Raw genomic sequence first — 55,615 nt, 5'->3', positions numbered from 1 at the left:
GCGGCAGGTGGCGACGTTGTACGGGCTGCCCGACCTGCTGGACCAGCAGATCGCGAGCCACCGGCTGCCGCCGACGGTGGTGATCGTGCCCGACCCGAACGGCGAACCGCGCCTGACGCACGACTCCGAATGCATCGACGCGGTCGGTGGGGACGCGGACGACACCTACCTCTCCGCCGACCTCCGCAGCTGGGCGCTGAGCCGGCTGCGCGTGCGCTCGGACCGCGAGGGCTGGGCGGCCGCGGGCTGGTCCTCCGGGGGCTACTGCGCGCTGAACCTGACCGTGCGGCATCCGCAGTGGTTCTCCGTCGCGGTCAGCATGAGCGGCTACGACACGACCCCGCAGGACGTGGAGACCGGTGACCTGTTCCACGGCCGCGCCGATATCCGGCACGCCAACGACGTGTCGGCCACGCTGCGGGAGCACCCGGCACCGGTGCGGCTGCTGGTCTGCGCGGACGGCGCCGCGGGCGACGAACGGGCCGCGCTGGACCGGTTGCGGGCCGCGGCCGCGCCGCCGGTGGAGCTGACGACGTGGCTGCTGCCGCCCGCCGGGCACAACCTCAACGCCGTGCGCGCCGAACTGCCCGCGGTGCTCGGCTGGCTCGACGCGCAGCTGGGCCAGCCCGTCGACGGCACCGGCCCGCCCGGCCAGGTCACCCCGGGCGTGGTGCCGCCGTGGCCACTGCCGGACACCGGTGACCCCGGCAGTCTGCACGGGACGGACACCGCCACGTGAAGGCGGGGGAGGTGATGCCGCCGCAAGGCCGGCGGCGTGCTGATGTCGGTCGTGCAGCCCGGTGCACTGATGTCGCGGACGGCGGACGCGACACCCTGCTCGCGTTGCGCCCGGCCTTCCCGGCCACGCTCGCACCGGGCGCGTGGAAGCGCGGGCTGATCGTGGGCGTGGGGTCCCGCGCTCTCGGCATCGACCGGCTGCTGATGAGGCTGACCGGCTGGTCGATCCGGCAGAACGTGCTGTTCCCGCTGACCCGGCCACGCGGAGGGCCCGCGTGAACGCACTGGCCGGGCTCTCGCTCACCGGATGGTGGCCGGTCCGCGTCCTGCTCCTGGCCGCACTGGTGCCCGCCGGACTGCTGGTCGCGCGTTGCCGCCGCGGCCGCGGGCGCGTCGCGGCCGGCTCGGTGGCTCTGCTGTTGGTCGCCGTGAACGTGCTGACGTTCGTCAACGCTTCCGTCGGCTACTACCGCACCCTCGGCCAGGCGCTGGGGCTGCCGGGCGGGGATGCCGCGGTCGATGCTCCCCGGGCCCCGGCGTCCGGGATGGTGACCAGCATCGAGATCCCCGGCCGCACATCGGGTTTCCCCGCCAGGGCCGCCCAGGTGTACCTGCCGCCCGCGTGGTTCGCTCACCCACGGCCGAAACTGCCGGTGGTGGTGCTGCTGCACGGCACGCCGGGATCGCCCGCCGACTGGGATGACGACGGTGGCGCCGCGTCTACATTGGACGCATGGGCCGCCGGTCACCGCGGAGTCGCCCCGGTGGTGGTGATGCCCGACATCAACGGGGGGTTCGACCGCGACACCGAATGCGTGGACAGCCCGGCGGGGCGCGCGGAGACCTACCTGGCCGAGGACGTGCCCGCCTTCGTCGTCAGCCGGTTCTCCACGCAACCGCCGGGCCGCCGCTGGGCTGTCGCCGGTCTGTCCGAAGGTGGGTCCTGCGCGCTCATGCTGGCCCTGCGCCACTCCGACCGGTTCGCTGTGTTCGCCGACTACAGTGGACTGGCCGGACCGCGGTCGGGCGACGGCAACGCGGTGGGGGAGACCATCGCGACGCTGTTCGGCAACTCGCTCGCAAACTTCCGGTCCCACGAGCCGGGATGGCTGCTGACCCACCAGCGCTACCCGGAGCTCAGCGGATGGTTCGAGACCGGAGACCAGGACCCCGCCCCGCTGGCCGCGATCAGGCGGCTCGAACCACTGGCCGAGGCGGCGGGCGTGTCGGCCGAACTGGTCGTCGTACCCGGCGGCGGGCACGACTTCTTCCTGTGGCGCCGGGCGTTCGCGGACTCGCTCCCGTGGCTCCTCACCCGGCTCGGCGGCTGAGGGGCGGGCGCGTCCCGACCGACGATCGTCCAGCGCTGACTCGGACGGACTGAAAAGGTTGGCATATCAGCTGAGTGCTTGGGTCTCGGTCGCCAGCTTCTCCTGGCTGGCCGCCCACGAGGCCAATAGGGCCAGACCGTCCGCGGTCGCCGTGCCGGCGGGCGCGGTGTAGACGTTCAGGAGCAGGCCGGGTTCGGCAGGCATCTCCAGCGACTCGACGTCCAGGTCGAGCCGGCCCACTACCGGATGGTGCACACGCTTGCGTCCGGACCGGTGGAGCCGAACGTCCTGAGATGCCCACCGCTGCCGAAACAGTTCACTGCGCGTCGATAATTCACCGACCAGGGCGATCAGCTCCTCGTCGTGCGGATTGCGGCCGGCTTCCATGCGTAGCTTCGCGGCCACATCGCAGACGATCCGGTCGTAGTCGACGAAGAACGTTTTTGCCGCTTCGGGATCCAGATACACGAACCGCGCGGTGTTCGCCGGCCGTCGCGTGTCGGCCAGCACCGGTGAATACAGCGCACGGGCAAGGTGATTCATGGCCAGCACGTCATAACGGCCGTTGCAAATCCAAGCCGGCGCATCGGTGAGGGCGTCGAGCACCTGCTGAAGCGCCGGACGCACCGTCGCGGCGGGTCGCCGGCGGCGTGGACCGCCGGGCGCCCTGGACTGCCGCGCAAGGTGGAACAGGTGATCGCGCTCGGCCTCGTCGAGTTGCAAGGCAGAGGCCAACGCGTCGAGCACCCCGTCGGAGGCGCCGGTGAGGCTGCCGCGCTCCATCCGCACGTAGTAGTCGACCGATACCCCTGCCAGCAGCGCTACCTCTTCGCGACGCAAACCTTTGACCCGGCGCTTGCCGCCATAGGCGGACAGTCCGGCCCGCTCGGGCGTGATCCGCGCGCGACGCGAGCTCAGGAACTCCTTGATCTCGGTGCGCAGATCGATCGTGGTCACCCCTTCACCGTAGGCCCTGTCCACAGGCGGAGGGAGGCTCTGCTGGTACCCCGACGGCTACGCACCCTCTCAAGCGCGTGGGCACATCGGCCGCTGGCAGAGCCTCGCGCCGACGTCTAGGTACCAGTTGCGGTCGTGGCGATGCCCCCGTCGACCGGGATGATGGTGCCCGAGAGGTAGGACCCGGCCCGGCTGGCGAGGAACACGGCGATACCTGCCATGTCGTCGTCGCGGCCGAGCCGGCGCAGAGGGGCCTTCGCCGCGATCCTGTCGCCGATGGCATCGAGCGTGGACGCCATCATCCGCGACGGGAACGGTCCTGGGGCTACCGCGTTCACCGTGACGTGCTGTGGGCCCAGTTCTCTGGCAAGCACCCTGGTGAGTTGATGGAGGCCCGCTTTGCTGCTGGCGTACGAGTAGTTGGGCGACTCGGCGACGTGGATGGCGGCGATACTGCCGATGTTGATGATCCGCGCGGGATCATCGGCGGTGCCCGCCCTGCGCAGTGCGGGGAGCAGCGCCTGCACCAGCCAGAACGGCGACTTGAGGTTGAGGTCGAGCACCGCGTCCCAGGCCTCGTGCGGGAACGTCTCCAGCGGCTCGCGCCACATCGCTCCCGCGTTGTTGACGAGGATGTCCAGCCGTTCCGAGCCGGCCTTGACGAGATCAGCGAGGCGCTGACACTCGTCGTACCTGGACAGGTCGGCGGGGATCGCTTGAACGTCACCGAATTCGGACAGTAGCTGCTGTGCCTCGGCGCACGCGTCCGCCTGGCGTGAGCTGATGACGACGCGGGCGCCCGCCTGCAGAAGGCCGCGCGCTATCATCATCCCGATGCCCCTGGTGCCGCCAGTGACAAGTGCGTACTTCCCACTCAGATCGAAAAGGCCCGCGTGAGTGGTGAAATGGTTGTCCGTCATTTGGTTTTCGTTCCTTCTGCCGTGAAAGCATGTGCTGAAACGGTCGCGCCTCCAGGTTGACAGGCGTCCTGGATGTCTGGGAGAGCCTGGTGATACAGGTACTGTGAGAGCCACCCTTGCCTGGCGTTCGACGACGTTGCGCTGCTTGCAGACCGACGCGGTGACCGTCTACAGCGGACTGCTGCTCCGGCGTGCGCGATGCCTCAGAGAGCGCCGGTGAGCGCCTGCAGGCCGAGGCTGGAAGCCGCGACGGCCACCCACAGGAACGCGCCGAGCAGCAGGGGACGGTGCCCGGCCGCGCGCAGGTCCGCCAGCCGCAGGGACAGGCCGATCCCGGCGAGCGCTGTGGTGATCAGGAAGGTGCCCGCCCAGGACAGCGGCGCGTGCCAGGACGCCGGGATCAGGCCCAGCGTGTCCAGAGCCGCGGCCGCCAGGAAGCCGATCAGGAACATCGGCACGATCTTGCGCCAGGGCAGGTGCCGCAGGCGGAAACGCGGGCCGTCGGGGGCCTCCCGGCGGGCCGCCAGTATCGCCAGCACGGTCACGATGGGGATGAGTGTCAGGGTGCGGGTCAGCTTGACGACGATCCCGTAGGACCCGGCGTCACCTCCGTAGGCGAACGACGCGGCCACCACCGATGACGTGTCGTTGACCGCCGTGCCCGCCCACAGGCCGAAGGAGTGCGGGCTCATGCCCATCAGGTGTCCCAGTGGCGGGAACAGCAGGACCGCGGCGATGTTGAAGGTGAAGATCGTGCCCACCGCGTAGGCGATTTCGGCCTGCTTCGGCCGGATGACGGCACTGGTCGCCGCGATCGCCGAGGCGCCGCAGATGCCGGTGCCCACCCCGATCAGGGTCCGGGTGGCGCCCCGGACGCCCAGGAGCCGCCCCAGCAGCCAAGCGCCGCCGAGCGCGACCGTCAGCGTGCCGAGCATGACGGGCAGGGAACCACCGCCCACTGCGACCACCTGCCGCAAGGACAGCCCCGTGCCGAGGACCACGATCGAAAGCTGCAACACGGGCCTGGCCGCGACCGCGTAACCGGCGCTCCACCGTTCGGCGTGCAGCCCCGGCACGACCGCACCGGCGACCGCGCCGAACACGATGCCGAACACCGGACCCCCGACGAGCGGCACGAACTCGCCCGCCGCGAGGGCGAGGGCCGCCACAGCCACGGCGACCGCCAGACCCGGTACCCGCCGCAGCGCCGCGCCGGCCGGCGAACCGGGCCGCGCAGCGCTGAGAGCCCGCACCCCGTCACCTCCTGAATGTACGTACATTTAGGTTAAGCGTTGTACGGACATTTGCCAAGTGGTTCGCCGCAGGTCAGGGTCTCGGTAGGGTCAGCAGCCGGAGGCGATGTGGTGAAGGGCGATCGGCTGGACCGGGAGGGCGCGGCGCCGTTGTGGCAGCAGCTGCAGCAGCAGCTGCTGCGACGGATCGACGGCGGCGAGTTCGCCGCCCGGTTCCCCGGTGAGCTCGCGCTCGCCGAGGAGTACGGGGTCAGCAGGCAGACCGTCCGGCAGGCGCTCCGGCAACTGCGTGCCGACGGGGTGCTCGTCGCCGCTCGCGGCCGGCAGCCCCGCGTCGCTCCGCCCGTGGAGATCAGTCAGCCGGTCGGCGCGCTGTACAGCCTCTTCTCCGCGGTGGAGGCCGCCGGCCTGCAGCAGAACAGCGTCGTGCGCACTCTCGACGTCCGCGCGGACGCCGTGATCGCCGACAGGCTGGAGCTGGAAGGGGCCGCGCCGTTGGTGTACCTGGAGCGGCTGCGGCTCGCCGGGGACGAACCGCTGGCGCTGGACCGGGTGTGGTTGCCCGCGTCGGTCGCGGAACCGTTGCTGGCGGCGGACTTCCAGCACACCGGCCTGTACGCCGAGCTGTACCGGCGCACCGGGCTGCGGCTGGACCACGGCCGCGAGCAGATCCGCGCGGTGGTCCCGACGGTCGCCGAGCGGCGGCAGTTGCGCTGCGACGACCAGGCCGCCGCGTTCTCCATCTCCCGGCTCGGCAGCAGCGCGGGCACGCCCGTCGAGTGGCGCCACACGCTGGTGCGCGGCGACAGGTTCGCGCTCACCGCCGAGTTCTCCGGCAAGGCCGGCTACCACCTCGTCGGTTCCGGTCCCCGAGAGGACCTTCGGGGAACGCGGCCGGCCGCCGCGTCCGGGTAGCATCACGACGACCAGCAGAACGGGCTGTCCGGCAACGGAAACCGGGAGCCACGCTGCGATCTTCGGGGGAGTGCACGACTTTGACCTACCCACCGCCGGGTCCGCCCGGTCACCACTGGAACCGACCCGCGCCCCCGGGCCGGCCCCCGCAGCCCGGTCCGCCACGGAAGTCGCGCGCCGGCCTCTGGCTCGGCCTCGGTACCGGTGCTGTCGTGCTGGTGGCGTTCCTGGTCACCGGGCTCGTGGCGCCGGGCTTCCTCGTCGACCGCTCGCAGCGGACCCTCGCCGGTACCGGCGCTCCGGCCACGACCGGGAGTTCCGCACCGGACAGCGCGGAACCGCAGGCGTCCGGCGCCACGTCGGCTGCTCCGGACGACGGGGGCGCCGGGCTGGCGTTGATCGAGGCCTTCCTCCGGAAGGTGTCCTCCGGTGACACCCAGGATCAGGACGCCGCCGCCGGCATGGCGTGCCCGAGCTACCGCAGCCGGGTCGAGGCGTTCGCCGTCTTCGGTTCGGGGGAGACCTACAGCTACGACCCGGCCCAGGCGACCCGGTCCGGGCCCGGTGTCTCCCTGCCCATCACCGGGAAGCTGAACGGCCTGCCCTACACGGGCGTCGTCACCGCGACGACCGAAGCCGGGAAACGCTGCGTCACGGTGCAGGACACCCACTGAACCACCGGTGCCCAGGGTTTGCGGGCCGGCGCGGCGCCCGGTACGAGCGGTGCTCCAGGGGGAACGAGCGGTCGCCGGACGGCGGGCGGCCGGTCGTGCCTTGTCCCGAAGATCGGGCCGCTCCTACGCTCCCGTCGATCACGTTTCGGCTGAGCACGATCCGCATGCGGACGGCAGGAAGGAGGTGGGAGCGATGGAACCCGACACCGCTCCGCGCCAGGTGTGGCAGGCGCCCGAGTTCGAAGAGGTCATGGTGGCGCCCGAAGTGACGATGTACCTCGGCAGCACGGAGGACTGACCGGGAGCCCGCGAGATGTGGTTGCGGGTGCTGGGTTCCGCCGCGGGCGGCGGCTTCCCGCAGTGGAACTGCGACTGTCCCCGCTGCCGCGCCGCCCGCGACGGCTCCCGGCCCTGCCGGGCCCGGACGCAGTCCTCGGTCGCCGTCAGCGCCGACCGCCGCCGGTGGTTCGTGCTCAACGCGTCACCCGACATCCGTCACCAGATCGAGGCGTTCCCGGCGCTGCACCCGCGACAGGGCCGGGAAAGCCCGATCGAAGCGGTGCTGCTCACCGACGCGGAGCTGGACCACACGCTCGGGCTGTTGCTGCTGCGGGAAGGACGCGGTATCCGCCTGCACGCCACGGAAGCGACACGACGGGCGCTGTACGCGGGTTCGGGGATCCTGCGGACGCTCGAACGGTACTGCGCGGTCGAGTGGCGGCCCGTCGTCGTGGACGCCGAGGAGGCACTGGGCGACGGACTGTCCTACCGGGCGTTCGACGTGCCCACGACCAAAGCCTCGCGCTTCGGCACCGGAGGCGGCACGGGCACGGTGGTGGGCTACCGCCTGACCGACCAGCGCACCGGCCGCAGCGCTGTCTACGCGCCGGGCGTGCAGCGGCTCACTCCGGAAGTGCTCGCCCGGCTGGCGGGCTGCTCGTGCCTGCTCGTCGACGGGACGTGCTGGAGCGACGACGAAATGATCGCGCTCGGCCTGGCCGGGAAGACCGCGCGGGCGATGGGGCACGTGCCGATCGACGGCCCGGACGGCAGTCTCCGGCAGCTCGCGTCGATCCCCGCCGAGCGGAAGTTCTACGTGCACGTCAACAACACCAACCCCATCCTGCTGGACGACTCACCGGAACGGCTGCTGGCCGGGAAGTCCGGGGTCCAGGTCGCGGAGGACGGGCTCGAAATCGAGATCTAGGGAGCGGAAACGATGACGGCTGTGGTGACCGGGACCGACGGCTTCGTCGAGGCGCTGCGCTCCCACGCGCGGCGGTACCACGACCAGCACCCCTTCCACGTCGCGATGAACGCCGGCCGCCTCGGCCCGCACCAGATCCGGGGCTGGGTGGCGAACCGCTTCTACTACCAGCAGAACATCCCCCGCAAGGACGCCGCGATACTGGCGAACTGCCCCGAGCGCGCGGTGCGGCGCCAGTGGCTGCGGCGCATCACCGACCACGACGGGACGGCCGAGGGCGAGGGCGGCATCGAGGCGTGGCTGCGCCTGGGAGAGGCCGTCGGGCTGACGCGCGAGGAGGTGGAGGACGGCAGGCACGTGGTGCCCGGCGTGCGGTTCGCGGTCGACGCCTACGTGACGTTCGCGCGCACCCGGCCGTGGACCGAAGCGGTGGCGTCCTCGCTGACCGAGCTCTTCGCACCGGACCTGATGGCGCAGCGGCTCGCCGCGTTCGAGCGCCACTACACCTGGATCGACGGCGCGGGACTGGCGTACTTCCGCGCCCGGCTGCGGCAGGCGCCTCGCGACAGCGAGCACGCACTGACGGTGGTCACCGAGCACTGCCGGTCAGCCGGGGAACGGGAACGGGCGGTCGCGGCGCTGTCGTTCAAGTGCGACGTGCTGTGGGCCATGCTGGACGCGATCGACCGCGCCTACGGGGAATGACGATGGGAACGCCGATCACCACCCTCGACCCGGCCGCCAGGCCCAGGCTGGCGCGGCACGTGCGCCTGCGGTTCGACCCCACGCGGGACCGGCACGTGCTGCTGGGGCCGGAGACCGTCGTGGTCCTGAACGGAACGGGCGCCGACGTCCTCGCCCTGTGCGACGGTGCCCGCAGCGCGGCCGGGATCCTGGCCGCGCTGCGGGAGCGCTACGGGGACGTCGCCGAGGCCGAGGTGTCGCGGTTCCTCACGGGCCTGGCCGCCCGGCGCTGGGTGGAGCTCGCCGATGGCTGAGCCGTTCGGACTGGTGGCCGAACTCACCTACCGTTGCCCGCTGGCCTGCGCGTACTGCTCCAACCCGGTCGAGTTGTCCCGCTACCGCGACGAGCTGAGTACCGGGCAGTGGCAGCGAGTGCTCGCCGAAGCCGCCGGGCTGGGCGTCCTCCAGTGCCACTTCTCCGGCGGGGAACCCCTGCTCCGCCGCGACCTCGCGGACCTGGTGGCGAGCGCGCACGACCTCGGCCTCTACACGAACCTGGTGACCAGCGCGGTGGGACTGTCCCGCCCGCGTGCGGAACAGCTGCACGCCGCTGGTCTGGACCACGTGCAGATCAGCCTCCAGGCCGACGAGCCCGCGCTGTCCGACCGGATCGCCGGAACGGCGTCGTTCGCGCGGAAGATCGAGGCGGCCCGGGTGGTGAAGGAACTGGGCTGGCCGCTCACGCTCAACGTCGTCCTGCACCGGGGGAACATCGGCCGTATCCCCGAAATCGTGGCCTGCGCGCAGGAGCTGGCAGCCGATCGCCTCGAACTGGCCAACACCCAGTACTACGGCTGGGCGTGGCGCAACCGCGCCGCGCTCCTGCCGAGCAGGGCGCAACTGGACCACGCCGAGGAGGAACTGCGCGCGGCCAGGGCCGGCGCGGGCCTGGACATCCGCTACGTCCTGCCCGACTACTACAGCAGGTATCCCAAGCCCTGCATGGGAGGCTGGGGCGCGCGGCAGCTCATCGTGACGCCCGGCGGCGACGTGCTGCCGTGCCTCGCCGCGCACACGCTCGGGTTGCCCCGGGCGAGCGTGCACGAGGCGGCGCTGGCGGCGATCTGGGCGGAGTCGCCGGTGTTCCAGCGCTTCCGGGGCACGAGCTGGATGCCGGACCCCTGCCGCGGCTGCGAGCGCCGCGAGATCGACTTCGGCGGCTGCCGGTGCCAGGCGTTCCAGCTCACCGGGGACGCCGCCCGCGCGGACCCGGTCTGCCACCTCTCCCCGGACCACCGGCTCATCACCGAAGCGGTGGCGGAGGCCGGGAAACGGGGCGCCGCCGAGCCTCTCGCCGTCCGGCCCCACCGTTGACGAAGGAGTCCACAGTGGACTTCGGAATTCTCGCACTGGCGTTCGGGCTGAGCCTCGACAACTTCCGGTCGTCGGTCGCGATCGGGACCATCCCGTTCGGCCGGCGCCGCGCCGTGCAGATCGCGCTCACGTTCGGGCTGTGGGACGCGCTGGCGCCGCTGCTCGGCGGGCTCGTGGGGAACTACGCCGGGGAGGTCGTCGATCCGGTCGCGGAGTACGTGGGCTTCGCCGCGATGGGGGCGTACGGGGTGTACCTCCTGGCGGGTGCGCTGCGCAAACCCGAGCCGGAGGAGGTGGACCACCCGTGGGTGACGCTGTTCGGCATGCCGCTGTCGCTCAGCGTGGACAACCTCATCGCCGGCACCGGTCTGGGGCTGGTCGGTGTGCCGATCGTGGTCCCCGCGGTGACCTTCGGGGTCGTCACGGTGGTCATGTCCTTCGCCGGGCTGTGCCTGGGCCGGGTGGCCGCCCGCGCGATCCGCATCCGGCCGGACCTGTTCAGCGGCTTGTCCCTCCTCGGCGCGGCCGTCGTCCTGCCGCTGGTTTTCGGCTGACGGCACGGAAAACGGGCGCCGGGCCCGAAAAGCCCGGCGCCCCTGGAGACTCCCCGCTAGCCGGGAAGGGCGAAGACGATCAGCGCGCTGCCGTGGCCCGCGCCGAGCATGCCGGGGAGGAAGCCCTCGATCCAGCCGCCCCAGCCGACCGGGACGGCGACGAACTGCCTGCCGTCCACCGAGTACGCGACGGGGCTGCTGTGGTGCCCGCTGCCGCACTGGAACTGCCACAGCTGTTCCCCGGTGCGGGCGTCGAGCGCATTGAACTCCCCGGTCGGCTCCCCGGCGAACACCAGGTCCCCGCCCGTGGCCAGCACCGACGCGCACATCGGCACTTCGTTGCGCCAGCGCCACTTCTCCTCGCCGTTGACGTCGAACGCGCTCACGGATCCGGTCATGTCGTGGGCGTCCACCTGAACACCCGCGCCCCAGTACGGAATGCTCTCCTTGAACTCCCGGCGCCGCCGGGTGGCCGTGGCGCCGACGTCCTGCACCGGCACGTAGAACAGCCCGGTCCGCGGGCTGTACGCGGCGTGCGTCCACTCCTTGGCGCCGGCCGGCCCGGGGTAGAAGTGGACCGGTTCGCCTTCCTTGTCGGGGTACTTCCGGGGCGTCACCTTCCCGTCGCGGGTGATCGCGCCCCAGTCGATCCGGTCCACGAAGGGCGTGACCTGGACCAGCTCGCCGTTCGTGCGGTCCAGCACGAAGAAGTAGCCGTTCTTGTCGAAGTGCGCGAGCAGCCTGCGCCCGTCCGACTCGAACAGGATGCACTCGGAGATGCTGTCGTAGTCCCACACGTCGTGCGGCGTGCACTGGTGTTGCCAGCGGATCCGGCCCGCGTCGACGTCCACCGCGACGATGCTGTCGGTGAAGAGGTTGTCGCCCTCGCGGACGCCGCCGTCGAAGTCGGGCGCCGGGTTCCCGGTGCCCACGTAGAGCAGGTTGGTCTCCGGGTCGAAAGTTCCGGTGAGCCAGGGGTTCGCGCCACCGCGGGCCCACGCTTCGCCGTCCGCGGGCCAGGTTTCCGAGCCGGGCTCACCGGGCTTGGGCACGGTGTAGCAGCGCCACGCGTGCTCCCCGGAGTCCAGGTCGAAGGCGTCCAGATGGCCGCGCACCCCGAATTCCCCGCCGGAACTGCCCACGATGACCAGGTTCTTGACCACCAGTGGCGCGAGGGTGGCGCTCTCGCCCGCCCGCACGTCGCCGTAGGTCCTGTCCCACACCCGCTTGCCGGTGGTGGCGTCGAGCGCGAGCAGGTGCGCGTTCGCGGTGACCATGAAGACCTTCCCCCTGGCCACGGCGACCCCGCGGTTCACGTTGCCACAGCACAGCGACACGTCGTAGGGGACCGCGTGCTTGTACCGCCACAGCTCCTGACCCGTCTTCGCGTCGAGCGCCCAGAGCCAGCCGTCCCAGCCGGACAGGTACATCACCCCGTCCACGACGATCGGGGTGGCCTCGAACGCGTACGTCGACGCGCCGGCGATCATGCCGCTGGCACCGGCCTGGAACATCCACGCGGGCCCGATCCGGTGGACGTTCCCGGTGTTGATCTGGTCCAGCGGGCTGTAGCGCTGCCCGTCGTAGGTGCCGTAGTAGGTGAGCCAGTTCTGCGGCTCCGACCGGGCGTCGAGGATCCGTTCGTAGGTGACCCCGGCGGCCACCGCGGGCGCGGTCCCGTTCTTGCCGCTCAGCGTGCCCTGGTCGATGGCGTCGCCGGCATCGAGGTATTCGACGGTCATGGCTGCTCCTGTCCTACGGCCGTGGCTGGTCGGGACGGTCCAGGCGGGCTTCCGGTGGTACGTCCCCCAGCACGACGATGGCGCCCGTCATCCCGCGGCCCTCGTCGTTGCCGGTGGGGGAGCTGTACCAGTAGCAGCCGGGGCCGTCGAGGTTCAGTGCCGCTCTGCCCTTGGCATGGTTGACCAGCCACAGGAACTTGCGATCGCCGTTGCTGGGCAGCAGCGCGCAGTGCGTGTTCTGGTCGTCGTTGATGATCTCCAGTTCGAGATCACCGCCGTGCGGCACCACGAGGATCGCGGGGTCCCAGGCTATTTCGTCGGGCTGGATGCGGATCGTCGCCGTCATCCGGCCGTCGGGCAGCTCCGTGGCCTCGCCGATGTTGCCGGTGCCCAGCAGCCGGCCGATCGCCGCCTTGTTCTGTTCGCCCAGCCCGAATTCGCGCAGCAGGTCGGCCCGGTCCCGCGAGGTGGTCGTCATCGACTTCACTTCCTCGTCGAAGGTTTTCCCAGTGGCGTGGGAGTTTAGGGCCGCCCGGCGCGTGGTGGCGCGTGCCGCCGTTCGTGCGCCGCGGGCTACCGTTCGTACCCGGTGGCAGGCCGGTGCCGCAGGTCGTACCGGCCGAGGTTCATGACCTTGTGCCACGCGGCCACGAAGTCGCACACGAACTTCTCCCGCGCGTCCGCGCTCGCGTAGACCTCCGCGAGCGCCCGCAGTCCGGGGTGGGCGGCGAAGACGAGGTCCACCCGGCTCGCGGTCCACTTCGCCTCGCCGGTGCGCCGGTCGTGACCCGCGTAGGTTTCCCGGCCGGTCGCCACCCACCGCGTGGTTCCGTCCAGGAGGTGCACGAAGAAGTCGTTCGTCAGCGTCCCCGGCGCGCGGGTGAGCACGCCGAGCGGGGACCGCCGGTGGTTGGCGCCCAGCACACGCAGCCCGCCGACGAGCACGGTCATCTCGGGTGCGCTCAGCGTCAGCAGGCTCGCCCTGTCGGCCAGCAGGTACTCCGAGGGCAGCCGGCCGCCTTCGCCGCGGTAGTTGCGGAACCCGTCCGCGACCGGCTCCAGCGCGGCGAAGGAAGCCACGTCGGTCTGCTCCTGCGAAGCGTCGGAGCGCCCCGGTGTGAAGGGAACCGTCACGTCGTGACCGGCGCTTCTGGCGGCCTGCTCGACGGCGGCGCACCCGGCGAGCACGATCAGGTCGGCGAGCGAGATCCGGCCCGCGAACCCCGCCCGGATCCCTTCGAGCGTGCGCAGCACGGCCGCCAGCGTGCCGGGATCGTTGACCGGCCAGTGCCGCTGGGGGTCGAGGCGGATCCGGGCGCCGTTCGCCCCGCCCCGCTTGTCGCTGTTCCGGAACGTCGAGGCCGACGCCCACGCCGTCGCGACGAGCTGGGAAACCGGCAGCCCCGAGGCGAGGATCCGGCTCTTGAGCACCGCGATGTCCGCCGCGCCGACGAGCTCGTGGTCCACCGCGGGCACCGGGTCCTGCCAGCGCAGCGTCTCGCCGGGCACCAGCGGCCCGAGGTAGCGCTGGACCGGGCCCAGGTCGAGGTGCGTCAACTTGAACCAGGCCCGGGCGAACGCGTCGGCGAACCGGTCCGGGTGTTCGAGGAAGCGGCGCGCGATCGGCTCGTAGCCGGGATCGGCCTGCAACGCGATGTCCGTCGTGAGCATCGTGGGGGTGTGCCGCTTCGCCGGGTCGTGGGCGTCCGGCACCGTCGCGGCGCCGTGGCGCGGCACCCACTGCCACAGGCCGGCGGGACTGAGCGCGAGGTCCCATTCGTAGGCGAACAGGGTCTCCAGGAAACCGGTGTCCCACCGGGTCGGCGTGGGCGTCCAGGTCCCGTCGAGCCCGCTGGTGACGGTGTCCGCGCCCCTGCCGGTGCCGTGGGAGTTCCGCCAGCCCAGCCCCTGCTCCTCGACGGGCGCGCCCCCGGGCTCGGGACCGAGGTGGCGGTTCGGGTCGGCCACGCCGTGGCTCTTGCCGAAGGTGTGCCCGCCCGCGATCAGGGCGACGGTCTCCTCGTCGTTCATCGCCATGCGGCGGAACGTCTCGCGGATGTCCCTCGCCGCGGCGAGCGGGTCCGGCACGGTGCCCGGCCCCTGCGGGTCGACGTAGACGAGCCCCATCTCCGTGGCGGCCAGCGGTCTCTCCAGCTCGCGCACGCCGCGGTGGCGTTCGTCGCCGAGCCAGGTGCGTTCCGGGCCCCAGTAGACGCCCTCGTCGGGCTCCCACACCTCCTCCCGCCCGCCCGCGAAGCCGAAGGTCCGCAGGCCCATCGTCTCCAGCGCCCGGTTGCCCGCGAAAACCATCAGGTCGGCCCAGGAGATCCTGCGGCCGTACTTGCGCTTCACCGGCCACAGCAGCCGGCGCGCCTTGTCCAGGTTGCGGTTGTCCGGCCAACTGTCCAGCGGTGCGAAGCGCTGCAGGCCCGCGGCCGCGCCGCCGCGCCCGTCCTCGACGCGGTAGGTACCGGCAGCGTGCCAGGCCATCCGGAGCACGAGCGGCCCGTAGTGGCCGAAGTCGGCGGGCCACCAGTCCTGGGAAGTCGTCAGCACCGCGTCGACGTCCTTCGCCAGCGCGTCGAGATCGAGGGTCGCGAACGCGGCGGCGTAGTCGAAGTCCTCGCCCAGCGGATCGATGCCCCGCTGCCGCAGGACCTTCAGGTCGAGCCCCCGCCCGGTTTCCCGGCGCGCGCCCACGAGCTGGTCGTAGGGCGTGGTGACCGCGGCGTCGGGGTTCTCCGGCACGGGACTCCTCCGGACCTCAGATGTCCAGCGCCCGGCGCACGGCGGGCGCGTTGCGCCGGGACACCGGCACCATCTTGTCCGTGTGGTCGTCCATGACCAGGAACAGCTCGCCCTTGAGGCGGCGCTCGACTTCGCGGACGCGGCTCAGGTTGACCAGGTACCGGCGGTGCACGCGGAGGAAACCCGCGTCCGCGAGCTCGTCGTCGAGCTTGTCCAGCCCCTGCTGGGCCGCGCGCAGCAGGCCCTGGTCAGTGGCCAGCCAGACGTCGTTCCCGTCGGACTCGGCGAAGCAGACCTCCGGCAGCGGCAGCAGCACCATCCGGTTGTCGCGGGTCCCGACCACCCGGCGCGGCGGGGTCCGGGGGCGCGCGGGGGCGCCGGCCCGCGGGACCTGCTCGCCGTCGCGGATCCCGAACCGGACCAGGGTGCCGACCAGGTGCCCGGACAGGAAGACGGGCCGGATGCTGACCGGGGTCGGCTCGTCGGCGAGGTGGGTGAACAGCTCGGTGGAGCCCGTCCAGTCCGGGTTGCGGGCCGCCTGCCTGCCGGCGTACCGGGCGGCGCTGATCATCTCCGGCAGCCGCGGGTTCCACCGCACCGTGGGATCGATCGCCGGGGCCGAGGCGGGCACGCCGAGGAGCACGCTCGCCGTGTCGTCGGCGATCACCACCATGCCCGCGGTGTCCAGCGCGGCGAGCGGCGTGGTGGAGCGCGCCCTGGCCTCGTGGTAGGCGGCGACCAGCTCGGTGCCGCTGTCGCGGGCGCGCCTGCGCAACGTGGCCTGGGTCCGGGTGGCCGCGTTCGACAGCCACGCCCCCGCGGCGGCCGGGAGCTCGCCGCGCCAGCGGGAGACGTTCAGCACCGCGATGGGTTCCCTGGTGACCGCGTGGCGCACCGCGACACCCGCGCACGTCCAGTCGTGGAACGCCCGGCACCAGTGTTCCGGGCCCCGGATGAGGACGGGGGCGTGGGATTCGAGCGCCGTGCCCATGCCGTTCGTGCCCGTCGCACTCTCGGACCAGCAGTACCAGGGCGCGAGGTTGCAGCCGGCCGCCACGGCGCGAGTGGCGCTGTCGCCCCACTCGCCCACGATGCGGCCCGTGGCGTCGGCGACGGTCACGATGCCGCCCGCGACGGCCACCTCGTGGGCCACGGCGGCGGCGCGGAACCCGAGCTCGGTGAACACCACGTCGTGCTCGGGGGTGTGATCGACCTCCGCGACGGCCACCGGCGCCTCGGTGGTGTTCGGGTCGACGCGGTAGTGCTCCCGGCAGCGGTGCCAGGAGATCGCCACTTCGGGCCGCACCCCGCGGACGTCGTCCGCACCCCCGATGAACCGCTCCCACGCCGCGTACACCGTGCCCGCACCCGGGTTTCTGGCCGCCGCCTCGAGTCGCTGCCCACCGCTCATGCGCGAGACCGCCTTTGGTATGTCACCGGGCGGGCGAAGTCCGTGCCGCCACGGCGACCGCTGGTCGACCGGACGGAGCCGCCGCACGAGCGCTCACTGCCCGGCCGGCGGGCGACCCCGGATCTCCGAATCTAGAGGCTCCCGGTACCGGCGGGCAATCGGCCGCGGGTAGTAAGCGCTTTCAGCCCTCGGCATCGGGGCCGCCGCCCGCGGCGAGTCAGCAGGAAACCCGTTGCGGCGTAAAGGATCTTCATCGGCCCGCCGCCCTCGGTCCCCGGAGGAGTGGTTCCACCGCGACCGGCGGAACCGCCGATGCTGCGACCCGGGGAGTCGCCCTAGCTTCGAAGACGCGATCCCGCCAGGAAGGCGGATCTCGACCTCCCGGAAGAGGTGATCGATCAGATGCGCCGAGCACTCCTCCTCGTGGTCTCGGTCGTCGCGGCGCTCGTGTTGCCCTTCTTCGCCTCGGGCAGTGCCGTCGCGGCCTCCGCGTCCACCGGCCAGGCCGCCGCCGTCGCAGCGCAGACCGTGACCGTGAAGTACGGCCCGTACACCATTCCCGGCGCCGCATTCGGCCGGCCCGGTGACCTGCCGGCCTTCGGTTCGGCCGCGAAGCCGTGCGACTCGTGCGACATCGTCGGGGAGAAGCCCGACCTCGTCTACGCGGACGGCACGTCCGCGAACATGGACACCGGCCCGATGCTGCACCACTTCGTCATCGGCAACAACAGCGCCCGCGACCTGGTCTGCCCCGCCGACCCCGACCGGCTCTGGGCGTCGGGCAACGAGCGGACGGACAAGGAACTCCCGGACGGCTACGGCGTTCCCGTGCGCACCACCGACCGGTGGGGGATCATCACCGAGCTGATGAACTACGACCCGGCACCGAAGACCGTCTACGTCTCGATCGACTACCGGATCGCGCCGGCCGGGTCGACCACGCCGGTCCGCTCGCTCTGGATGGACGCGGGCGGATGTCTCACCTCGGACTACGCCGTTCCGGCGGGGCCGAGCGTGCACAGCTGGGGCTGGACGTCCACCGTCAGCGGGAAGCTGGTGTTCGCCAACGGCCACCAGCACGACGGCGGGGTGCACGTCGCGCTGACCGACAACGACGCGACGGTGTGCGACTCGGTGGCCGAGTACACGGAGATGGGCGGCATGAACACGATCATGTCAATGGGCGTGTGCACCGGTGACCCGCTCGCGATCGTCCACGCGGGCGACCGGCTCGCCGTCAACTCCTACTACGACTCACCGACGGCCCAGCGCGACGTGATGGGCATCGTGCACGCCTACCTCGCCCTCTGAGCTTCGCACAGTCCCGGACCCACCACTGAGGAGGACGCGGATGATCCGCGCACGAAGAGCTGGTCGCTTGTGGACGGCACTGACCGTCGCGATCCTGGCGGCGGCGCTCACCCAGACTCCCGACGGCACCGCCAGCACGGCGAACGCGACGGCGACCGGTGTCCCCGTCGTTCCGGAGTGGACGATGGCAGGGCAGAACCAGGCGAACACCCGCTACAACGCGACCGAGACGGTGATTTCCCCGGCCAATGCCGGCCGGCTCGCGCCGCGCTGGGTCGCGACCCTGGGCGGGAACGTCGCGGCCACCCCGACGGTTTCCCTCGGCACCGTCTTCGTCCCCGACTACGGCGGCAAGCTGAACGCGCTGGACGCGATCACCGGCGCGGTGCGCTGGCAGAAGAACATCTCCGACTACAGCGGTGTGACCGGTGACGTCTCCCGTACCAGCCCGGCCGTGTACGGCCCGGAGCTGATCTTCGGCGACGGCGTGTCCACCGGCCCCTTGACCGGGGCCCGGGTCATGGCCGCCGACCGCACCAACGGCGCCAGGCTGTGGAGCACGGTCGTCGACACCGATCCGCTGGCGATGGTCACCACTTCGCCGGTCGTCGACGGCACGACCGTCTACGTCGGCGTCGCCAGTCACGCCGAGTTCGGTGACTACGACGACGTCACGTTCCGGGGGAGCGTCGTGGCGCTGAACGCCGTGACCGGCGCGGTCCTCTGGAAGAGGTACCTGGCTCCCGACGGTTACACCGGCAACTCGGTCTGGGGCAGCAACTTCGTCATCGACCACGTCACCGGGAACCTGTTCGTGACTACCGGCAACAACTACACGGTGCCCGACGGCGTGTGCACCCAGCCGAACCAGCAGGACTGCGCGGCCGCCCCGGAGGACAACTACACCGACGCGGTCGTGGCGCTGAACCCGCTGACCGGTGCGGTGAACTGGTCCTTCAAGACCCTGACCGCCGACGTCGGGGACACCGACGACTGCGACATCTGCGGACCGGACTACGACTTCGGCTCGTCCCCGAACCTGTTCACGGTCTACACCGGCGGCAGGTTCCGCTCGATCCTCGGCATCGGGCAGAAGAGCGGCATCTACTGGGCGCTCGATCCGGCGACCGGCAAGGAGATCTGGCACACGGTGGTCGGCCCGGGCAGCGATCTCGGCGGCATGGAGTGGGGGTCGGCGACCGACGGCAGGCGGATCTACGTCGGGGTCGGCAACTACGACCACGAGAGCTACGACATCGTCGGCGCGGACGGCAGGAAGAGCACGATCGACGGTGGCTCCTGGGCGGCGCTCGACGCCGCGACGGGCCAGAAGCTCTGGCAGGTCACCGACCCGTACGGCACGATCGACGTGAGTTTCCTCAGCGCCGCCAACGGCGTGGTGTACTCCGGCGGGGTGAAGGGCGACCAGGACACGATGTTCGCGCTCGACGCGAGTGACGGGCAGATCCTCTGGCGCTACCACAGCGGCGGGGCGGTGATCGGCGGCGCCGCGATCACCGGTGGAACCGTCTTCTGGGGTTCGGGCTACTGGTTCGGCCTCTGCGACGACGGCACCTACGACTGCGCGCAGAACAACAAGCTGTACGCCTTCTCACCGCGCTGATCACACCTGGCCGTCTCCGGGCTCCCGCACCCGGAGACGGCCAGGTAGCCGTCGGCGATCCCCGGCTCCGCGATTTTTCAGGGTGTGGTGCGGTAGAAGCCGGCCGCGTCGAGGGCGGTGGGGACGTCGAGTTCGGCGGCGACCGCGGTGATGGCGCTGGCGCCGACGGCGAGGTCGGCTTGGCCGTCGGTGGTGTAGTGCGGTGCGATGAACCTCTCGTAGTGGGCTCGACGATGACCCCTGGTCCGGCCACTGTCAATGCGGGGTCTCGGGGCCTGACGAGTCGAGGCCGGACGGCGGGAGATCTGCGGGAGGACGCCGTGGCACACTTCGTTGACCACGAGGTGAGTCAGGGGAGCACGACGCATGACCGATCGCCCGGCCAGGCGAACGCAGGAGCAACGACGCGCCGAGACCGAGCGGCGCGTGCTGGACGCGGCGATGGCGCTCATCGCGCGCAGCGGGTCCCGGGCCGTCACGCTCGCCGAGGTCGGGGAAGCCGCCGGGTACAGCCGCGGCATCGTCTACCACCACTTCGGCAGCCGGGAACGGCTGTTGGAAGCCGTGGTCGACGCGGCGCAGCGGTTCGACGTTCCCGCCTATCAGGGGGACGGTCTGGACCACCTGGTGCGGATCATCGAGGCGTACCTGCGCAACGTGGTGCGGCGGACCCCGTCGGCGCGCGCGTTCCTGCAACTGTGGGGTGAGGCGATCGCGGCCGACCCCGTGCTGGCTCCGCTGTTCGCCCGCCGGGACGCCGACTTCCGGCAGCTCCTGGCGAACGTGGTCCGCCAGGGCATCGCCGACGGGTCCATCCGGCCCGATGCGAACCCGGCCGCGGCCGCCGTGCTGATCGTCGCACTGGTCCGCGGGACCGGGCTGCAACTCATCGCCCAACCTCCGGTTCGCGACGTCCCCGCCATCATCCGGGAGGCGACGCGCTCGGTGCGCGCGGCCTTCGCTGTCATGCCGTAGCTTCCGCCAGTGGTCTCTCACGCCGTCCGCTGCTACACTTACTTGCATACATACACGCAAGTTAGGAGTGAGGATGCCTGTTCCTTTGGTGCTCGTGCACGGCAATCCGGAGAGCAGTGGCGTGTGGGGGCCGTTGATCTCCGCGCTCGGCCGGGACGACGCGGTGTCGCTGTCCCCGCCCGGCTTCGGGGTGCCCGCGTCGGACGACTTCTCCGCCACCGTCGAGGGCTACCGCGAGTGGCTCGCCGCCCGGCTGGAGCAGTTCCGGGAACCCGTCGATCTCGTCGGCCACGACTGGGGTGGCGCGCACGTCGTCCAGATCGCGATGACCCGCCCGGATCTGATCCGCAGTTGGGCGTCGGACGCACTCGGCCTCTTCGCCCCGGACTATGTCTGGCACGCGCGGGCCCAGGTGTGGCAGCAGGAAGGGGCAGGCGAGGCCTCGGTGAAGGAACTCTACGGCGGCACGCTGGCGCAGCGACTGGAGGTCGTCCGCGCGCTCGGGATGACCGGCCCGGCCGCGGAACGCGTGGCCGCGGGAATGGACGACGGGATGGGGCGGGCGGTGCTCTCGCTGCTGCGGTCGGCCGCACAGCCGGTGATGGCCGACGCGGGCCGCGGCCTGGCGAAGGCGCGACAGCGGCCCGGCCTGGCCCTGATCGCCCTCGCGGACGCCGAACAGGCCAGTGGAACGCCTGCGCAGCACCGGTTCGCAGGCGAGGCCGCCGGTGCCGAGATCGCCGAACTCGCCGATGTCGGGCACTGGTGGCCGGTGACGGACCCGCACCCGGTGGCGCGAGCCCTGACCGCATTCTGGTCCCGTGTGGACGGTTAGGACGGCATCCGCGGCGAAGTCACCGAAGCCGCCGTCCGGAAAGACGCGGTCGTCGTAGCACTGCGTCTCGGCCAGTGCTTCGTCCACTGTGGTCAGTGCGGCGATCTGGCGCGCAGCGGTGGCGGCTTTGCGCATGCCGTCGTCGCTCAGTGCCGTGGTCACCGGATCGGGGAGTTCGGTAGCGCGGTCCCGCCGGGTCTGCTGGATGTTCTGGTGCGGTTGGCGACTGAGGGGCACCGCACGGCGGCGCGACCGTCCGCGAGATCCGTGTGTGCTTCGAAAGAGGAGTCCGGATGAGGAGTTGGCTCGGTGGTGATCAAGCTCCCGCGGCTTTGAGCATGGCGATCACCTGGGAAAAGCCTGCCAGTAGTTCGGGATCGGATCGGTAGCGGGCAGAGTTGCGTTCGGCAAGCTCCAGGGCCCTTGCTGCGGGGATGGCGCCGCGGTCCAGCAGCATGCGAACGATGACGGGCCACCCACCTGCCGCAGCGCCAGCCAGCGCTGTACCTCGGCACCCCTCGACGTGGTTGATGCTGGCTCCGTGGTCCACCAGCATCTCCACGACGGCGGCAAGCCCTTGGACGGCGGCCAACTCCAGACCTTCGCGCGGGCTTTCACTGCTGTCAACTTTGGACCCCCGGGAAATGGGAGTCGCGGATGTTTGTGACGGCCGTCCGGCTCAGCTGAACGTTGCGCGAGAGTGGCGAGGCCTCCAACCGCAGCTCGTGACGGACGAATTCGGCCAGGCGGCGCGGGTCCACTTCGGACAGTCGCGGTCAGCGGCGCCGGAGGCCGAGGGTGAATCCGGCGGGGCGGAACGCGATCAGCTCCTGCACCCGCAGCCGGTAGTCCGGATCGGGCACCAGCTCGTACCGGTGCAGCAGGGTGCTCACCACGACGAGCGTCTCGTGCACCGCGAACTGGCGGCCGATGCACGCGCGCTGCCCGGTGCCGAACGGCTTGAACGCGTGTGCCGGGCGGCGGCGGATCCGTTCGGGCAGGAAGCGGTCCGGGTCGAAGGCCTCGGGATCCTCGCCCCACACGGGATGGCGGTGCAGCGCCGGCAGCAGCACGAACATCGACTCGCCCGCGCGCATCGGGTAGCGCCCGCCGAGCACGGTGTCCGCCAGCGCGTGCCGCGCGTAGCCCGGGGCGGGCGGCCACAACCGCAACGCCTCGTCGACCACCCGGCGCAGGTAGCGCAGCTTCCCGATCTGCTCGAACGAGGGCACCTCGCCGCCGAGCACCGCGTCGGCCTCGGCGCGCGCCGCGGCCAGCACGTCCGGGTTGTTCGCCAGGTAGTACAGGGCGAACGCCGCCGCGGTCGCCGTCGTCTCGTAGCCCGCGGCCAGGAAGGTGAGGACCTGGTACCGGATGTTGACGCGGTCGAGGGTGCCCGCGGCCAGCATCAGGGTGAGCAGGTCGTCGCCCCCTTCCCGGCCGCGCGCGTCGATCACCTCGTCCACCACCGCGTTGAGGTAGGCGATGTTCTCCGCGTTGCGCTCGTCGGCCCGGCGGCCGAGCAGACCGCCCACGATCGGCGGCCGGGTGACCGTGCGCTGACCGTGCACCATGCACTCCTTCAGCGCCGTCACGAAAGGGTGGGTGCGGCCGGTCTCGAAGGAGCCGAAGGAGTACCCGAACCCGGCGCGGCCGATGACCTCCAGGGTCATCTTGGTCATGTCCGCGGCCACGTCGACCGGCGCCCCGCCGGCGGCCCGGTCCCACGCCGCGACCAGTTCCCCGGTCACCGCGAGCATCACCGGGTGGTAGCGGCGCATCGCGGCCTGGGAGAACGCCGGCATCAGCAGCTCGTGCGCCGCCCGCCAGTTCGGCTCGTGGGTGTGCGCGGTGATGAGGCCGTCGCCGAGCACGGGGCGCAGCGCGTCGAGGTTCGGCAGGACGTTCTTGGTGAACCGCTGCTCGTCCGACAGCTCCGCCACCAGCTCCGGGTCGGTGACGAAGGTGAACTCCAGGTGGTGCAGCGAACGCCGGAACACCGGGCCGTGCTCGGCGGCCATCCTGGTCGAGTCCTGGATGAAGGTGCTGGTCAGGTTCGTGCCCAGGCTGCGGCCGGCATCGGGGGCCACGGTCATCTCAGGCTACCCCGGGGTACACGGGCAGTGCGACCGGGGTGCGGTCGAACAACAGGCCCTGCCACTCGGTCTCGCCGTACGGGACGGCCAGGCGCAGCCGCGGGCACCGGCGGTGCAGCGTCGCGAGCGCGGTGGTGATCTCGGTGCGGGCCAGGTGCGCGCCGATGCAGTAGTGCGGCCCGTGGCCGAAGGTCAGGCTGCCGGACCTGCTCGCCCGCCCGGGGCGCACCTGGTCCGGGTCCTCGATGACGCCGGGGTCCCGGTTGACCGCCGCCAGCAGCACGAACACCACGGCCCCCGCGGGGATGACCACCCCGCCGACCTCCACGGCCTCCCGGGCGAAGCGCCACGGCGAGAAGGCGAACGGCGGGTGGTGGCGCAGCAGCTCGTCCACCAGTGCCCCGGCCTGCTCGTCGTCCCCGAGCAGTGACCACAGCGTGTTCGCGGCCTGGGCCGTCGTCGCGGCGCCGTGGGCGATCGCGATGGCGGTGGACGAGATACCGGCGCCGATCAGCATCAGCACGGTCGACACCAGCTCCCGGCGCGTGATGCGGCCCTGCGCCAGCGCCGCGTGCAGGGCGGCGAGCACCGTCCGCTCGTCGTCCGGCGCGGTCCGGGTGTGCACGCGCATCAGGTCGACCAGGTCGTTGTAGGCCCGGCGCATCGGCGGCGAGAGCGGGTCGTCCCGCTGCCCCAGCTGCCTGCTGAGCACGGCCGCTTCGAGCATGACCTCGTCCGGCAGGCCGAGGATCCGGCCCATCACGATCTCCGGGACCGGCCGGGCGTAGGCGCTCATCAGGTCGACCGGTTCCGCCGACCCGGCGAAGCGGTCCACCAGGTCTTCGGTGATCCGCCGGATTTCCGGCTCCCTGGCCGCCACCGCCTGCGCCGACAGTTGCGCGGCCACGACCCCGCGCAACCGGACGTGCTCGTCGCCATCGCTGTTGAGCATGTGGCGGCCTTCCACCACGTAGACGTCCTCCGCGTACCGGTTGCCGCCGAGCCCGTGGCCGGGGCCGGTCAGCTCGCGCAGGTCCTTGATGAACCGCGGGTCCCGCAGCGCCCGCCTGCCTTCGGCGTACCGTGTGATCACCCAGGTGCGCAGGCCGTCGGGCAGCTCCACGCACACGACGGGGCCGCGCTCGCGCAGCCGCCGGTACGCGGCCTCCAGTGCGTCCTGCCCGGCGGGGTCGTCCAGCCGGACCGGGGCGCTCACGCCGCGCCCCGCTGCGAAAGGGAGTACGCGACCAGATCGCACAGGTCCTGGCCGGTGCGCACGTCGAACAGCTCCTCCTCGTCCAGTGCGACCTCCCACCGCTTCTCGCAGGCCACCACGACCGAGACGAGCTTGGCCGAGTCGATGCCGGGCAGCTCGGTGAGGCGTTCGGCGAGGTCGACCTCGTCGGGGCGGCACTCCAGGACCGCGGCCAGTTCGGCGCGCAGCTCCTGCGCGAGCCGGTCGGTGGTCTGGTCAGCCATGACTGTGCTCCTTCACTGTTTGCTGGACGAGAGCGCGCTGCCATTTCCCGCTGGTGGTGCGGGGCAGCATCCGGGGAAGAACGACGAGCACCTGCACCGCCGAGAGCCCGAGCGCGCCGGACACCGCGCCCCGGATGCGCCGGGACAGTGCTTCGTGCTCCCCGGCGGGCAGCTCCGACTCGGCCACCACGACGATGCCCTCGGCGACGGGATCGGCGATCGCCACGCACCGTCCCTTGTGGACACCGGCGACACGACGGGCGCGTTCCTCGACGTCGTCGGGGAAGAAGTTGCGGCCCTGGACGACGATCATCTCCTTGACCCGGCCCGCGATGAACAGCTCGCCGTCGTCGAAGAACCCGAGGTCGCCGGTCCGCAGCCAGCCCTCGCGCAGCGTCCGCGCGGTGTGCTCGGGGTTGTGCAGGTAGCCCGACGTGACGGCGGGGCCCTGGATGCACACCTCGCCCAGCACTCCCGGCGGCAGGGGCGTGCCGGCGTCGTCGGTGACGCGCACCGCCATGCCCGGCACCGGGACCCCGACGCTGGTCAGCAACCTGCTGCGCGGGGAGTCCGCGCCGACGAGCTCGACGGCACGGCCGACGTGCGTGCTGTCGCGGTCCACCGCCAGGATCCTCGGTTCGCTGCCGAGCACGGGCAGCGTCACCGCCAGTGTCGCCTCGGCCATGCCGTAGCACGGGTACATTGTGGACGGTGCGGCTCCCAGTGGGACGAACGTCCGCTGGAAGGTCTCGACGGTGTGCGCCCGCACCTGCTCGGCCCCGTTGAGCGCCAGCCGCCACGTCTTCAGCGGCGCGCCGTCCGGCTGGTCGCCGAAGGCGTCGGCCGCGGCGGACACGTACTTGTCGTAGGAGAAGTTGGGTCCGGTGACGATCGTGCCCCGCGCTTCGGCGATCCGCGTGAGCACCCGCGCGGGCCGCCGGATGAAGCTCAGCGGGCTGAACAGGTGGGCGTCGTTCGGCGTCAGCAGCGAACACAACAGGGCCACCACGCCCATGTCGTGGAACAGCGGCACCCACTGCACGAGGACGTCCTCGCCGGTGGTCTCGATGTGGGAGTTGATGGCCGACACCCCGGCGAGTACCGCCCGGTGGGACAGCATCACCCCCTTCGGGCGCGATGTGCTGCCCGAGCTGAACTGCACCACGGCCAGCGAGTCCGGGTCGACGTCCGGGATGCGCACCCGCGGCGCGGGCGGCAGGTCGGTCACGTCGAGCACGACCAGCCCAGGGCACACCTTCGCCAGCTCGGCCGCGACCTTCCGGCCGAGGCCCGCCGCCACCACGTGCCCGATGCGGCCCGCGTCGACGATCGCCTTGAGGTGTTCCGCCACCTGGGCGGGGTCCAGCACGATCGGGGGCAGCGGCAGCGCGCTGGCCGCGGCGCCGGCCACGACGGCGCCGAAGTACGCGGGCAGCCACCGCGGACCCGTCGGGACCAGCATGCCCACCACGTCGCCGTCGCGCACCCCGTTGCCGCGCAACAGTTCCGCGACCGCACAGGCCAGGCCCGGCAGGTCGCGGTGCGGCAGCACGGCGTCGTCGTCATCGGGGAACACCACGCGCCGTTCGCTCGCGCTCAGGCCGGCCAGTAGCTCGGTCAGCGTGCGCGGCTGCCGATGGGGATCCTGCACAGCGGTCACCTCTCGTCTCGGTCCTCGTCCTCGACCCGCACCAGGAGGCAGGTCGCGGTGAAACCACCACCGATGTTGACAACCAGCGCGTACTCGCCCGGGGCGGGCCGGTCCGTCCACAGATCGGCCAGGTTCGCCGCGAGATCGCCGGCGAACAGGTGCCCGGTCTTCCCGGCCAGGTGCACGACCTCGGTCGAGCGGTCGAGCGGGAGCACGCCGTCGGTCAGCATGTTCGCCAGCTTCGCGTCCACCCTGGGCAGCAGCACCGTCCTCAGGCGAGGGTCCTTCGGCCGCAGGTCCGCGTCGGCGCAGACGTCCTGGACGGCTTGGCGGACCCGTTTGCGGAGCCGGAAGACCAGCTCGCCGGAGAAGGCGCCGGAGGCACCGGCCTCGGCCGCCGACGGACCGGCGAGGATCGGGTTGAGCTCGGGAAAGGTCAGCTCCTGCTCGGTGCAGGAGCGGGAAGCGATGCCCCGCACCGAAAACGGCCCGCGGTCCCGTGACAGCACCAGCGCGGTGGCCGCGTCTCCCAGCGGCGCGCCGGCCTCGCCCAGCTGCCAGCGGCGGACCGACTGCTCGCCCAGCGCGTCCGAGGTCAGCACCAGTGCGCCGGTCATCCTGGGTTCCAGCAGGAGCTGCGAGACCGCCAGCTGAAGGCCCATCGCGCCGCCGTTGCACATCTGGCGAACCCCGAACGCGACCGCCTCGGTCGCGCCGAGCGAGCGTGCCAGCCGCGGAGCGAGCTTCCAGTCCGACGGGGTCTCGGCCATCCACGAGTGGACCAGGAGCGCGACGTCCTTCGCGGGGACGCCGGACCGGGCCAGCGCCGCGCGCGCCGCGTCGAGCGCCAGGGATTCCGCCGTGTCGCCGCGTTCCGCGACGGGCAGACTGTCCACACTGGACTCGCGTGCCTGGGCCGGCGTGACGACGCCCCGTTCCAGAGCGGCTGTCACGGGCTGGCGGCGCTCGGGAACCACGGCGTGCGCGGCGGCGATCCTCAGCCGGCCTTCGACCCGCATGAGACCTCTTTCCAAGGAAGACGAAGCACAAGCGCCGGTGCGGATTCTTCATCCGTCGTTCACCTGACGATCAACCACGAGATGCGAGAAAGTGTTGCTGTCACTGGGTTTTCCCGAGTGGCGGCAGTGCCTCGCGGGGGTGGCGGTGTCAGTGAATCGGATCTTGCGCGCCGCCCGCACTCCGCCATTCGGGTTAAAACCCCGCAGTTCTGTGCCGCGTGTTCGCGCTTCTGTGCCGCTCGTCCGGGCGCTCGCGTCTCCCGTGGGTCCGGACGCGGTGCCCGCCTACTTCGCGGTAAGTTGTGCGGGCCGGTTTCCGCCGGCGTGAGGTGTGTGATCGGACATGCGGCCGTGACGGACAAAAGGGACGATCGGCTGGAGCTGTTCGGCGGCTCGGCACCCGACGCGATGTCGGAGATCCTGGACGCCGTGCGGTTGCGCGGCGGCGCCGTGCGCAGGCTCGCGCCACGGCCGCCATTCGCCGTCGAGGTGCCGGGCTCCCTGCGCGTGGTGCACCTCGTGGAGCGAGGCCCCCTGCGGCTGCGGGTGGCGGGCCGGCCGGAGGCGCTGACCGTGTACGCCGGTGACGTGCTGCTGCTCGCGCGGGGCGACCGGCACACGCTGGAGCCGGGCGACGGGCTGACGGGCGAAGCGAGCTGGCTGACGGGGACCTTTTCGGTCAAGGAGGCCGCGGCCGAGCACCTGTTGTCCGTGCTGCCCCGCGTCATCGCGCTACGCGGCCGCGGTCAGGAGTGGCACGACGTGAGCGTGCGGATGCTCGCCGCCGAAATACGGCCCCAGCGCCCGGGCGCGGCCGTGATGGTCTCGCGCATCCTGGACCTGATCTTCGTGCACGCGCTGCGGTCGTGGGCCGGTAATGGCGACCGGCCACCGGGCTGGCTGACCGCGGCGAGCGATCCCGAGATCGGCCCCGTGCTCTCCGCCGTGCACCGCGAGCCCGGGCGTGCCTGGACGCTGGGTGAGCTGGTCGCGATGACCACGATGTCCCGGTCCACCTTCACGGCCCGGTTCACGCGGCTGCTCGGCGCCTCGCCCGCCGCCTACGTGGCCACGGTGCGCCTGGACCGGGCTTCGCAGCTGCTGCGCACCGGGTCCGGTCCGATCGCCGAGATCGCGCGGGCCGTCGGGTACACGTCGGAGTCGGCGTTCAGCCGGGCGTTCCACCGCCAGTTCGGGATGCCGCCGAAACGGTGGCGGCAGGGCGGTTGAGGGGCCGGATGCCCGTCCCGGCCGACTGGCCGGTCCGGTGTGGACAATCGGCTTCGCCTTCTGGTGCCTGTGCCCCTCAGGCGGGCTCGGGCGGCAGGGTCTGGGCATGGGAGGCGAGGCCGTCGGCCATCTGCTGCATCACGCGTCGCATGACGCGGTTCATCAGCCAGCCCATTCCCCAGCGGGCGCGGTAGGTGCCGTGCCAGTGGATCGTCGTGCCGCCGTCGGCCGTCGGGGTGAGGTCGACGACCGCCCGGTAGTCGCGGATCGTCGGGTTGAACGCGTCCTCGTAGGTCAGCTGCTTCCCTTCGACGAGACCCGTCAGCCGTTCGCCGGTCACCGTCCGCCCGGTGCGGAACGCCCGGACCGCGCCGACGGGGTCGGAGCCGCCGGGATCGAGGCCGCTGGACCGGTCGGCGACCAGGCTGTCCACCGCCGACCAGGTGGGCCAGGTGCGCGCGTCGGCGAGCAGGCGCCACACGACGGCGGGAGGTGCGGCCGAGACAGCGGTCGCGTCGTAGCTCAACATGTCCCGCACACTAGGCGGCCCGTGCGGTGCGGGACATGCGCCGGATTGGCGCGGTTCGGTCAGTTCTTGCGGTACACCGACGGGCGGACGCCGACCTGCCCCAGGAAGGCCGTCGACAGCGCGCCGGGACTCACGAAACCGCAGCGCCGGGCGATCTGCCCGATCGTGAGGTCGGTGCCGGTCAGCAGCTCGCGGGCCCGTTCGATCCGGAGCCGGGTGAGGTACCGGTGGGGCGTCTCGCCGGTCGCCCCGCGGAAGACGCGGACGAAGTGGTACACGCTGAGGTGGACCTCGGCGGCGATGTCGGCCAGCGTCAACGGCTCCCCGAGCCGCTCGCGCATCACGGCGATGCCGGCGCGGACCGCCGCGGATTCGGGCCCCGGCAGGCGTTCGTGCCGCCCCAGGGTCAGCAGGTGCGTGGTGAGGAACTCCGCCGCCGACTCCGCGTAGACGTCGTCCGCGCCGGCGGCCGAGGGCAGTGCCCGGACGAGGTGTTCGACCACCGGATCACCCTGCGCCACCGCGGCCGAAAGCCGGGCGAAGTCCGGCGCCGGACCACCCAGCCGGGCCGCCGCCCGGGCCACGGTCGCCGACGGGATGTGGACCTGGACGGTGCGCATCCCCGGCGTCGCCCGGTAGTCGCGCACGCTTTCCTGGCCGGGAACCATGAGCTCCAGCGTGCCCGGCACCCGGCGCACCGGTCTGCCGCCGGAGCGGGTCCGCATGACCACGTCACCGGCGAGGTGGAGCACGAGGTGCAGGTCGGGCACCCCGGGCAGCCGGACGTGCTCGGCTTCCGGAACGTGGTCAAAGCACTGCACGAGCAGCGACCGCCAGCCCGCGTCCTCCCAGCTGCAGAACGTGCGCCGCACCAGGGGCCGCCTGTCCAGCTCCGCGTACGGGGCGAGGTCGAAATCGGGCGAGTCGAACACGGGTCCAGCCTAGGGAACCGGCCGTCAGCGCCCGGTCGAGCCGTCGATCAGTTCGCGGAGGATGTCCGCGTGGCCCGCGTGCCTGCCGGTCTCCTCGATCAGGTGGGTGAGCGCCCAGCGGACGCTGGGCGCGGGCCGTCCCGGCCGCGGACGGGGAAGCGGAGCGCCGGGGTCGGTGCACCCGTCGAGCACATCGTTCGCGCGCGCGACCGTTTCCCGGTAGCGAGCGACCACGGCGGGCACGCTGTCCTCCGGTGCGGCCCGGAAGGTCGCCTGCCAGTCGGCGACGTGGTCGCCGAGGAAGATCGCGCGTTCGACGAAGGTCAGGTGGTTGAGCAGGCCGAGCAGGTTCGTGCCGGACGGCACCGCGGCGGTGCGCGCCTGCGGCTCGGGTGCCCCGTCGACCTTGGCGGCGACCGAGGCGCGGAGGTAGTCGAGAAATCCGCGCAGCACTTCGGTTTCACTGGTACCGCTCCGGGGCGGCGGGGTGTCACGGCGGCGGTGGGTGGCGGGCACGGCGGCTCCTTCCGTCGGGTGGGCCCAGTCTCGCCGCGCGCACCGCGGTCCGGCACGAAAACTTGCGGTTCCGGCAAAGCACGCCGGTCTGCCAGGATGGAGGCATGGACGGCCGCCGCCCGGATCGCACGATCAACATCGTGTCCGGGCCCGTGCTCGGGTCCGTGGTGCAGGCCGGATCGATCACCGGCGACGTGCACGTCCACTTCCCGCACCGCCGGACGGTGTCGGTCCGCGGCCGTGCCGCCGAGCGGCCCTCGTGGCTCGCGCGCCTGCCCGGCGGGCCCGCCGGGGTGCTGCTGGACGCGCGCCGGGTCCTGGTGCCCGGGTCGCTGCCGGAGGCCGGGACAGTGGTGGACCTGCCGTTCGCGGGCGTCTTCACCACCGCGGCCCGGCCGGTGCTGCGCGGGCCGGCCGCCACGGTGCTGGAGCTGGCCGAGCCGGTCGAGGTGCCCGGTGCGCCGCTTTCCGCACCGGCGTCGTGCGCGGGCCACGAGTTCGTCACGCACGGGTTTCCCGGCGGCGGCGAGGACATCGCCCCGGCGACGGGTGTGCTCGACGGGGCGGCGGGTCCGGGAGGCCAGTGGTTCGCGGTGCGTCGCGGCGAGGAGCGGTGGCAGTCCGACGCCGGGTTCACCGGCGCCCCGGTGTTCGACCGCGACGCGGACGCCGTCGTGGGGCTGCTGGTTCCGGGGCCGGACGGCGCCACCGTGCTCCCGCTCGCCGTGCTGCTGGAGTCGTGGCCGTGGCTGCGGGACCTGCTGGGGTGGCGGCTGGACCACGACCCGGCCCTGCGCACGCACTGGTTGCCGCGTGCCCGCGGGTCCGAGGTCGAGTCGGACACCGGGGCCTGGTACTTCACCGGCCGGATCGAGGCCCGCCGCGAGATCTGCGCCTGGCTCGGCGGCACCGGGCCGCCGCTGCTGGTGGTCACGGGCGGGCCGGGCACCGGCAAGTCCGCGCTGCTGGCGCACATCCTGGTGAGCGCGGACCCGCGGTGGGCGGCGAGCACCGCGGACGACGGGCCGCGCCCCGCGCCGGGCGCGGTGGACGTGGCCGTGCACCTGAAGGGCCTCACCCTCGACGACGTCGTGGAGCGGCTCGCCGCGCTGGCGGACGTGCGGGCGTCCGATCCCGGGGAGCTGCTGGTGGCGTTGCGGGACCGGCGCGAGGCCGCCGGGCGCCCGGTGACGGTGCTGTGCGACGCGCTCGACGAGGTCGTCACGGTGGAGGAGTCGCTGCGGATCGCGCGGCTGCTGAGCGAGCTGGCCGGCGCGGGCGTGGCGCGGATCGTGGTCGGGGTGCGCACCGCGCCGCCCGGGAGCCTGCGGGCCCGGGTGGCCCGGGTGTGGGGCCGCTCGGCGCCGGTCGTCGACCTGGAGTCGGACCGGTACCTGCGCCGCGAGGACATCACCGAGTACGTGGCCCGGCGGCTCGCCGGCGACGACACCGGCGGGCGGTACCGGGACGCGCCCGGCCTCGGCGACATCGCCGTCGCGGTCGCGGAACGGTCCCGGCACAACTTCCTCGTCGCCCAGCTGACCAGCCGCTGGCTGCTCCTGCCGGGCACGCCGGTGCCCGGTGCCGGCCCGGCCGGGGAACTGCCCTCGACCGTCGGCGAGGCGATGGAGAAGTACCTCGACGCGTTCGGCCCCGACCGGGGAACCGTCGAGCGGGTGCTCACCGCGCTGGCGTTCGCCGCGGGCGGCGGGCTGCCCCGCAACGACCTGTGGGCACGGCTCGCCGAGGCCCTCTCGCCTGGACATTCGGTGACGGCTGCCGACCTCTCGCGCGTGTTCGACTCCGCGGCCTCGTACCTGATCGAGACCGCGGTGCGCGCCGACGGCACCCCGGCCTACCGGTTGTACCACGAGGTCCTCGACGAGCACCTGCGGGAGAACTGCGTGGTCCGCGCCCCGCACCGGGTGGTGTTCGAGGCGCTGCGGGAGACGGTGCCGGTGCGCGAGGGGCGCCGGGCGTGGGAGGACGCGGATCCCTACGTCCGCGCGCAGCTCGCCGGGCACGCGGCGCGCGCGGACGCGCTGGACGAACTGCTCGCCGACGGCGGCTTCCTGGTGTACGCCGAGCCGGGTCCGCTGCTCGCGGTGCTGCCCGAAGCGGCGACCGCGCGCGGTCGCCTGGCGGTGGCCTGCTACCGGGCCTCCAGCGCCGACCACCGCCACCTGGACCCGCCCGCCCGGGCGCGGGTGCTCGCGCTGGACGCCGCGCGGCTCGGCGCCGCCGATCTGCAGGCGCAGTTCGCGCGGGAGTCGTCGGCCTGGCGCGTCCGGTTCGCCACCGGGGCCCGTCAGCACGGCGCGCTGCTCGCCACGTTGCGCACGGACCAGGGCAACGTCAGCTCGATCGTGGCCGGCACGCACGACGGCAGGGCGGTGGCGCTGAGCGGGAGCGAGGGCGGGCGCACGCGGCTGTGGGACGTCGCGGACCAGCGCCCGATCGGCAGCGTCATCAGGGGGTTGCCGTGGTCGAGCTACCAGTCGCCGGAACTGGCGCTGGCCGCCGTCGACGGCCGTTTGCTGGGGCTGGCCGCCGGCGACAACCTGGTCCAGGTCTGGGACCTGCTGCAGGCGCGCCTGCTGGCCGAGCGGGAAACCGGGCCCGACGACATGGTCCACGGTCTCGCGGTGACGGACCTCGACGGCCGTCCGGTGTGGATCACCGTGGGCGAAGAGGGGTTGCGCGTCTGGGACCTGCGGACCCACGACCTCGTGGCCGGCCCGGTGGGCGAGCGGATGTACGCCGTGGCGGTGACCGAACTGGACGGCACGCCGGTCGCGGTCACCGGTGGCCCGTCGGGCGCGCGGGTGTGGGACCTGCGGTCGCTGCGGGAACTCGGCGACCCGATGCCCGGCCCGGAGTCGGTGTTCCAGGTCGCGGTGGCCGAGGTGGCGGGCCGGCCGGTCGTGCTCACCGGGAGCGGCGACCGCGACGGCACGCTGCGGCTGTGGGACCTGCGTACCCGGCGCCCGATCGGGCAGCCGCGGACCGACCACGGCTGGTCGGTGTCCGGCATCGCGGTCACCGAGCTCGACGGCCGCCCGGTCGCGGTGACCTCGTCCGGCCACCACGAGCCGGGCCCGGACGACGAGGACACCACGCTGCTGGTGTGGGACCTGCCGGAGTGGCGCCTGCTCGGCAGGCTCGCCGGGCACACCCAGGGCACGCAGTGCGTCGCGGTCACCGAGGTCGACGGCCGTCCGGTGGCCGTGACCGGCGGTGGGTGGGAGGGCACGGTGCGGCTGTGGGACCTGACGCTGGCGGACCAGCGGCTCGGCGACCCGGCGCCCGGCCACGGACGGCACATCCTGGAGCTGGCGGTGCTCGACCGCGACGGGCACCGGCTCGCGGTGTCGGCCGGACTGGACAAAACCGCGTTCGTGTGGGACCTCGAAGCGCGCCGCGTCCTCGCGCGCGCCCCGGTCGGTTTCACCTACGTCACCGCGATCGAGGAGTCCGGCGGACGGCCGCTGGTGCTGCTCGCGGGGATCGGGTTCGCCAGGATCCACGACGTCGCCACGGGAAGCGTCGTGCCACTGCACACCCGCGACCCGGACGAACCGCCCTACGCCGCGACTATCCACAGTGGAGCGGTCGCGCGGCTGGACGGCAGGCCGGTCGTGGCGCTGGTGTCCGCGGGAAAGGTGCTGCGGCTGCACGACTTCGCCACCGGTGAGGTCGTGGCCGGGCCGATGGCGGTCGCACTGGACGACGATCGCCGCGACTCGGTGGACGAGCCGTGCGCGGTGGCGCTGCTGAGCGTGCACGGCAGGGCGTGCGCCGTGGTGCTGAGCGGGCACCGCGACCTCGGCCACACGTTCATCACCGGTCTGTGGGACCTCGGCACCGGCGCACTCCTCGCGAACCTCGACCCGGCCTCGTCCCCGGCCGTGACCACCGCCTTCGTGAACGGCAGGCCGGTGGTCGTCACGACCGGCCCGGAGGGCGCGCTCCGCGTGTGGGACGCGACCGAGCGGCGGCCGCTGCGCACCATCCCGACGGGCGCGCGTGACCTCCAGTACCTGACGGCGGGGGTACTGGGCAACCGGCCGGTCGTCCTCGCCTCCGGGGACGACGGCCCGGTGACGACCTGGGACCTGACGACGGGCACTCCGCGTGACGAGATCCGCCTCCCCGCCACCTGCCGGGGCCTCGCCCTCGGCGAACGCGGCACCCTGGTGGTCGGCCTCCAGAACGACATCGCGGTCTTCGACACCGAGTTGCGGGGCCTGGTCCCGGAGCTGACCAGCCCGGACGCGCCCGGCGGAGCCCGCCGCGGGCCCCGCTTCCGGCGGTTCCGTTAGGGCACCCGGGTGGCTCGGTCCTGCCAGGCGGGATCGCCGGTGTTGACCACCTTGCGATTTCCTTGCCATCGTCCGTCCACTGTGGCCACCCGGTCGTTTTCCCGAACGGTGCATGGGCGGGGCGCGGCGGGGAACCCGGGGGCATGCACCCGTGGATGGAGACCGTTCTCGCGGCGGCCGGACCGGACCAGTTGCTTCCCGCCCGGCAGATGATGGCCTTCACGCTGGGGTTCCACATCATCCTGGTGCCGTTCGGCGTGGCGTTCACGGCGATCATGCTCATCGCGAACTGGCGCGGGCTGCGGCGTGGCGACGAGCAGGCCCTCCTGCTGGCGCGACGCTGGTCGCAGGTGGCGGGAGTGCTGTTCGCGGTGGGGGCGGTGTCGGGCACGGTGCTGTCGTTCGAGCTGGGGCTGTTGTGGCCGGGCCTGATGGGCCGGTTCGGCGCGGCGTTCGGTATCCCGTTCGCTGTCGAGGGCCTGTTCTTCTTCGTCGAGGCCATCTTCGTGGCGATCTACATCTACGGCTGGCGGCGGATGCGTCCCTGGCCACACTTCTGGACCGGGGTCCCGGTGGTGCTCGCGGGGATCGGGGGCACGTCGTCGGTCGTGGCGGCGAACGCGTGGATGAACGAGCCGGCGGGTTTCCGGCTCCAGGACGGCCGGGTCACCGAGGTCCGCCCGCTGGGGGTGTTCTTCAACGGGGCGTTCTGGTACGAGGCGGTGCACATGCTGCTCGCCGCGTACATGGTGGCGGGGTTCCTCATCGCGGGTGTCTATGCGGTGGGCATGCTGCGCGGGCGGCGGGACCGGCTGCGGCGGCTCGGGCTGGCGATTCCGCTCACGGTCGCGGCGCTGGCCGCACCGGTCCAGATCGTCGTCGGCGACATCGCCGCCCGCGAGGTGTTCGACGACGAGTCCGCGAAGTTCGCCGCGATCGAGGCCCTGCCGGAAACCAGTACCCGGGTTCCGGAGGTGCTGGGCGGGGTGCTGGTCGACGGCCAGGTGCGGTACGGGGTGGAGATCCCCCTCGGCGCCTCGCTGCTGGCCGGGTTCTCGCCGGACACCGAGATCCGCGGGCTCGACGCGGTGCCCGCCCCGGTCCGGCCCGCGGACCGGCTGGTCAACACCGTGCACCTGGCCTTCCAGGTCATGGTCGGCATCGGGTTCGCCCTGCTCGCACTGGCCGCCTGGTACGCCTGGCTGTGGTGGCGGCGCCGCCGGGTACCGGAGGGCAAGTGGTTCCTGCGCTGCGTGGCGGTCAGCGGTGTCTTCGCGGTGGCCGCGCTGGAAGCCGGCTGGGTGGTGACCGAGGTCGGGCGGCAACCGTGGACGGTCGTCGGGTACCTGCTGACCGCCGACGCGGCGCCCACCAGCGGCAACATCTGGCCGTTCTTCGCCGCCACCCTGGCCCTGTACGCCGCGCTCGCGGCCGGCACCTTCCTCGTCCTCCGGCTGCTCCGGGACCGCTGGCGGAGCGCCGGAGCGGACACCGACGACGAAGGCCGCGTCCCCTACGGCCCGGCCCCCACACCAGCGGAGCGGAACTCATGAGCACCTTCGCCGCTGTCGCCCTGTTCACCGGAGTGGTCATCTACGCGGTACTCGGCGGCGCCGACTACGGAGCGGGGTTCTGGGACCTGACCGCCGGCGGTGCGCGGCGGGGGCGCCGCCCGAGGCACCTGGTGGACGAATCGCTGGCACCGGTGTGGGAGGCCAACCACGTGTGGCTGATCTTCTGCCTGGTGATGCTGTGGACGGCTTTTCCCGTGGCCTTCGCCGCGATCATGACGACCCTGTACGTGCCGCTCGGGCTGGCAGCACTCGGCATCGTCGTGCGCGGCGCCGGATTCGCCTTCCGCAAGGTCATGGTGCGCACCGACCAGCAACGCGTGACCGGTGCCGCCTTCGCCGTCTCGTCGGTGCTCGTGCCGTTCTTCCTCGGCACCGTGGCCGGCGGGATCGCGTCCGGCCGCGTCCCGCAGTCCGGCAACGGCGACCCGGTTGCCGGTTGGCTGAACCCCACTTCGGTGCTCGGAGGCGTGCTGGCCGTGCTGGCCTGCGCCTACACCGCGGCGGTCTTCCTCACGGCCGAAGCCCGGCGCCGCGCGGACCCGGAGCTGGAGACGTGGTTCCGGCGCCGGTCGCTGGCCACCGCGGCGGCCGTCGGCGTGGTGGCACTGGCCGGGATCGCGGTGCTGCACGCCGATTCGCCCACGCTGTTCGAGGGGTTGCTGACCCGGGGGCTCGTCCCGGTCGTGGTCTCGGGGGTGTGCGGGCTGAGCGCGCTGGTCTTGTTGCGACGCGGCGCGCCCCGGCTGCTGCAGGCCCTGGCGGTCGTGGCCGTGGCGGCGATCGTGGCGGGGTGGGGGGTGGCCCAGTATCCGGACCTGCTCGGTACCCACACGACGATCGCGGCCGCTGCCGCACCCGCGCCGACGCTGTGGGCGCTGGTGATCGTCGCGGCAGCGGCGCTGGTGATCGTGGTCCCGTCGATGGCGCTGTTGTTCGTGTTGTCCCAACGCGGACGCCTGGACAGTTCACACTGACCTCCGCTGCGCCGGTCGATATCCGGGTCAGGGCAGGAACACGTCGACTCGCAGGCCGCCGTCCTCGCCGGGAACGGCGGACACCCGGCCGTGGTGCGCGGCAGCGATCGAGTGCACAACGGACAGTCCGAGCCCGGCACCGTCGCGGTGGTTCGTGCGGTCGGCGATCAGGCGGCGGAACGGCTGGAACAGCGAGTCGACCGACTCGGCAGGCACCCGCCGGCCGGAGTTGCGCACGCTCAGCGCGGGATCGTCGCCGACGACCACCTCGACCCAGCCGCCCGGGTGGTTGTACTTGATCGCGTTGTGCACCAGGTTGGCGATCAGGCGTTCCAGCAGGATGGGGTCGCCGGGCACGGTGCGCTCCGCCGATTCGCCGCGCAGGGTCAGCACGATCGTCGTCGACACCGGTTTCGGCGCCGGGGAAGCCGCGCGTCGCGGCCGAAGCGTGACCCGGAGCGTCGCCGACGGCCTGCGTGCCGTCGGGGTGGACCACGCGCGGGTGACCGACGTGATCCTGACGCACCTGCACTGGGACCACGCCGGGAACCTCGGCCTGTTCGGCTCCGCCCGATTCCACCTGTCCGAACAGGAGCTCCGGTTCGCGGTCGGGCGGGCGATGACCGATCCGGCCCGGTCGCACGGCTACCGCGCGAGCGACGTGGCCGGCGCGGCCAGGCTGTTGCGTGAGGGCAGGGTGCGTTTCACCGGGGAGGACGAGGAGCTGTTCCCCGGGATCAGTGTCCACCTGGTCGGGGGCCACACGGCGGGCACGCAGGTCGTGCGGATCGCCACCCGGCGCGGTCCGGTCGTGCTGGCTTCCGACGCCGCCCACTTCTACGCGAACCTGAGTGAGAAACGGGTCTTCCCGGTCACCGACGACGCCGCGACGCTGCTCGGCGTCTACGCGCACCGGCTTCCGGCGTTGGTAGGGTCCACCTTGGACATAGTTCCCGGGCACGATCCGCTCGTGCTCCGGCGGTACCGGCCGGCGCAGCCGCGGTTGCGTGGCTGGGTGGCCCGGCTCGACCAGCCTTCGACGAGAGGATGAGCTGACCATGGACCAGCCCGCACCCATCAGCGGCGAGGACGTCGGCCCAGCGGAACAGAACCTCCGGTACGAGCTCGCGACACTGGCATTTCCCTTGCTGGAGGGCGAAAAGGCGAGCGCGGGCGTGCTGCCGTGGGTCAACGCCCCCGAAGCGCGGGGACAGCTTCTGGGCTGCTGGCAGACGGAGAACGGCCCGCTCGGCAGGCTCGTCGTGTTGCGCGTCTTCGCCGATGACGCCGAGCTCGCGCGCGAGCGGCAGCGCGCCCGCGCGAGCAGCGAACCGTTCGGCGCGGGGGAGCACCTGACGGACCTCACCCTGCAGAGCTTCGCCCCGTTTCCGTTCGTGCCGGCGGTGCGCACGGGGCGGTTCGGCCCGGTGTACGAGATCCGCGACTACCACCTGCGGCCGGGAGGACTGCCGGCCACGATCGACGGCTGGCGGCGGGCGCTGCCGGCACGGCACCGGATCGACCCGCTGACGATCGTGATGTACGCGCTCGACGGGCCCGACCGGATCGTCCAGATCTGGCCGTTCCGGAGCCTCGACGAACGGGTCGCCCTCCGCAAGGATCTCTACGATTCGGGTCTGTGGCCGCCTCCCGGTGCGCCCGAACAGATCCTCGACGCCACCTCGATCATCGCCTGGCCCACCGGCTTCTCCCCGCTCACCTGACCACTCGCCCGTGGCCGAACTCGGCGCGCAGGGTGGCGTTGTGCTCGCCGAGTGCGGGTACCGGACCCATGAGTGCCTCCCTGCCGTCCACTTCGACCGGCGGCAGCAGGGCCTGCACCGGCCCGCCCGGGGTTTCCACCGCACGCCAGCGGTTCCGCGCGGCCAGTTGGGGGTGCTCGGCGAACTCGGCCGGTGTGCGCAGGGTCGCGTTGGCGATGCCGGCGCCGTCGAGGAGCTCGATCGCCCTGTCCGCGGTGAGGCCGGCGAACACCGCTTCGATCACTTCGGCGAGCTCTCCCTCATGAGCGACTCTGTCCACATTGGTCCGGAACCGCGAGTCGCCCACGAGTTCGGGACGTCCGAGCACGTTGCGGCACAACGCATCCCACTCGCGGTTGTTCTGCACGCCCAGGAACACCGTGCCGTCGCCGGTGCGGTAGGGGCCGTACGGTGCGATCGACGGATGCTTCGCCCCGGTGCGCCGCGCGGGTTTTCCCCCGTAGTGCGAGAAATAGGCGGGCTGGCTCATCCACTCGCCGAGCGCGTCGAGCATCGCGACGCTCAGCGTGGCGCCCTGTCCGGTACGCTCCCGTTCGTACAGCGCGGTCAGGATGCCGCTGTAGGCGTACATCCCGGTGGCGACGTCGGCGACCGAGAACCCGGCCTTCGCGGGCGACTCCGGTGTTCCGGTGGCCATGACCAGCCCGGCTTCGCACTGCACCAGCAGGTCGTACGCCTTCTTCGTGCGGTACGGGCCGTCCGGGCCGTAGCCCGACACCGAGCAGTGGATCAGTTCCGGCCGTGCCGCACGCAGGGCCGCCGCGCCGAGGCCGAGCCGCTCGGCGGCGCCCGGCGCGAGGTTCTGCACGAAGACGTCCGCGCGCGCGAGCACGGCGTCGAGCAGCGCCCTGTCCGCCGGGTCCTTCACGTCGAGTTCGATGCTTTCCTTGCCGCGGTTGAGCCAGACGAAGTAGCTCGACTCCCCGTGCACGGCGTGGTCGTAGCCGCGGGCGAAGTCGCCGGCGCCACGGCGCTCGACCTTGATGACGCGCGCGCCGAGGTCGGCGAGCTGACGGGTCGCGAACGGGGCCGCCACCGCCTGTTCGAGCGATACGACGGTGATTCCTTCCAACGGATGAGACACGCTGCCCCTCTCAGATCCGGTGGCGTTTGACGAGTTCGCGGGCGATGACGTTGCGTTGGATTTCGTTGGTGCCTTCGCCGACGATCATCAGGGGGGCGTCGCGGAAGTAGCGTTCGACGTCGAACTCGGTGGAGTAGCCGTAGCCGCCGTGGATGCGGACCGCGTTGAGCGCGACCTCCATCGCCGTCTCCGACGCGAACAGCTTCGCCATCCCCGCCTCCAGATCGGTCCGTGCACCGGAGTCGTAGCGGCGGGCGGCGAACAGCACCAGCTGGCGGGCGGCCTCCAGCTTCGTGGCCATGTCCGCCAGGTAGTTGCCCACCGACTGGTGCTGCCAGATCGGTTTCCCGAACGACTCCCGCTCCTGGGCATACCGCAGCGCGTCCTCCAACGCCGCCCGCCCCACCCCGAGAGCACGGCAGGCGACCTGGATGCGGCCGATCTCCAAACCCCGCATCATCTGCGCAAAGCCTCGGCCCTCCTGCCCGCCGAGCAACGCCGTCGCCGGGACCCGGACATCGTCGAAGGACAACTCACAACTCTCGACCCCCTTGTAGCCCAGCTTCGGCAGATCCCGCGACACCGAGAACCCGGGCCCCTTCTCCACCAGCAGGATCGACACGCCTTTATGCGCGGGCTCCGCGGCGGGATCGGTCTTGCACAGCAGCGCGACCAGCTGCGAACGGCGGGCGTTGGTGATCCACGTCTTCGACCCGTTCACCACATAGTGATCGCCCTCACGGCGGGCAACGGTGCGCATCGCCTGCAGATCGGAACCACCCCCCGGCTCGGTCAACGCCATCGTCGCGCGCACCTCACCCGTGGCCATCCGCGGCAGATACTCATCCTGCTGATCCTTCGTGCCGAACGCCACCAGCAGCTTCGCCACGACCGTATGCCCACCCATCGCCCCGGCCAGACTCATCCAACCCCGCGCCAGCTCCTCGGTCACCGCCGCATAACACTGCGCCGACACCGCCGTCTCACCCCAGGGCTCCGGCACCGCGAGCCCGAAGATCCCCATCTCCTTCATCTGCTCGATGAGCTTCTCGGGGTAGGTGTTGGTGTGGTCCAGCTCCCGCGCGACCGGTTTGACCTCGCGATCGACGAACTCGCCCACCAACGAGACGATCGCGCGCTCCTCTTCGCTCAGCCCGTCCATGCTGCGCCCTCCACTTCACGAAATCCGTCCTGCCATCATGAATCACAATGATCTAAGGTGAGAAATACCTTTTCCTCATGGAGGTATGCGGGACCGCGATGGACCTCAAGCAGCTCAGGGCGCTCGTAACCGTCGTCGAGGTGGGCAGCGTGACCAGGGCGGCGGAGCTGCTCCACCTCGTCCAGCCCGCGGTGACCCGGCAGATCAAGGCGCTGGAGGACGAGCTCGGCGTCGCGTTGTTCGAGCGCACCCGCACCGGGATGCGGGCCACGGAGGCCGGGACGTCGCTCGCCGAGCGTGCCCGGCGGGCGCTGACGGAGCTGGAGCGTGCCCGCGCGGAGCTCATCCCGGCCGCCGGGGTGGTGACGGGCATCGTGACGCTGGGGTTGCTGGAGAGCTCGGCCGATCTCCTCGCCGAGCCGCTCGTCGCCCGGCTCAGCCGTGACCACCCTGGCATCGAGCTCCGGTTGCAGACGGCCTACTCCGGGTACCTGCAGCGGTGGCTCGACGAGGGCGACCTCGACCTCAGCCTGCTGTACAACCTGACCAGCTCGCCCTCGCTCAACGTGACACCGCTGGTCCGCGAACGGCTCTGGATCGCCGCGCCGCCGGACGAGGACCTGCGCCAGGACGCACCGGTCCCGTTCGCCGGGCTCGCCGGGCGGCAGCTGGTCCTGCCCGCGACCGGGCACGGCCTGCGCATCCTCATCGACGCGGGCGCGCGGCGGGCCGGTGTCGCGCTGCGCAGCACCGTGAACACCAATTCGATGGCGCTGCAGAAGAAACTCGCCCGCGCCGGTCACGGCTGGACGATCCTGCCCGCGGTGGGCCTCGTCGAGGAGCTCGCCGCCGGGACACTGTGCGCAGCCCCGCTGGGTGAGCCCGAGGTGTGGCGGTCGGTCGTGCTGGCCAGACCGCGCACGGGACGCGTCCCGGCCGCGGTCGACGTGGTCGCGCACGAGCTGAACCGCCAGGTGCGCGCCGCCGTCACCGGAAACCGCTGGCCCTCGGCCGAACTGGTGTGAGGCGGCCGCGCCGGAATTACGTGCCCGAAGGTCCGGAGCGAGATCCCGGGGGCCTCAGCGCCCCTCATCCACCAGGGCTGTGCCGAAAGCTTCGACCGCGAGGTAGGGGTTCAGGTGGGGGTGGCGGCTGCCGACGGCGACGTCGCGCCAGTACCGCTGGAGGGCGTTCGTCGTACTGAAGCCGCTCGCGCCGTGCAGGTCGAGCATCCGTTCCACCGCGGCCCGGCAGTCGCGGCCGGCGTCCGCGAGGTCCATGAACAGGCGGGGAGCGTCGGCCTGGGACAGTTCGGCGGAGTCGGCTTCCCCGGCGACGGTGAGCATGGTGTGCTCGGCGCGGTTCACCAGGTGGGTGGCCTCCGCCAGCCAGTGCCGGGCACCGGGGGACTCGCCCATCCGGGAGTAGGCGGACATGAACGGCTTCCGGTCCGAGGCGAACATCGCCTCCGTCACGTCGAGCGCGCCTCGGGCGGCCCCCACCACCGGGCCCAGCACGGTCATCGAATACAGCAGCCTGTCCTCGAAGGGGAAGCCCGCGGCGGCGGCCACGCGGTGCGCCGGCACCAGCACGTCGTCGGCGACCAGGGTGTGGCTGCCGGTGCCCCGCATCCCGGCCATGTGCCACGTCCGCTCGACGGTCAGGTCGGTCACCGGGACCACGGCGAGGGAGAACGCGCCCTCCACCATCAGCGCGAGCGTGGCCCAGGCCGCGTCCTCGCAACCGGAGACGTTGGGCCAGCGGCCGGTGACGCGGACGCCCCCGGGCACGCGCTCGCCCCGGGCGGCGGGGACACCCGATCCGCAGAAGAGCGAGTCCGGGTCGGCGAAGCACTCTTGTGCCCCCGGGCCGGGGAGGCAGCCGGCGGCGAGGTTCTTCGCGGTCACGCAGGTCCCGGCGACCCAGGCCGTGGACGGGCAGGCGCGGCCGAGGGCCGTCAGGCGCCGGGCGATGGTCTCCGCGTTCGCCCAAGCCCCGCCGTGGTCTGCCGGGGTCCGCAGCGCGAAGACCCCGTTCTCGCGCAACGCGCCGAGGCTTTCCGCGGCCGGCCTGCCGTCCTGCTCGGTCTTCCCGGCGTGCGCACGCAGGATCTCGTTCCCCGGATGATGATCGATCATGCCGACACTCAACCAGCGGCGCCGCCCGGGAACCATGTGCGAGCAGCGCCGGTCCATACGAGCTTGTGCGCCCGCTCGCTAGCATCGCTGGTATGGACCTGATGAGCGAGGTGATCCACACCCTCAGGGTGGGCAGCCCCGGCAGCCGGGTGATCCGGCACTCGGGCCCGGGCGGACTGCGGTTTCCCGCCTTCACCGGCAGCGGGTTCCACATCGTTCTGCACGGCACCTGCTGGCTGGTCAGCGAGGACGAGGAGCCGGTCGCGCTGGAGCCGGGAGACGTGGTGCTCACCACCTGCGGCACCGAGCACGGCCTGAGCCGGACGCCGTGTGCGCTGGCGGAGCTGCCACCCGTGGTGATGGGACCGTTCCCACCGGCTCCGGGACCGTTCGACTTCGAGTTCCTGTGCGGCTCCTACCGGCTCGACCACGGCCGGGTCCCGCAGTACCTTCGCACGCTGCCCGGCCTCATCGTCGTTTCAGGCCGACCCGGCCGCCACCCCGAACTGCAGGCACTGGTCGCGCTGCTGCGCAGGGACACGACCGGAACGGGGATGGGCGCCGGGGCCACCAGGCCCGCGCTGCAGGACCTGATCCTCGTCCACGCGCTGCGCCGATGGCACGAGCAACACGACGACGCCGCCCCGTGGCCCACCACCGGAGACCCCGGCGTCGATGCCGCCCTGCGCGCGATGCACCAGAACCCCGGTCGGCAGTGGACAGTGGCCCAGCTCGGCGACCTCGCCGGAATGTCCCGCACGGCGTTCAGCAGACGTTTCGCCGGTGTCGTCGGCCAGCCGCCCAAGGGATACCTGATCAGGTGCAGGCTCGCGCACGGTGCCCGGCTGCTGCGGGAAACCGACGCCACACTGGCCACGATCGCCCGCCGGATCGGGTACTCCACCGAATTCGCCTTCTCCAGCGCGTTCCGCCGCGAATACGGCACTTCCCCCAGCCACTTCCGCGTCGGCGGGCGGCCGGCTCGACGCAACGGGATCTAACGGGTGGCGCCGGACACCTCCTGGGCGAACGGACTGACCCCATCCCCGAAAGCGCCGTGCTCCGACAGTGCCATGCCCTGCGAATACCCGATCCCCGCGGTCCGCAGGGACGCGGCCAGCGAAGGTGCGGGCGCCACCAGGCCTCGGGTGTCCACTTCGGGGAGTTGTCGGAAGTGCGGGGGACGGACGTCCAGCGCGGCCGTGCGGCAGGCGAAGTCGATCCGCCGCGTGATCTGGGCCCAGTAGTCCGCCATCTTGGCGCCGCCGATGATGTCCACTGAGGACAGTAGCGCCAGCAACGCGATGTTCGTCGGGTTGTCCAGGACGAAGGCGTCTTCGGCTCGCCGTGCGGGCGCCAGCGTGCCGTCCGGCAGGAGAGTTCGCGTCGCGGTGCTGGTGGTCAGGAGGGCCGAGATCCACGGTGCCCAGCGGCCGGTGGCCTCGGACAGGGCGAACCGCACCAGGGCGTCCAGTGGGACGTACAGGGTGCGTCCCGGCAGGGCGAGCCCGGCCGCCCGCTCCACCGTCGCGGTCAGCAGCAGGTACGACATCGCGCGGTTCGCCCCGTGCAGAGCGAGTTCCGCGGCTTCGCGGTCCGCGCCCGTCGCGTCGCCGGGCACGAGGTCCATCGGCGGCTGGCTCGCCACCACGACGTGCTTGGTCTTCTTGTTGCGGGTGAACAGGGTGTGCCGCACGAGCTCGCGATCGGGATTCAGGAACCACCACGCGTAGGGGCGCCAGCCGAGGTCGGAGAAGTTCGTGTGCGTCAGCACCACCCGCAGGTGGAACAGCGTGGGATCGCACCGCTGCAGATGCCGCGCGTACCAGCCCACCGCGGCCCGGGGGAAGAAGACGTTGGGGCTGGCGTGGGGGAGCGTGGCCACCACCCGCGGCGCCTCCGCGAAGGCGGCCAGGCACCCGTCGTCCAGCCCCAGAGCGGCTTCGCAGTCGTGCCGCCTGCCCGTCGTCAGACCGTCGCGCCGCTGACGCAGCCAGGCCGCGAACTCCGTGCGCAGCTCACCCGTGCGCGGCGTCATGGCCCTTGTCCTTTCCGCGCGCCACGAACCAGGCCACCGCGAAGACCAGCGTCGTCGCGGCGAGGGCGACGGCCGCCGTGCGCACGCCCCACCAGCCCACCACGGCGCCCGCCGCGAAGGAGAACACCGCCTTGGCCAGTGCCGCCACCACGTTGCGCAGCACGGCGAACTGGCCCACCTGGGAGTCGGCCGGCACCTGGTTGGTCAGCACCTGCATGCAGATCACGTGACAGGTGATCACGAGGGAGAGCACGAACGCGGTGACCGCGACGAGCCACGGCTGGGTGATGAAGCCGAGCAGCGCGGCGAAAACGGCCACCGTGGGCAGGCCCCAGCGCAACACCGCCTCCGTGGTGATCACCCGCGTCGACAGGGCGAGTCCGGCGAGGAAACCTCCGGCCACGCTCACCACGTTCAGCACCGCGTAGAACGAGGGGTGCCCGTGGGCGATGTCGTCGGCCAGCGGCACCAGCAGTGTGTTGAGGAACTGCAGCGCACCGCTGCTGGGCACGGAGAACACCAGCACCAGCACGAGCCCGATGCCGGCGGGGAGCGCCGCGCGGGTCTTGACCTCGACCGGCGGTTCCGGCATCTCCTCCCGTGCCGGACGCCGCAGCCCGAAGGTCAGCGCCAGCGCACCCGTGCCGTAGGCCAGTGCGGAGACGAGCAGACCGGCCGCGGTCCAGTTCGCGCTCAGGAACACCCCGGCCAGCCCGGCTCCGACGACCTGGCCGATGAGCGACGCCGACGAGGACACCTCCAGCACGCGCTTGGCGGTACCGGGCGGAAACACGTCACGCACGAGCCGGTTGAGCGCGGCCTTGTTCACCATCTTCGCCACCGAGAGCACGACCTGGCTGGCCGCGATGACGACGATCGCGAGTGCGACCGCACGCCCCGCCAGCAGCTGTTCCACGGTGAGCGCCAGTGACACCCCGGACAGCACGGCGTTGGTGCTGCCCGCGACGCGCTCGGCGCGGCCGCGGTCGGCGAACCGGCGGAACAACAGCCCGAGCACCGCCGCGGGGAGGTAGCCGAGCACGATCATCACGCCGATGAGGAACGCGTTGCTGGTGAGGCTGTAGGTCAGCCAGAGCAGGACGACGGCCTGCCCGCCCTCCGCCCAGGAGGACAGGAACGAGAACACCGTGTACCAGCGAGCCGGCGCACTCGTGGCCCTGACGCTGGTCATCGCGAACACGGCGCGGACCTCCCGGCTGCTTCGATCTCCTGGAGAACGCGGTGGGCGCCGGTTTCGCTGTCGCAGGAGAACAGCACGAGGTGGGTGTTGGCGACCGAGCTGCCGAGTTTCGCCTCCGACCGGGCGTGCGCGCTGCCGGGCAGCACGTCGACGACTCCCGGAATCGCGCGCAGCGTCTCGGCGGGAGGCGACGGATGGCACCCGGCAGGATCGGCGGCCACCCCGGTCACCCCGCAGTACCCCGTGGGAGCTGTGACGCCGTTCCGCGTCGGTCGTGGTAGTTCCAGCTGCGCGGCGATGTGCTCGGCCCACAGGTCGACGCCGTAGAAGCGCAGCAGTGACGGGGCGCGCCCCGCGCCGGGAGGGCGGAAGCCGATCTCACCGAAGCGCATTGTGCCATGGCTTTCCAGCAGTTCCAGGTGGAACACGAAATCCGGCACGTCGATCGCGGCGAGCACGCGGCAGGCGGCCTCGACCGCCGGGCCCCGGCGGGGGTCGCCGACGGGCAGGTGGATGCTCGCGAGGTTGTGGCCCGCCGAGCCGAGCGGGGGCCGGTTGTACACCGAGGGCACGATCACGCGGGGCTTTCCGTCGCGCACGACCCCGTCGCAGTGCAGTTCGCTCGTCAGGTCGATGGCTTCTTCGACGACGACGAGCTCACCGGTGGCTGCCAGGTGGTCCAGGCATTCCTGCCGCCCGAGCCGCCGGACTCCCTTGGTCGACGAGCCGGCGAGCGGTTTGACGACGACCTCGGCCGGGGCGCGGCCCTGCGTGGCGAGCGCGCGGAAGTCCCCGGGCAGCCAGCAACGCGCGCTCGGAAAGGCGTGTCCCCACTGTTGTTTCATCCGCCATTTGCTGGTGGCGGGCAGCACCTGGTCGTACCGCGGCCCGGCCAGCCCGTACCGGCTGCGCAGGAACGCGGCGAAGGCCGTGTTGCTCTCCGAGGTCGTGACCACGTGCCGGAACGGGAATCGGGCGAGCAGCCCGTCGATCACGGCCAGGGTCGCCCGCTCCGGGGCGAAGGCCGGCACCTCGTGCGCCCCGGCCGGTGCGGTGGCGGCCTCGTGCAGGTCGAGGAACTCGATCTCGCGGGCGAACGGGGCACGGGCCTCGTCGAACGCGGCTTTTCCGTTGTGCAGCACGAGCGCGCGGGGCCTAGTCATCGCTGTCCTCGCTGTCATTGCTGTCGTCACCGCCCTCGTTGAAGCGGACGAGCTCGGCGACCCGCGCGCGCAGCCGTGTCTCGTCGCGGTCGGCGAGGATCGCGTGACCCGCGCGGCCGTAGGAGCGCGGGGACGCCGTGGTGGGATCCGGGAAATCCAGCTCCACCAGGGAAAAGCGCCGCCGGAAGTCGTCCGCGGTCAGCGCGCGCCCGGCGAAGTGGCGGAGGTAGACGTACGCGTGCCGTTGCACTGGCGGCCGCGGCTGGACCGTCGTCTTCGCGGGCTCACCGAGCGCCAGCGCCACCTGGGCCTCGTAGAGATCCACTCCGTGCGTCATCGCCACGATCTCGACGATGTGGGCCCCCGCCAGCCGGATCGCGCACTCACCGAAGAAGGTCGTCGTGCCGTCGTCGAACCCTTCGAGGTGGAAGACGCAGTCGGGTGCGCCGAGCGCGCCGAGGCTCGTCTCGGCGACCCGCGTCGCCCGCGCCACGAGCTCCGGATGACCCTCCGCGGTGACGAGGTGGTCGGCGACGACGCCACCACGGGACCAGGACAACACCGGCTGGTGGAACACTCCCACGGAGTTCCACAACAGCCTGCCGTCCTCCCAGACCCCGTCGACGTGGATCTCGTCGCCACGGACGTAGGACTCGGCGACGAAAGCGACGTCCGAGACGTGCCGGTCGCCGACCATCCGGGCGAATTCCGCTGCTGTCTCGACGACCGCGGTGCGGGTCGCGCCGTAGCCGTCGGCTGGTTTCACCACGAACGGGACGCCGAGATCGGCGGCCAGCGCCGCGAAGTCGTCCTCCGGGGTCACGTACCGGCAGCGCGCCCTCGCGACCTCGGCCGGAAGCGCGTTCTTCTGCAGGTACTTGTCGCGGAACAGCAGCACTTTTCCGAAATCCCGGTCGCCGGGGAGATCCAGCTGGGCACGCAGGAGCGCGGTCGCGAAGACTCCTTGCTCGTGCCCGGTCAGCGCACCGGCGACGTCCGTGAGGCCCGCGCCGGTGACGGCGCGCAGCACCTGCTGGGCGTCCTCCAGCCGGGACACCAGCCGGTACCGCTTGCCGGCGAGCCCCGCTTTCTGTTTCTCCACCACGTAGAACGGGTCGAGGCCGCGGCGGCGCAACGCGCTGTCGAGGCCCTCGCGGTAGCCCAGAACGATCATGGTCGTCAACGGTGCGCTCCCAGATCGAGTCGGTACAGGTCGTGATCGCCCGTGTGGAACGGGGCGACATAACGAAAACCGCGGCGCGTGAAGAAACCTACGTTGCTCCTCAGCGTGCGCCGCACGGCGATCAGCAGTTCGTCGTGCCCCGTCCGGGCGGCCTTTTCGGTCACCGCGGCGACCAGCGCCGAGGCGAACCCCCGGCGCTGGTCGGCGGGACGGGTGGCCAGGAAACAGAACGTGTAGCAGTCCTCCTCGGGAAAATGCCGCACGCAGCTGCGTACCCGGCCCGCGTCCCGGATGACGAGCCAGCTTTCCAGCCGCCGCGCCACCGAAGCGGGTGTCTCCCGCAACGCCGACGGCTCGAACTCCCCGGTGAACGGCGAGTAGGCGGCCGACAGGACCGACAGGATCGGCCGCACGTCGCCGGGCGCGGCGGGCTGCACGACCGCCGCGCTGTCAACCCCGCGCGGCATCGCCCGGAGCGCGCGCGGTGAACAGCTCGGTGTGGTACGGAATACTCAACCGGCCGTCCTCCGCGTGCTTCTCGCACAGTTCCCGCAGCCGGGCGAGGAGCTCGTCGCCGTGTGCGGCGAGCCCGCGCTGCACCTGCGTCGAGGACTTCGCCATGCCTTCGAAGTCCTCGGCCCGCATCGTCATGGTCCAGTCCGCGGTGTCCGTCGCCGTCGTGCCGCCGACCGGCTCGAACGCCTGCCGCAGCTCGGTGGCGAAGTCGAAGTCCCGGTAGTGGCGGCTGTAGCCGGGACTCAGCTCCTCCAGCAGCGACTCGTAGGAGTCCAGGAACGCGCTCGCGCGGTAGTCACGGTTGTTCTGGATGACCGCGAAAACCCCGCCGGGCGCCAGGCACGCCGTCGCCGCCCGCAACACCCGGGGACGGTCGAGCCACTGGAAGGACTGGGCGGCGACCACGAGATCCACCCCGGTCGCGCTCTCGAGGAACTCCTCGGCGCCGCCCACGAGCCACTCCACCGCCGGGAACTTCCGCCGCCCCGCCGCCACCATGTCCGCCGACACGTCCACCGCCGTGTACCGGCAGTGCTCGCCGAGCAGCGGGACCAGACCTTCCAACGCGATCCCGGTTCCCGCACCGATGTCCGCGACCTGGGGCTCGTCCTTCCGCGGCACCATCGCCGCCAGCCGCCGGAGCAACGCTTCCGGGTACCGCGGCCGGAACCGGTCGTAGTCGCCGGACAGGCCGTCGAACTTCTGCGCCTTCTCCGCCATCGTCAGGTCTCCACCTCGCTCGGGGCCGCCGAGCGGGCGCCGGCCGGCCGCCGGCCCAGGATCATCGGCAACAGACCACCCGCCCGGATCATCTCCAACATCATGGCAGGGGGCGGCGGGAACCGCGGCAGCTCGCGCGCGCCCAGGAAACGGCCGTTCTCCAGGTCGACCTCGATCCGCTCGCCCTCCGCGAAACCGGACACCTCGGCCTCCACGGCGGGCAGCCCGAGGTTCCAGCAGTTGCGGTAGAAGATCCGGCCGAACTCGGGCGCGACGACCAGTGCGACGCCGCAGGCCCGCAGCGCGCTCACCGCCTGTTCCCGGGAGCTGCCGATGCCCATCAGGTGCTCGCTCACCAGCGCATCACCCGGCCGGAAGGTCCCGGCCAGGCCGGGGAACCGGTTTTCGAACACGTGGGGCGCCAGGTCCGCCGGATCGGTGTACTGGTGCTTGTACCGGGCCGGGATGATGTCGTCGGTCGAGATCGTGCCCGAGATCCGCCGCACCCGGTGGGGTCCGGAGAGCATGTCACACCACCTCCTTCGTGGCCGGGAACCTGCCGAGGACAGCCGCTGTCGCCGCCACGAGCGGCGACGACAGGAAGATCTCCGCATCCGGATTACCCATCCGGCCGCGGAAGTTGCGGTTCATCGTCGACAGGACGCGTTCTCCGCCCGCGGGCACGGTGCCCTGGGTGCCGACGCAGGCGCCGCAACCCGGAGGGGTGACCAGCGCGCCCGCCTGCGTCAGCACGTCGAGGTACCCGCGCCGCGAAGCCTCCAGGTACGTCTGCCGCGAGCCCGGGGTCACGACGCAGTGCACGTCGGGGTGCACCGGGCGGTCGGCCAGCACACCGGCCACCTCGGCGATGTCCTCCAGGCGGCTGTTGGTGCAGCTGCCGATGAAGACGTAGTCCACCCGCTGCCCGGCCACATCGTCGACGGGCACGCTGTCGAACGGGGAGTGCGGCAGCGCGACCATCGGCCGCAGGTCACCCACCGGCAGCTCCAGCACCTTCGCCTCACCGGGTGGTTCGAGCGGGACGAGACCGGGCGGCCGGCCGGGCGCCGCCGGCAGGAAGACGCACTTGGCGCCCATTTCCACTCCCATGCTCGCCACGGACGCGGCCGAGTCGAGCGAAAGCCCCGCGGCCCACTCACCGACCCACTCGACGGACCGGTAGAGGAAGGGCCGCTGACCGAACACCCGCAGCGCCTCCAGCACGACGTCCTTCGCGCGGACCGCCGGGTGGGGGACGCCCCGCACCCGCAACCACACGGTCTCGGGCACCTTCAGCCAGGTCCTGCCGGTGACCATGGCCGCGGCGATGTCGGTGGCGCCCATGCCCAGCCCCATCGACTGCACCGCGCCGCCCGTGCAGGTGTGCGAATCCGACCCCAGCACGAGTGACCCGGGCTCGAACCAGCCCTCCTCCAGCGCGATGACGTGGCTGATCCCGGCCCCGCGGGGGAGGATCCGGGCGCCGAGGTTCCTCGCGAACACCGTCGCCTCGCGCAGCCGGTCCGCCATCTTGCGGTCGGGCACGAGCACCGAGTGGTCGAAGACGAAGGCGATCCGGTCCGGGTCGAAGACGCTGTCCAGGCCGTGCTGCTCGAACAGCCGGGCGATCGTCGGCGAGTTCCCGTCCTGCAGGTACACGCGGTCGACACCGACGGAGACGAGCTCCCCGGTGCCGACCGCCTCCCGTCCCGCGTGCGCGGCGACGATCTGGTTCGCCAGTGGCTCGCCGGGCAACATCAGGACGCCGTCCCCGCCACCGCGCCCGCCACCTCGGCGTAGATGACCCGCAGGTCGGCGGGCGCGATCTCGCCGCCGTGCGCGACCGCGTACGTCCGCACCCGGCGCAGGCACTCGTCGAGCAGGGCGTCGTCCACCCCGACCCCCTCGGCCTCCAGCGCGTGCTTGATGACCGCACGGCCCGAGTGCTTCCCGACCACCAGCCGGCGCTCGCCGCCCACGAGGTCCGGGGGGAACGGCTCGAAGGTCTTCGAGTCGTTGAGCATGCCGTTGGCGTGGATCCCGGACTCGTGCGCGAAGACGTTCGTGCCCACCACCGGCTGCCAGGGCAGGATCGGCTGCCGCGACGCGCGCGCCACCACCTCGGCCAGGCTGCGCAGCTTCGTGGTGTCGATGCCGAGGTCGACGTCGTGGAACTCGCGCAGCGCCAGGACCATCTGCGCGAGGTCCGCCATTCCGGCACGTTCGCCGATCCCGTTCACGCACACGTGGAAGTACCGCACACCGGCTTCGAGACCGGCGAGCGTGTTGGCGACCGCGAGGCCGAAGTCGTTGTGGCAGTGGGCCTGCAGGTCGATGTCCGTCGCCTCCGCGACCGCGCGCACGCGCTCGGCGTACTGGCGGGAGTCGAGGATGCCGATGGTGTCGGACAACCGCAGCCGGTCGGCACCGGCTTCGCGGACGCGGCCGGCGTACTCCTGCAGGAAGGACAGGTTGGTGCGGCCCACGTCCTCGGCGCTGATCGAGACGAAGCAGCCCTGGTCCTTGGCGAACTTCACCATGTCCGCGGCCGTGGACAGCAGCCAGCCGCGGTCCTTCTTGACGCTGTGCTTGAGGTGGATGTTCGACGTCGGCAGTCCGATGTGGACAGCCTTGAAGCCGAGCGAGATGGTGTACCGCACGTCGTCGAGGACCCCGCGGTTCCAGCCGATGAGGTTGACCTCGTCCCGGCGTTCCAGCATCTCCTTCATCGCCAGGACGTCGTCCCCGCCCATGGCCGGGATGCCCGCCTCCAGCCAGCGGACACCGGCGTCGACCAGCGCGGTGAAGATGGCGACCTTCGTCTCCCGGGAGAAGGCGAGACCGGGGGCCTGCTCGCCGTCGCGCAGCGTGGTGTCTTCGAGGATGATGTCGTCACGCATGTTCGGACTCCTTCTCGTGATTCTCGTGGGGGGAGGTGCTTTCAGCGTCCGGTGAGGACGCGGGACCGCGCGTAGCGGCTCGGCGGCCGCAGCAGGCCGAGCTTGTCGCGCAGCGTTCCGTCGCGATAGGACTGTTTGTAGACACCCAGTGCCTGCAGGCGCGGCACGACGTGGTCGACGAACTCGTCGAGCGCGCCCGGCAGGTAGGGCGGCATGATGTTGAACCCGTCGGCCGCGCCGGCCTCCAGCCATTCGGCCATCGTCTCGGCGACGCGCTGGTAGGACCCGATGACCACGGCGTGCCCGCGGGCCACGGTCATCCGCTCGTAGAGCTGACGGATGGACAATCCGTCTTCCCGGGCGAGCCGCTCGATCAGGGCCCGCCGGCTCTGGTTGCCGTTGGACGGGGGCAATCGCGGCAGCGGACCGTCGACGTCGTAGCCCGAGAGGTCGAAACCACCGACGAGGTCGGACAGCATCGCGACCCCGAGCCTGGGGTGGATCAGCCGCTGGAGCTGCTCGAACCGCTCCCGGGCGATCTCGTCGGTGGGGCCGGTGAACGGGCACAGCCCCGGCAGCACGAGCACGTCCGGGTTCACCCGCGGAAACCGGCCCAGCCGGGCCTTGAGGTCCCGCGCGAACGCACTGCCGCGCTCGGGATCGGGCTGTGCGGTGAACACGATCTCGGCGGTGCGGGCGGCGAGCTCCTTGCCGGCTTCGGACGAGCCGGCCTGGACGATCACCGGATGGCCCTGGACCGGACGGGAGATGTTCAGCTCGCCCAGTACGCGGAACGCGGGGCCCTCGTGCCGCAGCGGATGGCGCCGCCGCGGGTCGTAGAACCGGCCTCCCTCCTTGTCCCGTGGCAGCGCGTCGTCGTCCCAGCTGTCCCACAGCCCCGTGACCACGTCGTAGAACTCCGCGGCCCGCTCGTACCGCGCGTCGTGGTCGGGGTGCGCGGGCAGCCCGAAGTTGCGCGCCGCGTCGCTCTTGGACGAGGTGACGAGGTTCCAGCCGGCCCGGCCGCCGCTGATCAGATCGAGCGAGGCGAACTCGCGGGCGACGTTGTACGGCTCCTTGTACGTGGTGGAGGAGGTGGCGATCAGCCCCAGGTGCGTCGTCGTCATCGCCAGCGCCGACAACAACGTCATCGGCTCGAACACCACGACGCGCCCGCCGTAGCCGTCCTGGTCGTCGTTGAAGACCGAGGGCGTGTCGGACAGGAACATGAAGTCGAACAGCCCGCGCTCGGCCGTGCGCGCCAGATTGACGTAATGGCCGATGTTCTGCGCGCCGTCGGCCACCGCCTCCGGATGACGCCACGCCGCGGCGTGGTGCCCCGTGCCGTAGGACAGGTAGGCGCCCAGCACCAGTTCCCGTCGTGCGGTAACGGTCATCGCTCACTCCGTTCTGGCGTCACACGGCCACGCCGCGCTCGGGGAGGGAGAGGATCGCGTCGATCCCGAGGCAGCGGCTTTCCACCTCGGCCGTCCGGTCGTGGCGCAGGATCTCCCGGGACACCTCGACCATCGCGCGCAGTGCCGCGCGCATCATGTGGTTCGCGTAGATGACCACGTCGAAACCGGCCTCCTGCAGTTCCCCGGCCCGCACGGAGTTGTACGTGGTGGGCACGGAAACGAGTGGGACCGCCGGGTGCACCTGCCGGAACTCGGCCGCGAACTCGAGCACCTCGCGCGGACTCTCCTCGCGGCTGTGGATCATGATGCCGTCGGCACCCGCGTCCACGTAGGCGTTTGCGCGGTGGAGCGCTTCGGGCATGCCCTGGCCCAGGATGAGGCTCTCGATCCGCGCGATGATCATGAAGTCCCGCGTCGTCTGCGCGGCCTTGCCCCGCTTGATCTTCTCGCAGAACTCGGCCACCGGCGCCGACCTCTGCTCGACGCTGGTGCCCAGCAACGAGTTCCGCTTCAGGCCGGTCTTGTCCTCGATCACGACGGCGGAGACACCGGCTCGTTCGAGGTCGCGGACGGTGTATTCGAAATGCTCCACCGGCCCGCCGGTGTCCCCGTCCATGACGAGCGGTTTCGTCGTGACGGTGAAGATGTCCTGGATGTTCTCCAGCCGCTTGCGGGGACCGAGCAGTTCGATGTCGGGAAGGCCGAACGAGGTCGAGTCCGCCAGCGAGCTCGA

Annotated in this window: 55 protein-coding genes (2 of these 55 running past the window's edge); 23 read left to right on the top strand and 32 right to left on the bottom strand. The window is 71.9% G+C overall.

What is annotated here, in order from left to right:
- The 3 genes from FHX82_RS28305 to FHX82_RS28295 form a co-directional block, all read left to right on the top strand.
- On the top strand, positions 1-739 hold the 3' portion of the coding sequence (locus FHX82_RS28305) for an alpha/beta hydrolase-fold protein (RefSeq protein ID WP_261377160.1). The gene continues 482 nt to the left of window position 1, outside the view; only the last 739 of its 1,221 coding nucleotides appear in the window; its start codon lies beyond the left edge, outside the window; the stop codon is at positions 737-739.
- Positions 740-843: 104 nt separating this feature from the next.
- A complete protein-coding gene (locus FHX82_RS28300) occupies positions 844-1,017 on the top strand; it encodes a hypothetical protein (RefSeq protein WP_183176882.1) in 174 nt (57 codons plus the stop codon).
- The gene (locus FHX82_RS28295) at positions 1,014-2,069 is read left to right on the top strand and encodes an alpha/beta hydrolase (RefSeq protein ID WP_145934391.1); all 1,056 of its coding nucleotides are present in this window, start codon (positions 1,014-1,016) and stop codon (positions 2,067-2,069) included. The genes FHX82_RS28300 and FHX82_RS28295 overlap by 4 nt, the downstream gene beginning before the upstream one ends.
- A gap of 66 nt (positions 2,070-2,135) precedes the next feature.
- On the opposite strand, the gene FHX82_RS28290 is transcribed toward FHX82_RS28295, so the two are convergent.
- From FHX82_RS28290 to FHX82_RS28280, 3 genes are all read right to left on the bottom strand, one after another.
- On the bottom strand, positions 2,136-3,026 hold the full coding sequence (locus tag FHX82_RS28290; RefSeq protein ID WP_145934392.1) for a helix-turn-helix transcriptional regulator: 891 nt from the start codon (positions 3,024-3,026) through the stop codon (positions 2,136-2,138).
- Positions 3,027-3,142: 116 nt separating this feature from the next.
- Positions 3,143-3,946 carry an SDR family oxidoreductase gene (locus FHX82_RS28285; RefSeq protein WP_145934393.1) on the bottom strand — a complete coding sequence of 268 codons (804 nt, stop codon included), beginning with the start codon at positions 3,944-3,946 and terminating at the stop codon, positions 3,143-3,145.
- A gap of 203 nt (positions 3,947-4,149) precedes the next feature.
- Complete coding sequence (locus FHX82_RS28280; RefSeq protein WP_229881112.1) at positions 4,150-5,199, bottom strand: YeiH family protein; 1,050 nt, start codon at positions 5,197-5,199, stop codon at positions 4,150-4,152.
- Positions 5,200-5,310: 111 nt separating this feature from the next.
- Here FHX82_RS28280 and FHX82_RS28275 point away from each other — a divergent pair, with 111 nt between their 5' ends.
- The 8 genes from FHX82_RS28275 to FHX82_RS28240 all read left to right on the top strand — a co-directional run bounded on the left by FHX82_RS28275 (position 5,311) and on the right by FHX82_RS28240 (position 10,607).
- Positions 5,311-6,114 (top strand): GntR family transcriptional regulator, encoded by an 804-nt coding sequence (locus FHX82_RS28275; RefSeq protein ID WP_145934395.1) that lies wholly within the window; start codon positions 5,311-5,313, stop codon positions 6,112-6,114.
- A gap of 212 nt (positions 6,115-6,326) precedes the next feature.
- Positions 6,327-6,788 carry a hypothetical protein gene (locus tag FHX82_RS28270; RefSeq protein ID WP_145934396.1) on the top strand — a complete coding sequence of 154 codons (462 nt, stop codon included), beginning with the start codon at positions 6,327-6,329 and terminating at the stop codon, positions 6,786-6,788.
- A gap of 193 nt (positions 6,789-6,981) precedes the next feature.
- Complete coding sequence (gene pqqA, locus FHX82_RS28265; RefSeq protein ID WP_145934397.1) at positions 6,982-7,086, top strand: pyrroloquinoline quinone precursor peptide PqqA; 105 nt, start codon at positions 6,982-6,984, stop codon at positions 7,084-7,086.
- 15 nt (positions 7,087-7,101) lie between these two features.
- Positions 7,102-7,995 carry a pyrroloquinoline quinone biosynthesis protein PqqB gene (gene pqqB, locus FHX82_RS28260; RefSeq protein WP_145934398.1) on the top strand — a complete coding sequence of 298 codons (894 nt, stop codon included), beginning with the start codon at positions 7,102-7,104 and terminating at the stop codon, positions 7,993-7,995.
- 12 nt (positions 7,996-8,007) lie between these two features.
- The gene (pqqC, locus tag FHX82_RS28255; RefSeq protein WP_145934399.1) at positions 8,008-8,700 is read left to right on the top strand and encodes a pyrroloquinoline-quinone synthase PqqC; all 693 of its coding nucleotides are present in this window, start codon (positions 8,008-8,010) and stop codon (positions 8,698-8,700) included.
- A 2-nt stretch (positions 8,701-8,702) separates the two neighbouring features.
- Positions 8,703-8,993, top strand: a complete 291-nt coding sequence (gene pqqD / locus FHX82_RS28250; RefSeq protein WP_183176881.1) for a pyrroloquinoline quinone biosynthesis peptide chaperone PqqD — start codon at positions 8,703-8,705, stop codon at positions 8,991-8,993.
- Entirely contained in the window at positions 8,986-10,053 is a 1,068-nt protein-coding gene (pqqE, locus tag FHX82_RS28245) for a pyrroloquinoline quinone biosynthesis protein PqqE (RefSeq protein ID WP_145934401.1), read from the top strand. Before pqqD ends, pqqE begins: the two co-directional genes overlap by 8 nt.
- 14 nt (positions 10,054-10,067) lie before the next feature.
- A complete protein-coding gene (locus FHX82_RS28240; protein ID WP_145934402.1) occupies positions 10,068-10,607 on the top strand; it encodes a manganese efflux pump MntP in 540 nt (179 codons plus the stop codon).
- A 56-nt stretch (positions 10,608-10,663) separates the two neighbouring features.
- Here FHX82_RS28240 and FHX82_RS28235 read toward each other — a convergent pair whose 3' ends face one another.
- From FHX82_RS28235 to FHX82_RS28220, 4 genes are all read right to left on the bottom strand, one after another.
- A complete protein-coding gene (locus tag FHX82_RS28235) occupies positions 10,664-12,349 on the bottom strand; it encodes a PQQ-dependent dehydrogenase, methanol/ethanol family (protein ID WP_145934403.1) in 1,686 nt (561 codons plus the stop codon).
- Between the two features lie 13 nt (positions 12,350-12,362).
- A complete protein-coding gene (locus FHX82_RS28230; RefSeq protein WP_145934404.1) occupies positions 12,363-12,827 on the bottom strand; it encodes an MSMEG_3727 family PQQ-associated protein in 465 nt (154 codons plus the stop codon).
- 95 nt (positions 12,828-12,922) lie between these two features.
- Positions 12,923-15,097, bottom strand: coding sequence for a catalase/peroxidase HPI (gene katG / locus FHX82_RS28225; protein WP_145934405.1), 2,175 nt, complete (start codon positions 15,095-15,097; stop codon positions 12,923-12,925).
- A 16-nt stretch (positions 15,098-15,113) separates the two neighbouring features.
- A complete protein-coding gene (locus FHX82_RS28220) occupies positions 15,114-16,508 on the bottom strand; it encodes a DNA-binding protein (protein WP_145934406.1) in 1,395 nt (464 codons plus the stop codon).
- 402 nt (positions 16,509-16,910) lie between these two features.
- On the opposite strand from FHX82_RS28220, the gene FHX82_RS28215 reads away from it, so the two are divergent.
- Both FHX82_RS28215 and FHX82_RS28210 read left to right on the top strand, forming a co-directional pair.
- Positions 16,911-17,819 carry a hypothetical protein gene (locus FHX82_RS28215; RefSeq protein ID WP_145934407.1) on the top strand — a complete coding sequence of 303 codons (909 nt, stop codon included), beginning with the start codon at positions 16,911-16,913 and terminating at the stop codon, positions 17,817-17,819.
- Between the two features lie 40 nt (positions 17,820-17,859).
- Complete coding sequence (locus FHX82_RS28210) at positions 17,860-19,443, top strand: outer membrane protein assembly factor BamB family protein (protein WP_145934408.1); 1,584 nt, start codon at positions 17,860-17,862, stop codon at positions 19,441-19,443.
- 77 nt (positions 19,444-19,520) lie between these two features.
- Here FHX82_RS28210 and FHX82_RS37355 read toward each other — a convergent pair whose 3' ends face one another.
- On the bottom strand, positions 19,521-19,784 hold the full coding sequence (locus FHX82_RS37355; protein WP_229881114.1) for a hypothetical protein: 264 nt from the start codon (positions 19,782-19,784) through the stop codon (positions 19,521-19,523).
- 25 nt (positions 19,785-19,809) lie between these two features.
- Between FHX82_RS37355 and FHX82_RS28200 the strand changes: the two genes are divergently transcribed.
- Together FHX82_RS28200 and FHX82_RS28195 are read left to right on the top strand one after the other, a co-directional pair.
- Complete coding sequence (locus FHX82_RS28200) at positions 19,810-20,418, top strand: TetR/AcrR family transcriptional regulator (RefSeq protein ID WP_145934409.1); 609 nt, start codon at positions 19,810-19,812, stop codon at positions 20,416-20,418.
- A gap of 73 nt (positions 20,419-20,491) precedes the next feature.
- Complete coding sequence (locus FHX82_RS28195; RefSeq protein ID WP_145934410.1) at positions 20,492-21,253, top strand: alpha/beta fold hydrolase; 762 nt, start codon at positions 20,492-20,494, stop codon at positions 21,251-21,253.
- Positions 21,254-21,569: 316 nt separating this feature from the next.
- Here FHX82_RS28195 and FHX82_RS28190 read toward each other — a convergent pair whose 3' ends face one another.
- From FHX82_RS28190 to FHX82_RS28165, 6 genes are all read right to left on the bottom strand, one after another.
- Positions 21,570-21,845, bottom strand: a complete 276-nt coding sequence (locus FHX82_RS28190) for a hypothetical protein (RefSeq protein ID WP_145934411.1) — start codon at positions 21,843-21,845, stop codon at positions 21,570-21,572.
- Positions 21,846-22,029: 184 nt separating this feature from the next.
- A complete protein-coding gene (locus tag FHX82_RS28185) occupies positions 22,030-23,349 on the bottom strand; it encodes a cytochrome P450 (RefSeq protein WP_145934412.1) in 1,320 nt (439 codons plus the stop codon).
- Between the two features lies 1 nt (position 23,350).
- Positions 23,351-24,565 (bottom strand): cytochrome P450, encoded by a 1,215-nt coding sequence (locus FHX82_RS37870; protein ID WP_145934413.1) that lies wholly within the window; start codon positions 24,563-24,565, stop codon positions 23,351-23,353.
- Positions 24,562-24,828, bottom strand: coding sequence for an acyl carrier protein (locus FHX82_RS28175; RefSeq protein ID WP_145934414.1), 267 nt, complete (start codon positions 24,826-24,828; stop codon positions 24,562-24,564). The genes FHX82_RS37870 and FHX82_RS28175 overlap by 4 nt, the downstream gene beginning before the upstream one ends.
- Positions 24,821-26,479 carry an AMP-binding protein gene (locus FHX82_RS28170; RefSeq protein ID WP_183176880.1) on the bottom strand — a complete coding sequence of 553 codons (1,659 nt, stop codon included), beginning with the start codon at positions 26,477-26,479 and terminating at the stop codon, positions 24,821-24,823. Before FHX82_RS28170 ends, FHX82_RS28175 begins: the two co-directional genes overlap by 8 nt.
- 5 nt (positions 26,480-26,484) lie before the next feature.
- Positions 26,485-27,498, bottom strand: coding sequence for a beta-ketoacyl-[acyl-carrier-protein] synthase family protein (locus FHX82_RS28165; RefSeq protein ID WP_183176879.1), 1,014 nt, complete (start codon positions 27,496-27,498; stop codon positions 26,485-26,487).
- A gap of 351 nt (positions 27,499-27,849) precedes the next feature.
- On the opposite strand from FHX82_RS28165, the gene FHX82_RS28160 reads away from it, so the two are divergent.
- Complete coding sequence (locus tag FHX82_RS28160) at positions 27,850-28,728, top strand: AraC family transcriptional regulator (protein ID WP_221216633.1); 879 nt, start codon at positions 27,850-27,852, stop codon at positions 28,726-28,728.
- 76 nt (positions 28,729-28,804) lie between these two features.
- Here FHX82_RS28160 and FHX82_RS28155 read toward each other — a convergent pair whose 3' ends face one another.
- The 3 genes from FHX82_RS28155 to FHX82_RS28145 are packed head-to-tail and all read right to left on the bottom strand — an operon-like array spanning position 28,805 to position 30,705.
- Positions 28,805-29,257, bottom strand: a complete 453-nt coding sequence (locus tag FHX82_RS28155) for an SRPBCC family protein (protein ID WP_145934416.1) — start codon at positions 29,255-29,257, stop codon at positions 28,805-28,807.
- A 59-nt stretch (positions 29,258-29,316) separates the two neighbouring features.
- The gene (locus FHX82_RS28150; protein ID WP_145934417.1) at positions 29,317-30,189 is read right to left on the bottom strand and encodes an AraC family transcriptional regulator; all 873 of its coding nucleotides are present in this window, start codon (positions 30,187-30,189) and stop codon (positions 29,317-29,319) included.
- A gap of 24 nt (positions 30,190-30,213) precedes the next feature.
- Positions 30,214-30,705, bottom strand: a complete 492-nt coding sequence (locus tag FHX82_RS28145; RefSeq protein WP_145934418.1) for a DinB family protein — start codon at positions 30,703-30,705, stop codon at positions 30,214-30,216.
- 104 nt (positions 30,706-30,809) lie between these two features.
- Between FHX82_RS28145 and FHX82_RS28140 the strand changes: the two genes are divergently transcribed.
- The 3 genes from FHX82_RS28140 to FHX82_RS28130 all read left to right on the top strand — a co-directional run bounded on the left by FHX82_RS28140 (position 30,810) and on the right by FHX82_RS28130 (position 37,575).
- A complete protein-coding gene (locus FHX82_RS28140) occupies positions 30,810-35,027 on the top strand; it encodes a WD40 repeat domain-containing protein (protein WP_145934419.1) in 4,218 nt (1,405 codons plus the stop codon).
- Positions 35,028-35,182: 155 nt separating this feature from the next.
- Positions 35,183-36,580: a cytochrome ubiquinol oxidase subunit I gene (locus tag FHX82_RS28135; RefSeq protein WP_221216632.1), complete on the top strand. Its 1,398-nt coding sequence runs from the start codon at positions 35,183-35,185 to the stop codon at positions 36,578-36,580.
- The gene (locus FHX82_RS28130) at positions 36,577-37,575 is read left to right on the top strand and encodes a cytochrome d ubiquinol oxidase subunit II (protein WP_145934421.1); all 999 of its coding nucleotides are present in this window, start codon (positions 36,577-36,579) and stop codon (positions 37,573-37,575) included. Before FHX82_RS28135 ends, FHX82_RS28130 begins: the two co-directional genes overlap by 4 nt.
- A gap of 27 nt (positions 37,576-37,602) precedes the next feature.
- Here FHX82_RS28130 and FHX82_RS28125 read toward each other — a convergent pair whose 3' ends face one another.
- Complete coding sequence (locus tag FHX82_RS28125; RefSeq protein ID WP_373308648.1) at positions 37,603-37,983, bottom strand: sensor histidine kinase; 381 nt, start codon at positions 37,981-37,983, stop codon at positions 37,603-37,605.
- A gap of 40 nt (positions 37,984-38,023) precedes the next feature.
- Here FHX82_RS28125 and FHX82_RS28120 point away from each other — a divergent pair, with 40 nt between their 5' ends.
- Entirely contained in the window at positions 38,024-38,626 is a 603-nt protein-coding gene (locus tag FHX82_RS28120; protein WP_229881116.1) for an N-acyl homoserine lactonase family protein, read from the top strand.
- A gap of 7 nt (positions 38,627-38,633) precedes the next feature.
- The gene (locus FHX82_RS28115; protein WP_145934423.1) at positions 38,634-39,299 is read left to right on the top strand and encodes an NIPSNAP family protein; all 666 of its coding nucleotides are present in this window, start codon (positions 38,634-38,636) and stop codon (positions 39,297-39,299) included.
- On the opposite strand, the gene FHX82_RS28110 is transcribed toward FHX82_RS28115, so the two are convergent.
- Complete coding sequence (locus FHX82_RS28110) at positions 39,292-40,443, bottom strand: CaiB/BaiF CoA transferase family protein (protein ID WP_145934424.1); 1,152 nt, start codon at positions 40,441-40,443, stop codon at positions 39,292-39,294. The two genes, FHX82_RS28115 and FHX82_RS28110, sit on opposite strands and share 8 nt — an antisense overlap.
- A gap of 10 nt (positions 40,444-40,453) precedes the next feature.
- Positions 40,454-41,605 (bottom strand): acyl-CoA dehydrogenase family protein, encoded by a 1,152-nt coding sequence (locus FHX82_RS28105; protein WP_145934425.1) that lies wholly within the window; start codon positions 41,603-41,605, stop codon positions 40,454-40,456.
- 77 nt (positions 41,606-41,682) lie between these two features.
- Here FHX82_RS28105 and FHX82_RS28100 point away from each other — a divergent pair, with 77 nt between their 5' ends.
- Positions 41,683-42,630 carry a LysR family transcriptional regulator gene (locus tag FHX82_RS28100; protein WP_229881117.1) on the top strand — a complete coding sequence of 316 codons (948 nt, stop codon included), beginning with the start codon at positions 41,683-41,685 and terminating at the stop codon, positions 42,628-42,630.
- Between the two features lie 54 nt (positions 42,631-42,684).
- On the opposite strand, the gene FHX82_RS28095 is transcribed toward FHX82_RS28100, so the two are convergent.
- Complete coding sequence (locus FHX82_RS28095; RefSeq protein ID WP_145934426.1) at positions 42,685-43,743, bottom strand: acyl-CoA dehydrogenase family protein; 1,059 nt, start codon at positions 43,741-43,743, stop codon at positions 42,685-42,687.
- Positions 43,744-43,835: 92 nt separating this feature from the next.
- Between FHX82_RS28095 and FHX82_RS28090 the strand changes: the two genes are divergently transcribed.
- The gene (locus FHX82_RS28090; RefSeq protein ID WP_145934427.1) at positions 43,836-44,744 is read left to right on the top strand and encodes an AraC family transcriptional regulator; all 909 of its coding nucleotides are present in this window, start codon (positions 43,836-43,838) and stop codon (positions 44,742-44,744) included.
- Here FHX82_RS28090 and FHX82_RS28085 read toward each other — a convergent pair.
- The 11 genes in view from FHX82_RS28085 to aepX are tightly spaced (at most 41 nt apart) and all read right to left on the bottom strand, a layout consistent with a single transcriptional unit that may run on beyond the window.
- On the bottom strand, positions 44,741-45,781 hold the full coding sequence (locus FHX82_RS28085) for a hypothetical protein (protein ID WP_145934428.1): 1,041 nt from the start codon (positions 45,779-45,781) through the stop codon (positions 44,741-44,743). The two genes, FHX82_RS28090 and FHX82_RS28085, sit on opposite strands and share 4 nt — an antisense overlap.
- A complete protein-coding gene (locus FHX82_RS28080) occupies positions 45,762-46,973 on the bottom strand; it encodes an MFS transporter (protein WP_145934429.1) in 1,212 nt (403 codons plus the stop codon). Before FHX82_RS28080 ends, FHX82_RS28085 begins: the two co-directional genes overlap by 20 nt.
- Positions 46,970-48,145 (bottom strand): ATP-grasp domain-containing protein, encoded by a 1,176-nt coding sequence (locus tag FHX82_RS28075; protein WP_145934430.1) that lies wholly within the window; start codon positions 48,143-48,145, stop codon positions 46,970-46,972. The genes FHX82_RS28080 and FHX82_RS28075 overlap by 4 nt, the downstream gene beginning before the upstream one ends.
- Positions 48,138-49,319 carry an ATP-grasp domain-containing protein gene (locus FHX82_RS28070; protein WP_145934431.1) on the bottom strand — a complete coding sequence of 394 codons (1,182 nt, stop codon included), beginning with the start codon at positions 49,317-49,319 and terminating at the stop codon, positions 48,138-48,140. Before FHX82_RS28070 ends, FHX82_RS28075 begins: the two co-directional genes overlap by 8 nt.
- Positions 49,320-49,324: 5 nt before the next feature.
- A complete protein-coding gene (locus FHX82_RS28065; protein WP_145934432.1) occupies positions 49,325-49,795 on the bottom strand; it encodes a GNAT family N-acetyltransferase in 471 nt (156 codons plus the stop codon).
- The gene (locus tag FHX82_RS28060) at positions 49,779-50,564 is read right to left on the bottom strand and encodes a class I SAM-dependent methyltransferase (RefSeq protein WP_145934433.1); all 786 of its coding nucleotides are present in this window, start codon (positions 50,562-50,564) and stop codon (positions 49,779-49,781) included. Before FHX82_RS28060 ends, FHX82_RS28065 begins: the two co-directional genes overlap by 17 nt.
- A gap of 2 nt (positions 50,565-50,566) precedes the next feature.
- Positions 50,567-51,091 (bottom strand): LeuD/DmdB family oxidoreductase small subunit, encoded by a 525-nt coding sequence (locus tag FHX82_RS28055; RefSeq protein ID WP_145934434.1) that lies wholly within the window; start codon positions 51,089-51,091, stop codon positions 50,567-50,569.
- A 1-nt stretch (position 51,092) separates the two neighbouring features.
- Positions 51,093-52,322 carry a 3-isopropylmalate dehydratase large subunit gene (locus FHX82_RS28050; RefSeq protein ID WP_221216631.1) on the bottom strand — a complete coding sequence of 410 codons (1,230 nt, stop codon included), beginning with the start codon at positions 52,320-52,322 and terminating at the stop codon, positions 51,093-51,095.
- Positions 52,322-53,464 carry a hydroxymethylglutaryl-CoA lyase-like TIM-barrel protein gene (locus tag FHX82_RS28045; RefSeq protein ID WP_145934435.1) on the bottom strand — a complete coding sequence of 381 codons (1,143 nt, stop codon included), beginning with the start codon at positions 53,462-53,464 and terminating at the stop codon, positions 52,322-52,324. Before FHX82_RS28045 ends, FHX82_RS28050 begins: the two co-directional genes overlap by 1 nt.
- Before the next feature lie 41 nt (positions 53,465-53,505).
- Positions 53,506-54,861, bottom strand: a complete 1,356-nt coding sequence (locus tag FHX82_RS28040) for an LLM class flavin-dependent oxidoreductase (RefSeq protein WP_145934436.1) — start codon at positions 54,859-54,861, stop codon at positions 53,506-53,508.
- A 19-nt stretch (positions 54,862-54,880) separates the two neighbouring features.
- Positions 54,881-55,615, bottom strand: the 3' portion of a protein-coding gene (gene aepX, locus FHX82_RS28035; RefSeq protein WP_221216630.1) for a phosphoenolpyruvate mutase. 162 nt of this gene lie beyond the right edge of the window; only the last 735 of its 897 coding nucleotides appear in the window; its start codon lies beyond the right edge, outside the window — the gene reads right to left on this strand; its stop codon occupies positions 54,881-54,883.

It is taken from the genome of Amycolatopsis bartoniae, assembly GCF_014191255.1.
In the GTDB taxonomy this organism is placed as follows: Bacteria; Actinomycetota; Actinomycetes; order Mycobacteriales; family Pseudonocardiaceae; genus Amycolatopsis_E; species Amycolatopsis_E bartoniae.
Note: the sequence above shows the minus strand (reverse complement) of the source record. Positions and strands in the feature narration are given on the sequence as shown.

Excerpts from the sequence above, each read along its gene's own strand:
- FHX82_RS28285 (WP_145934393.1), bottom strand. The coding sequence starts at position 3,946 with ATGACGGACAACCATTTCACCACTCACGCGGGCCTTTTCGATCTGAGT.
- pqqA (WP_145934397.1), top strand. The coding sequence starts at position 6,982 with ATGGAACCCGACACCGCTCCGCGCCAGGTGTGGCAGGCGCCCGAGTTC.
- pqqB (WP_145934398.1), top strand. The coding sequence starts at position 7,102 with ATGTGGTTGCGGGTGCTGGGTTCCGCCGCGGGCGGCGGCTTCCCGCAG.
- pqqC (WP_145934399.1), top strand. The coding sequence starts at position 8,008 with ATGACGGCTGTGGTGACCGGGACCGACGGCTTCGTCGAGGCGCTGCGC.
- pqqD (WP_183176881.1), top strand. The coding sequence starts at position 8,703 with ATGGGAACGCCGATCACCACCCTCGACCCGGCCGCCAGGCCCAGGCTG.
- pqqE (WP_145934401.1), top strand. The coding sequence starts at position 8,986 with ATGGCTGAGCCGTTCGGACTGGTGGCCGAACTCACCTACCGTTGCCCG.
- FHX82_RS28235 (WP_145934403.1), bottom strand. The coding sequence starts at position 12,349 with ATGACCGTCGAATACCTCGATGCCGGCGACGCCATCGACCAGGGCACG.
- FHX82_RS28230 (WP_145934404.1), bottom strand. The coding sequence starts at position 12,827 with ATGACGACCACCTCGCGGGACCGGGCCGACCTGCTGCGCGAATTCGGG.
- FHX82_RS28220 (WP_145934406.1), bottom strand. The coding sequence starts at position 16,508 with ATGAGCGGTGGGCAGCGACTCGAGGCGGCGGCCAGAAACCCGGGTGCG.
- FHX82_RS28215 (WP_145934407.1), top strand. The coding sequence starts at position 16,911 with ATGCGCCGAGCACTCCTCCTCGTGGTCTCGGTCGTCGCGGCGCTCGTG.
- FHX82_RS28210 (WP_145934408.1), top strand. The coding sequence starts at position 17,860 with ATGATCCGCGCACGAAGAGCTGGTCGCTTGTGGACGGCACTGACCGTC.
- FHX82_RS28200 (WP_145934409.1), top strand. The coding sequence starts at position 19,810 with ATGACCGATCGCCCGGCCAGGCGAACGCAGGAGCAACGACGCGCCGAG.
- FHX82_RS28195 (WP_145934410.1), top strand. The coding sequence starts at position 20,492 with ATGCCTGTTCCTTTGGTGCTCGTGCACGGCAATCCGGAGAGCAGTGGC.
- FHX82_RS28185 (WP_145934412.1), bottom strand. The coding sequence starts at position 23,349 with ATGACCGTGGCCCCCGATGCCGGCCGCAGCCTGGGCACGAACCTGACC.
- FHX82_RS28175 (WP_145934414.1), bottom strand. The coding sequence starts at position 24,828 with ATGGCTGACCAGACCACCGACCGGCTCGCGCAGGAGCTGCGCGCCGAA.
- FHX82_RS28165 (WP_183176879.1), bottom strand. The coding sequence starts at position 27,498 with ATGCGGGTCGAAGGCCGGCTGAGGATCGCCGCCGCGCACGCCGTGGTT.
- FHX82_RS28155 (WP_145934416.1), bottom strand. The coding sequence starts at position 29,257 with ATGTTGAGCTACGACGCGACCGCTGTCTCGGCCGCACCTCCCGCCGTC.
- FHX82_RS28140 (WP_145934419.1), top strand. The coding sequence starts at position 30,810 with ATGGACGGCCGCCGCCCGGATCGCACGATCAACATCGTGTCCGGGCCC.
- FHX82_RS28135 (WP_221216632.1), top strand. The coding sequence starts at position 35,183 with ATGGAGACCGTTCTCGCGGCGGCCGGACCGGACCAGTTGCTTCCCGCC.
- FHX82_RS28130 (WP_145934421.1), top strand. The coding sequence starts at position 36,577 with ATGAGCACCTTCGCCGCTGTCGCCCTGTTCACCGGAGTGGTCATCTAC.
- FHX82_RS28115 (WP_145934423.1), top strand. The coding sequence starts at position 38,634 with ATGGACCAGCCCGCACCCATCAGCGGCGAGGACGTCGGCCCAGCGGAA.
- FHX82_RS28105 (WP_145934425.1), bottom strand. The coding sequence starts at position 41,605 with ATGGACGGGCTGAGCGAAGAGGAGCGCGCGATCGTCTCGTTGGTGGGC.
- FHX82_RS28100 (WP_229881117.1), top strand. The coding sequence starts at position 41,683 with ATGGAGGTATGCGGGACCGCGATGGACCTCAAGCAGCTCAGGGCGCTC.
- FHX82_RS28095 (WP_145934426.1), bottom strand. The coding sequence starts at position 43,743 with ATGATCGATCATCATCCGGGGAACGAGATCCTGCGTGCGCACGCCGGG.
- FHX82_RS28090 (WP_145934427.1), top strand. The coding sequence starts at position 43,836 with ATGGACCTGATGAGCGAGGTGATCCACACCCTCAGGGTGGGCAGCCCC.
- FHX82_RS28085 (WP_145934428.1), bottom strand. The coding sequence starts at position 45,781 with ATGACGCCGCGCACGGGTGAGCTGCGCACGGAGTTCGCGGCCTGGCTG.
- FHX82_RS28080 (WP_145934429.1), bottom strand. The coding sequence starts at position 46,973 with ATGACCAGCGTCAGGGCCACGAGTGCGCCGGCTCGCTGGTACACGGTG.
- FHX82_RS28075 (WP_145934430.1), bottom strand. The coding sequence starts at position 48,145 with ATGACTAGGCCCCGCGCGCTCGTGCTGCACAACGGAAAAGCCGCGTTC.
- FHX82_RS28070 (WP_145934431.1), bottom strand. The coding sequence starts at position 49,319 with ATGATCGTTCTGGGCTACCGCGAGGGCCTCGACAGCGCGTTGCGCCGC.
- FHX82_RS28065 (WP_145934432.1), bottom strand. The coding sequence starts at position 49,795 with ATGCCGCGCGGGGTTGACAGCGCGGCGGTCGTGCAGCCCGCCGCGCCC.
- FHX82_RS28060 (WP_145934433.1), bottom strand. The coding sequence starts at position 50,564 with ATGGCGGAGAAGGCGCAGAAGTTCGACGGCCTGTCCGGCGACTACGAC.
- FHX82_RS28055 (WP_145934434.1), bottom strand. The coding sequence starts at position 51,091 with ATGCTCTCCGGACCCCACCGGGTGCGGCGGATCTCGGGCACGATCTCG.
- FHX82_RS28050 (WP_221216631.1), bottom strand. The coding sequence starts at position 52,322 with ATGTTGCCCGGCGAGCCACTGGCGAACCAGATCGTCGCCGCGCACGCG.
- FHX82_RS28045 (WP_145934435.1), bottom strand. The coding sequence starts at position 53,464 with ATGCGTGACGACATCATCCTCGAAGACACCACGCTGCGCGACGGCGAG.
- FHX82_RS28040 (WP_145934436.1), bottom strand. The coding sequence starts at position 54,861 with ATGACCGTTACCGCACGACGGGAACTGGTGCTGGGCGCCTACCTGTCC.